This is a genomic window from Erythrobacter westpacificensis, from assembly GCF_039542285.1.
Lineage (GTDB): Bacteria > Pseudomonadota > Alphaproteobacteria > Sphingomonadales > Sphingomonadaceae > Alteraurantiacibacter > Alteraurantiacibacter westpacificensis.
This window is the reverse complement of sequence record NZ_BAABHV010000025.1, coordinates 1-42,356: the sequence shown is the minus strand read 5'-3', so window position 1 is coordinate 42,356 and position 42,356 is coordinate 1. Positions and strand designations below refer to the sequence as shown.

Below are 42,356 nucleotides of genomic sequence, written 5' to 3'. Positions count from 1 at the left end.
TGGAAAACCGACGCAATCCCGTGCCACCGGCTGCGACACTCGACATAAACTGCGACTGCAAAGAATACGTCATCGACTACCTTACGAAGAGCTTCCCGATACGATTGATGCAGGTCTTCGCCGACGAGGACGGCAATCTTCGCTCCGAGGCGATGAGCGACGAGGAGGGCAATCCCGTTTTCTGCTCGCGTGCCATCGCCGCGCGCGATGCACTGATCGAACAGCTCTGTGCGCTGCCGCCTATCGCCACAGCGCTCGATGCGATCATCGAGCACTTCGGGACCGAGGCGGTGGCCGAGGTCACGGGCCGGACCCGCAGGCTGGTCCTGGGCCGCGATGGTCAGCAGCGCCTCGAACGCCGGAGCCCCAGTGCGAATGTCGCCGAAGCGCAAAGCTTCATGGAAGGGACCAAGCGCATCCTGGTCTTCTCGGATGCCGGCGGTACTGGGCGTTCCTATCATGCCGACCTCGGCTGTCGGAATCAGCAACGCCGGGTCCATTTCCTGCTCGAGCCGGGCTGGCGCGCCGACAACGCCATCCAGGGTCTCGGCCGTACCAACCGCACCAACCAGGCCTCGGCCCCGCTGTTCTGCCCGGTAACCACCGACGTGAAGGGCGAACGCCGCTTCATCTCGACCATTGCGCGCAGGCTCGATGCATTAGGCGCACTGACGCGCGGCCAGCGCCAGACCGGCGGACAAAACCTGTTCGACCCGGCAGACAATCTCGAAAGCGACTATGCGCGCGATGCGCTTAGCCGCTGGTTTCAGCTGCTCTATGACGGCAAGCTCGAAGCCACGAGCTTCGGCCAATTCGTCGAGCGAACCGGCCTCCGTCTCGAAAACCCCGATGGCGGGCTGACCGACAATCTCCCCACCATCCAGCGCTGGCTGAACCGCATTCTTGCGCTGCCGATCGCGCTCCAGGACGCCATATTCGACGAATATCTTGGCCTCGTCGAAGCGCGGATCGAAGCCGCGCGCGAAGCCGGAACGCTCGACCAGGGTCTTGAGACCGTCAGCGTCGATCGTTTCACGGTCCTGGCAGATGAACTCCTGCGCACCGACCCCGTGACCGGAGCAGAAACACGTCTCATCTCGCTCGAAGTGACGAGGCACCTTCGGCCTTTGCAATTGCAGCGCCTCGTCCGGATGCACGAGATTGGCAACCTGCATGCGATCCCGATGCGCAATGCGCGCTCGGGCAAAGTCGCGCTCTCGGTTCCGGCCCGGCGTCTCATCGCTGACGATGGGGCCGTGATCGAGCGCCGGCGCCTGCTGCGACCGCTCAAGTCCGCCAACTGGACGCTTGAGGCGCTTGCTGAAAGCCACTGGGAGGAGGTGGGCGTCACTGCGTTCACGAGCGCCTGGCGGGACGAGGAAGAAGAGGCCGCTGCTTCACCGGTCACCGAGCGCGTCCATCTTGCTACCGGCCTGTTGCTACCGGTCTGGAAGCGCCTGCCCGGCGATCATGTGCGCGTCACTCGGCTCGTTGCCGAGGACGGCCAGTCGATCATTGGGCGTGAAGTGCTCGATATCGATCTCGCCGCAATCGCCGAGACCTTTGGTCTTTCCGGAGTTACCGGACCGGCGCCTGAGCAGATCGGCAACCTCGTCATCGCCAACGGCAAGCCGCTGGGCCTCGCAAGCCACGATGCCTTGACCGTCAAGCGATCGCTGGTCGGCGGCGAACAGCGGCTTGAACTGACCGGGTTCTCGCCCGATCGGCTCGACTGGTACAAGGGCAAAGGCTGCTTCACCGAGATCATCCGCTACCGCACGCGCCTGTTCGTCCCGGTGTCGAATGCCTCGTCGGTTCTCCCCGCGCTTGCCGCCTGATCCCTCGGGCAGACCCCAATCCCAAAATGAGAGTGGAGGGAGCCCTTTGGGCTTGTGGGCCTCGTGATCCTCACCTGCGCCTTCATTCCATCAGGAGAACACCCATGATCCATTCGATTCCCTTGAAGAAGCTCGTCCCGAGCCCGCGCAACGTTCGCAAGTCGAGCGACGTGCTGGCCGACCTCCAGCTGCGGGCAGACATTGCTGCGCGCGGCCTGCTGCAGAACCTCGTCGTGCGCAAAGGAAAGCGCGGCAAATTCGAAGTCGAGGCCGGCGGTCGCCGTCTCGCCGCGCTGCAGGCGCTGGCCGAAGAGGGCACCTTGCCTGACACGCACGAAGTCACCTGCCTCGTGATCGAAGGCGAGGAAAGCGAAGTGCGCGAAGCCAGCCTCGCCGAGAACTTCCAGCGACTCGCGATGAACCCGGCCGACGAGGCGCAGGCCTTCGCCTCCATCATCGAAGCAGGAGCTACGACGGAAGACGTAGCGCGACGCTTCGGCCTCACCGTCCGGTTCGTCGAAGGGCGCCTGCGTTTGGCAAGTCTGGCACCCTGCGTCTTCGAAGCGCTCGCCGAAGGCACGATCACGCTCGACATGGCCAAGGCCTACGGCGCGATCTCCGACGTCGAGCGCCAGGCGCATGTCTATGCCGAGCTGCAGGATGCCTGGTACCAGATCACGCCTGACACGATCCGCCGCATGGTGCTTGATGCCACGGTGCGTGGTTCCGATCCGCGGGCCGTGCTTGTCGGACGCGATGCCTATCTCGCCGCAGGCGGCCGGATTGAGCGCGAACTGTTCGACGATGACGCCAGCGAGAGCTGGATCGATGTCGCGCTGCTCGAAGACCTCGCGCACAAGGCCATGGACGAAGCCGCAGAAAAGACCGCGCTCGAATTTGGCCTTGCCTGGGTCCGGCCGACGCTTGGCAACTACGTCAGCCACGACCTTGTTGAAGGTCTCGGTCGCTTGCCCTGCGAGCCTGCGCCAATGACCGAGCAGGAAGCGCAGGAGCTCGGTGAGCTCGAGGCCGACTACGACCGCGTCGCCGCCGTGCTCGAAGACGAAGACAGCGACGAGGACGAGGTCGCCAAGGCCGAACAGGAACTCGTCGTCATCGACCGCGCCATGCGCGCGCTCAATGACCGGCCGCCGGTCCTCGCTGACGAACTGAAATCCGAGGCTGGTGCCTTCCTAGTCCTCTCGCGCAATGGCGAGCCGACCTTGGTCCCGCAGTTCTACACCGAGACCGAAGTCATCGCTGACGAAGGCGTGATCGAGGCCATTGAAGAGAGCGGTGCGGCGAAGCCCAAGGGCAGCTCGCTGTCCCAGCGCCTGCTCGACGAACTGGCCATGCAGCGCCGCGACATCCTTGCGATCCATCTCGCCAACGATCCGGCACTGGCGCTCGACTTCATGGTCTTCACGCTTGCCGATGTCGATGGACATGACTGGCGCGCCAAGAAAGCGTCGACGCTGGTCGGCTCTGTCGCTTCCGGCCCGGTCACCGGGTTTGAGGCCAAGGATGCGCCGGCGAGCGCTGCCCTGGCCGAGTTTGCCGGGTCGCTCGATGAAAGCTGGCGTGCTGGTGAATGCGACGTGAAGCGGTTTGCGAGGTTCCGGGCGCTTTCCGATGAGGCGCGTTCGGCCTGGCTCGGCCATGTCGTCTCGCGCACTCTAGTTGCAAGCCTTGCGTGCGAAGGCGAACGTTCGGTGCCGCTGCACGAGGCGCTTGGCTCGTTACTTGAAATCGAGACCGCGCATTGGTGGCGTCCCACGGCGGCCAACTACTTCGACCGCGTGGCCAAGGCTCGCACGCTCGAAGCGCTCGATGGCGCCGGCGGTCCCGAACTCGTCAGTCGCTATGCCGCATCGAAGAAGGCCGAACTGGCGAGCGCTGCCGAGCGCATCTTCTCCGGCAACTTCATTGGCGAGCCCGAGGTCAAGGAACGGGCGCACGCCTGGGTTCCACCTATAATGCGTTTCGCCGGTTCTGAAGAAGCCGAACTGGCGGACCACGGAGGCGACGAGGCGGCCAACGTGGAAGCAACTGACGAAATTGCCGAGCAGGCTGCCTGACCCCTCCTGACAGGTCCAGGTCACTCGGCGGGCGGTCCGTCCCAATCGGGACGGGCCGCCTTTTCCATGTCAAATTTTGGGCCGGTTGCTAACAGTCCGCTCCCAGGCGACTGCGCAGCAGAAGCAGACGGCAGTCTGCTTGATCGAGACCACCCGCTCGTGTTCGCTTTGAAAAGGTTCTTGGTGGAGAGGGTCTCGTTTCTATTTCGCTGTGAACAGAAACCTGAGCTTACGCCGGTCTTCGCCAATACTTCCCTGCTATCCGTTCGGCGATAAAGCTGCCAGCAACTACCCCAAACGTGACCCAGATGATGACGCTTGGACCGTGTTTCCCGAAATCAGCCAAGCCGAATGCCACCATGGCAAAAAGCGCAGCACCAATCAGAAATGCTGGCCCTGCGATCATGCAGTGAAGCCGACGGCAACGCAAAGCGTTTAACGAGCACGCCGCCCCCATCCATAGGAACAGCACCGCCGCGATTTCCACCCTCTCGTTCGGTTGCAGAAGTTCTGCGGTAAAGTTTAGGCCGATTAGCGCCGCAAACGGCACGCCCCAGATTAGGATACGGTGCAGACGGTTGGCGGCCAAGTCACGCTTGTTGGTGGCTTCCGCGTTGCTCATCCCAACATATACCCTGCATCGGAGGCCGCCGTCGGATAAGCGAACATGGTAGATTTGATGTCGTCCGCGTTTAGCCCATGGCGCATGGCCAAGCCGAAGATATTGACGAGCTCGTCGGCGTCAGGGCCGACCAAGTGGGCTCCAAGGATGCGTCCCGTTCCGTTCTCGACCAGCAGCTTGTGGCCGTAGATCTCTTCGTTCAGCCGCCTCGCCGAGAACCAACCAGGGTGCGAGCCAGCATGCACCGTGAAATCCAGCCCTGCCTCACGCGCCTCGCTTTCCAGCATTCCGACCCTGGCCGCCGGCGGCTCCGTGAAAAGTGCACTTGGCACCCCTCGATAGTTCGGAGTTCGACCGGTATCATCGAGTATGTTTTCTACCACGACCTTGGCATCGTTACTGGAGACTGGAGTCAGTGGCGGGCCATTTGCAGCAGCGTCACCTGCCGCGAAGACCTTGGGGTTACTTTGGCTCCGTAGCTGGGCGGTAAGTGCCAAGCGACCCGCGTCACAGGCGACGTCTCCCGCCTCCAGATCGAGCGAGCCGATCGCAGGGATTCTTCCGGCAGCGTGCACCACCAGGCTCCCTTCGATCCTGCGGTCGCCAGCATGGACGGTCAGCACGCTGCCTTTCTTCGTTACGCGGTCCACTTCAGCGTCCACAATTTCGATGCCGAGATCATCGAAACTTGGCATGAGCCAATCGACCGTGTCAGGGTCGAAGGCTTTCAGAATGCGGCCTCGTTGGAAGATTGTGACCTTTGCACCGGCGCGCGCGGCGAGGTGGGCAAATTCTGCGGCAATGTATCCGCCGCCGACGAATACGATCCGATCTGGAAGGGTTTTGAGTTCTAGGAATGCATCGCTGTGAATCAGCAATTCCTCACCTTCGATCCCAAGCGGTCGAGGCTCTGCTCCCGTTGCGATAAGAGCGTGCGAGAAACTCAGTTCCCGGTCGCCTATCACGATCCTGTCGGGGCCAGCAAAGCGTGCCGCGCCGTGAAAAGTCGCGACGCCCTTACGCTCGTAGCGAGCTTCCTGCTTTTCAGGGACGGGGTCGGTAAAGCTGCGCTTGAATGCCTGGAGGTCGGCCCAATCAATTGAAACCGAGCCCTTGATGCCCTTCCCCTTCATTCGCCTGTATGCCGCGAGCGCTTCCTCTCCGCTCACCATCATCTTTTTCGGGTCGCACCCTCGAAGCGCACATGTGCCACCGTAAGGCCGATAATCGATAACCGCGCAGCGCTTCCCGGCGTTGGCCATCTGGTGGACCGCGACCTGCGCAGCAGTTCCCGATCCGATGGCGACGAAATCGAAAGCCTCAGCCATGGCAGCAATCCCCTTCCTGTATTGGGGGGCAGGGAACGGTGCCGTACGAGCAAAACACGCAGCAATCGCCTTGGAGCGGCTGAAGGCGAACGCCGCAACCCGCGCAGTTATGGAAGAACAGGCAAGCGTTGGTCGGCATTTCCATGTCCTCCTCATGACCGCATTCGGGACAGCGCAAGCGCGAGATCAGGATCGGATCAGCCATAGAGGAAGGCACCTGTCAGCAGCGCCGCACCGATGGCAATTCCTATGGCGGTCAGCGCTCGATAAGTCGATGATCCGCATGCACTGTCCGCCGGGCATGTTCGTGCCTGCCGAAACTGCCAGAGCAAACGGAGGGTCGCAGCGAGAAGAAGAGCCGACGCCAGGGTCAGCAACGGGACGCGATAGGGGGCCAGGACCGGCGAGATGCTGCCAAGCCACGCCGAGCCCACACCCACCGACGCGAGCATCAAGGGCAGTGCACAGCATGCAGCTGCCCCGAAGGCTGCAAAGATACCTCCGCCCGTCGCCAATCCGTTCCACCATGTGCTGATGCCGCGCATCGATCGTCCTTTTGCAAACCTCGATTCGCACACCTATTTACAGTCTGTAGCAACTACAGACTCAAGAGGTTGGCTTTGAAAATTGGCGAAGTGGCGAAGCGGACCGGGTGTAACATCGAGACAATCCGGTATTACGAACGGATAGGCGTTATCGATGCTCCGCCGAGAAGGGGCGCCTACCGCGACTATGGTCCTCACGACACGGAGCGCCTCCGCTTCATTCGGCGCGCGCGCGAACTCGGATTTTCCCTCGAAGAGGTGCGGGCATTGCTTGACTTAACGCCAGGTCAGGAAGTGCGTTGCGATGAGGTGCAATCGATCGCCGAACAGCACCTCGCAAACATCCGTGCGAAGCGGGCCGACCTTGAGCGTATGGAGAACGCTCTCGCTAAACTGATCGAGCAATGTGGCACCACGAGCAATGATCGGTGCCCGGTATTGGAAAGCCTCGCGGGCGAAGGCTAGCCCAGCGAATTCAAGCTACAGACCAACGGGTTTCCACCCAGCACTCAAAATTGGCGCAGCCTGCCGGATCAGAAAAGCAAGCGGTCCGCTTTCGGGCACCTTGCAATGTGCGGCCTACGACCAGAATTGGGGCGCATAACGGTCATCATTGAAGGAGAGAGGAGGCAGCTTTGCTCATCCTGAGCCGGGATATGTCCGTCCCGGCCATCAGGAGAACTCCCATGACCAAGTATCGCCGCAGTGCTTCGACTTCGCCAGCCCAGCGCATTACCGCTGCCATCATCGAAAAGCTCGAGCAAGGCACAAAGCCCTGGGTCAAGCCGTGGCGTGGCGTACCGGTTTCGCGGCCCTTACGCTCCTGCGGGACCCCCTATCGCGGGATGAACACCTTCTGGTTGTGGACGGTGCCCGGTACTGGGAGGCGGATTTCTACATCCCAAGAACGGCAAGGGCACGGCACTGGCTCGCCCAGGTGTCAGGAAAGTTCATCGACCTGTTTGGTGAGCTGCGCCTGGTTGGGCGGTTCTCGAATGGTGAAGCGATCTTCGAGCGCTCCCGATCCACCTGCGACAGCGGGTCCTGATCCTGCCTCATCCCAGTCCGCCGGGAGAGGCCCTTGGGCCGGTCGTGGCGAGCCGCAACCTGCGGCCCGTCGGCCCGTGTTGCCCGCGCCAGCCTAGGGCCGCAGGTTTCCCGCTGCGCGGTGCGTCTCGCCCCTTCTCCCGGCTCTGATCGGGCTCCGGCGGACAGGGCCGAGGCAATGGTGCCTCCTCTCCTTGTCCCCGCGATCAGGAGACACCCCATGTACGACAGCTTCATCGACCAGTTGAGCGGCCTTGACCTTTCAAGCCTCAGCATCAGGCCCGCCCCATTCAATGCAACCGACTTTCCCTGCGAGGACGCGATCGACCAGACACTTGGCGCCGTATGGTCCGACCTTTTCGCGATGTTTTCCGACACTGCTTTGGAGGCTGATGCCGAGGATATTGCCTGGGGCATGGTCAATCTCTTTCACCGCGCAGCCAGCCGTAAGTCGGCTCAATTGGATCGGGCCAGCGACGAGATCCGGACTCTGCTGGCATCCGCTGATGGATCCGAAGTGCATTCGAGCAATCTGGAAGAGCAGGTCGAGCGCGCGCAGGCTGCCGAAGCCAGCATGCTGGCCTTCGAGCAAATGCGCGAGGCGACGGCAGCACTTTATCGCGACGAGACCGGTTCCTCGTGGAAGCCCGTTTCCGGCTCGCGCACGAACCATTCGCGAAATCTCACATCGGCCGTGATCGATGCCCGCGATTTCCTGCGCGCACGCGCGGAGAACCGGCGTCATGCCCTGATTCCGGAGGGCACTCCGGTAGTCTTTGCCGGTGGTCGCCAAAGCTTCGAGAGCGCCGAGGATGCGAAGCGTTATGCCGAAAATGTTTGGGCGACGCTGGACAAGGTTCGCGATGTGGTTCCTGATCTCTTCCTGGTTCATGGTGGCGACGGCAAGGGTGCCGATCGCCTGGCCGCGAGCTGGGCCGAGCGCCGCGAAGTACAGCAACTGACCTACTCACTTGATCGTCGGCTTGGTGCCCGCGCCGGATTCAAGCGCAACGAGCAGATGCTCTCGCTCAATCCGCGTTATGTCGTCGCCTTTCCCGGCAATGGCGTCACCGAACGACTGGTGATCGATGCTAAGACGCGCCGGATCACCGTGGTCGATCGTCGCGGCCTCTTGGGCACCTCGCCTGGGTCCTGAGGGGCCCTTCATCATCTGCATCTTCATGGCGCGATGTCCATTCGGCACAGACCCGGCTATAAACTGCTCATGCAACTTGACGATCTGCTGCAGCGCTACTTTGCCACCACCGACCTTTCCGGGGTTTCTCCCGATACCTTTGCAGCCGGCATTGAGCACTGCCGGGTCGATCTCGGCCTTGAGGAGGACCGGGGCAAGCGCTTTGCGCTGTGGTCATTCCTCCACATGTTCGGATCCGCCCCCGATCTTGATGTGGCGTTCGAAAACGAGGAAGACCGGCAAGCAGCTCGCAACTTCATGGATCTCCTGGCAGCATCGGAAGGCGATGGGTAAGCTGATTGCATTGGGAATACGCGAGCCTTCAGGCCCACACCCGATACCCATCCGGCTTTTGTCGCGAACAGTCCTGAACCAGGCCAGCTGAGGACAGCAACCCGTTCCTTTGACGGCCGTGTTGTCGCGCTTCGCGCGCCTGCCCGCACCACCCGTCATGAACAGGTTTCCCTTGGAGCTTCGCTCCTGCGGTGCAGTCCTCCCATGTCCTGCTTCTTCTGGATGTTCGCAAGCCGGAGATGGTCTCCGGTTTGAGGAACTGAAGGACTTACACCATGACCAATATCGCAATCCTCACCGGCCGCATCGCTCGCGATCCCGACACCCGCGAGACCAAAGGCGGCACCAACGTTGCCGGGATCACAGTCGTCACCGATCGTCCCGCACGCGACAAGGACGGCAAGACCTACAAGGACGAGAACGGCTACACCGCCAAGGAAAGCGAGTTCCACCGGGTGACCTGCTTCAACGGCCTCGCCAAGACCGTCGGCCAATACTGCTCCAAGGGCCAGCTCGTCAGCGTCCAGGGCCGCATCCACTACACACAGTGGGAGGACAAGGACGGGGTTACCCGTTACGGAACCGAGATCCTCGCCGACAAGGTCGACTTCCTCTCCCGCGGCAATGGGTCGGCCGACGAGAACGACAACACCGACGCTCCCGATATCGACTGAACTCTCCCGTCGATCTCCCTCCCGAAGGGGTCCTGTCCAACCGGACAGGGCCCCTTCTTGCTGTTCCTACTCTCCGGATGGCTGTTCGGTGCGAGGAGACGAGCGAGCCGGTGGAAGCAGCTTCTGCAGAGACGCCTCTTCACCGAGCTTTCCGAGCTCTCCGGCAACTCTTGCGAGCGCCTTCTTCGAGAAGGTCTCAAGCCCCGTTCCCAGGATGATGCGTCCCAGTTCTAGGGCGGCTTGAGCTTCAAGTAGCTTCTGGCGCTCGGCAAGTGCCAGCCGGTCGGCCTCGAGTTTCCGGAGTGCTGCGACAGCGCTTCGTTTGGTTGGCATCGGGGTTCCTTTCCTGCACCCCTCGGTGGTTCCTCCCTTCGATCAACATGCACCCGGGCACAGCCTGTAGGAAAGTCCAATCGCGCTGGTCGTCCCTTGCACTACGTAACGGAGCGGGGGAGGGGGCTGGCTCACCGAATTCCAAGGGTGATGGGCATGGGGCCGGCGCGTCAAGGACGGCGGGGCCCCACCATTTTGCCTCCCCTGCGCTTTGCTCCGGTCCGACAAAATCGTTGCCCCCACCGCCGCTTCGCGGTCGCCCTCGGGGCGATCCCTGACCCGCCGGCCCCATGCCCCTCCGCCTGTTTCCTGTCGTCTCAGCGACAGGTTTCAGGAGGATATCATGACTACACTCAGCACCTTGGACATGAACGCGCACAGCTATTTCGAAGCGCTTGCAGTTGCCGAAAGGCGCGCCCAGCACAGTTTCTTCGACCAGCACGTGGTGGAAGATGAAGACCTGGGCTACTTCGCCCTGGACGAGGGTGACTACAACGCACTGCCTGCGCATCTCGCCAGCCGCGTGGTGCACACGGTCCATGGAGCCATGCTGGACGAATACTGACGACCATACGAGGGCAGGAGCCGGTGACGGTTCCTGCCTTTTTTCGTGTTCGCTGGCACTGGAGCGGGACGAAAAGCGGAGCGGGGCTGGGGTCGCGCTCGGTCCCGCCCCGCCTTCGGCGGTGCTCCTGCGGGCGCGGCCTTCTTGTTCTGGGCCCCGCACGCACGCCCGAACGACAGCGGGTCGGACCGGCGCGGTGCCGCGGGAACCGACAGGCCCCGGTCCCGGGCACCGCACGCGCTCCTTTGCCGCCGCCTTTGCGGGGTGTGCGGTCCTTGTGCGTGGTATTCATTCAAACGCAGATCAGGCTCAATTACGGTCGCGAACTGGATGCTCGCGCCTCCGAGGGCTCAGTTGGAAAATGCCTTAGAGAAAGGAGCGACCATGATCACTGGATTTCGCCGCACAATGGGGAACAGAATTGGCACACCGTACGCAGCTTCGCCGCAGAAAGGTATTATTTACCAAACGGTTGCCTGAATTTGTTCCTCGAAATCGAGGAGCAGAACAATGGGTGCAAATGGCCATGTGCTACCTGAAAAATCAAGCCAGAATCACTTGATTTCCGGAGCGACCGATGGGCGCGAGGGAGAGGGTGAGACGAATGAGCGGAAGGTAAGGCTCAACGGCAATATTGCCCGGCGCAGGCCTGGCAAGGAGATGATTGAGTACTGGGATAAGGACCTGCCCGGCTTTGGCCTGCGAGTGCATCCCTCCGGGCGACGGACCTGGTTCGTGATGTTCCGTCAGCGCCGCAAGCAGCGGCGTGTTTCACTCGGCACATCGCGCCAGATCACAGCACGGGAAGCGCGCAGGCTGGCGCGCGACAAGCTGATCGAGGTGGCGCTCGATGGCCTGCCGACGCGAAAGACTGACAGGTCCGGATCAAAGCAGGCGCCATTGATGCGCGATTACGCCGAACGCTTCTGGGCAGATTATGCGCGGCATTGGAAACCAAGCACCCAGCGAGGCAATTGTGGCAGCATCAAGCGCCATATCCTTCCGGCTTTCGGCAACCGCCGCGTCAATGAGATCACCAAGGCTGATGTCTTGTTCTGGCGCGACGGATTTGCCGAGCGCACGGGTACGTTCAATCGAACCATTCCGATCCTGTCAGTGATGATGACCTATGCCGAGAAGCTTGGTCTTCGACCGCGTGGATCAAACCCATGCCGAGGCACACCCCGATACAAGCGCAAGCGAATGGAGCGCTTTTTGTCTGCGCGCGAATATGGGCAACTGGCGTCCGCACTGATTGATTTTGAGGTGGAGAACCCACTCGTCGTCGCGGCGATCCGTCTTCTGATCTACACCGGCGCGCGCTGCGGCGAGATCGAGAAGCTTCGCTGGGAATGGGTGCAGGAGCCCCGTCTGATGCTGCCGGACAGCAAGACGGGGGCGAAGATCATCTATCTCAATCGGCAGGCCGTGAGCGTCATTGCAATGATCCCGGATCGAACAGCAAGCGGACTGCTATTCCCCTCGACTCGTGATCCTGACAAGCCGACCAAGCTGAGCATGTACTGGCCGGACATCCGCAATCGCGCCGCATTGCCCGATGTGCGCTTGCATGACTTGCGTCATAGCTTCGCTTCGACCGCCATTCGCGACAACATCTCGCTGATGGTGATCGGCAAGCTGCTCGGCCACGCCCTGGCTGAAACGACATCGCGCTACGCGCATCTCTCGGATGAGGTAGTTGCCGATGCTGCCGAGCGTGTCTCGGGGTCGATTGCCCGCTTGGTGGGAGTGGGTCGATGAACGCGCGCACTCTCAAGTCCATCGTGGCCGAGGAAATCGGCTCGATGAAGATCGTTGCGATTGGCAGGACCGATGGCGACAGTCAGTTGCGGCAAACGAGCTGGTCGAAGCAATTGCCAGGCTTTGGCATCCGGCACTATGCCAGCGGACGGAAGATCTACATCGTTCAGGCCGCGATGCAGGGCCGCACACGCACCGTAACGATTGGCAATGCCAAGGTGCTGAGCAAGGCGAGGGCCATGGACGTCGCCCGCCGCGTTCTGCTCCGCGCGCAGGTGGGCAAGAACCCCGCGGAAAAGCGCAAGCAACGACGCAAGGTGCCGCTCTATTCCGACTTTCTCGAAACCTATTGGCACAAGGTCGCGCCGAGCTGGAAGCCTTCGACGCAAACGACACATGGACTTTATCGCCAGAACTACCTGCAATCGGCATTTGCAGGATTGTTCCTCGACCAGATCGATGAAGCGCAGGTGCAGGAGTGGTTCAATCGCGTAACCGACTTCGGAGGTCCGGGTGCGGCCAACCGCTCCTATGAAATCCTGCGCGCGCTGATGAACAAGGCGGAGGAGTGGGGTATCAAGGCAGAAGGTTCGAACCCCTGCACCGCAATCCGCGTGAACCGGCGGCGCAAATGCGAGCGTTTCCTGTCCGATCAGGAGTTCCAACGCCTGGGCGAAGCGATCAACAAGCACCGCAACTCACACCCGCTGCATTGCGCTGCTCTCTACCTGCTAATGCTAACCGGCTGCCGTAAGTCCGAGATCACCGGGCTTCTATGGAGCGAGGTGAAAGGACGGCGCTTGCGGCTGACTGACAGCAAGACTGGACCAAGAACGGTTTGGCTGGGCGAGGCTGCATGGACCATCCTGCAATGCCTGCCGCGCCACAAGAGCCATCCAGAGGTTTTCTGGAATCCGAGGACACGCCGACCTCTGGTAGTGGATGAATGTTGGAAGGATGTGCGCGCGGAAGCGCAGCTACCGGGTGTTCGTCTCCACGACCTGCGGCACAGCTTTGCCAGCCACGCGGCAGCCCGTTCCGAAACACTGCCGATGATCGGTAAATTGCTGGGCCACAGGCATGTGACGACCACCGCCCGCTACGCTCACTTAGACGATGGCCCGGTCATCGAAGCTGGGCAGCGCATTGGCGATCTGATCGAAGAAATGATGGGAGATAGTCTTTCATTGAACCATAACACTATGTGTGATAGTGAGGCGGTGCTGTGAAATTCAAGAACCCGCGCATCCGCATCTATGCCAACCGCTGGTTCGCCAAGTTCGCGGCAAAGGAAAAGATCGGCGATGCAACGCTTGCTGATGCCGTGCATCGGGCCGAATCCGGCCTGATCGATGCCGATCTCGGCAGCGGTCTCATCAAGCAACGCATCGCGCGCGAAGGCGGAGGAAAATCGGGTGGCTATCGCTCGATCCTGATCTTCCGTTCGGGCGAGCGGGCCATTTTCGTGTTTGCTTTTGCCAAGAGCGCCAAGGCGAACCTGAGTGCGGCAGAATTGAAGGTCTATCGCAAGGCCGCCAGAATCATGCTGGAGCTTGGTGATGACGAGATCGAAACGGAAGTTGAAGCAGGCCGATTGGTCGAGGTGAAAGACGATGAGAAAGACTAAGGCAAAGACCTACAAGAGCGAGGCGATGGCCGCCGTCCACGAAATGATGGAAGGCCTCCACGATGCGGGCAGCATCGACAAACGCACAATGCGCGAGTTCGATGAAGCGTGCCTTGCGCCTGCTCCGGTCCTTGCACCGGAAGAGATCAGAGCGATTCGCGAGGCAGAGCATGTCTCGCAGCCGGTGTTCGCGCGCTACCTCAATGTGTCAAAGAACCTTGTTTCGGACTGGGAGCGCGGCGCGAAGAAACCGGGAGGTCCAGCGCTGAGGCTGCTGTCGATCATTCAGCGCAACGGGTTGGATGCAGTGGCTTGAACTGGGTCGTTAGCGGAAAGTCGGCTTTGCGATATAGAATACTAGGATCAGATTTTCTTCTCAAGGCGTATCAACTGCCTTCCCGAGCGCACACATTGTTATAGGGTATGGCATCGTGGCCAGATTTCCCCGCTTCACGCAAACGCATTGTGCTGCGCTACAATCTTCAGCTCTGATCCGCCGATAGCTTGATCCTGTCCCTCAACCATGTGAGCCCGGCATCGTGAGCTCGGGTGCTATGGTGCTGCATCATTTCGCGCATCACCGGCAGCTTGAATGGTGCCTCAATGATCGTCAGGTCCAGTTCGACCGCAGTGGCCTTTGCCAGCCGCTCGTGCATGACAGAAAGCCTTTGCGTACCGCGCAAGAGCCATGGCACCTGGATGAAGGACTGGGCAGAAACTTCGATGTGTCGATTGGGCACGCTCTTGCGCAGGAATGCCTCGATGAAGGTGTGCTGGCCAGAGATGCGCACTGCGACGTGACCGCAGCTGAGGAACCGTTCCAGCGTCATTCCTTGCTCGAAGACCGGATTCTCGCGCCAACCCGCAACCACGTGTCGTTCTTCGAAAAGCAGTTCTCGCGGATGGTCGCCCTGCATGAATTCGTCAGGAGTGAGGATAAGGTCGATTTCGCCGGCTTCGAGGCGGCCCAGACTGTTCTCGTCGGGTAGCGTCAAATCGAGCCTGATGCCCGGCGCCTCTTCCTGAAGATCCCCGATCAAAGGAACCAGCAAAACGGTGGTGATGTAATCCGATGCGCTGATGCGGAAACGCCGCTTCGAGGTCCTGGGATCGAACTTTGTACTGGTAGCTATCAGGCTCTTCAGGCGAACGAGTTCCGCGCTAACCTCGGGTGCCAGTGCCAGAGCATGCTGGGTCGGGATCATTTTCTTGCCGTGTTGGACGAGCAACTCATCCTGAAAGCTCTCACGCAGGCGCTTGAGTGCAGCGCTGATCGCAGGTTGCGTGACATTGAGCCTCTTGGCGGCGCGCGTCACGCTGCGTTCCTCGAGTAGAATATCGAATACAACCAGCAAGTTGAGATCGAAGTTGTCCAAGCGCATAAACCATAAGTAGCAGTTATCTAAATTGATAAAAACATAAAATTGGACTGATAAAGATGTTGGGCGCATTTTCGCTGTCATTGATAAGAATCAAATTGGGAGTTGGGTGAATGCGGAGGTTCTATCTGGTTGGCAGCGCCATTGGCGCGATTGCCGCCGCTATGTCTGGCGGCTCCGCCATGGCGCAGGAGGCCGATGCTCAGACAGAGGCTGAAGACACGAGCGAGAGCTCTTCGCAGGGACTCGGCACGATTGTCGTGACCGCGCAACGGCGCGAAGAATCGCTGCAGGACGCGGCTATTGCGATCGACGCATTTGCGCCAGACGATCTGGTGCGACAGGGCGTAGAATCGGCAAAAGACCTTGGACGCATCTCGCCATCGCTCGGTGCGAATCCTGGTGGCGGCCCACTGACCAGCCTGTTCGTTCGCGGTGTCGGTGCCTTGACCGTTAATCCGTTGCAGGATTCTGGCGTGGCCCAAAACTATGATGGTGTCTATCTTGGGCGCTCCAGCACGGCAGCTGGCTTAAGCTTCTATGACATGGAGCGTGTGGAACTGCTCAAGGGCCCGCAGGGCACTCTTTATGGCCGTAACGCAACCGGCGGCGTACTCAACTATATCCCCAACAGGCCCGAACTTGGTGACACAAGTGGCTACATCCAGGCCTCCTATGGCAATTTCGATGCCTTTGGCATTCAAGGTGCCGTCAACGTACCTTTGGGCGACACGGTAGCCTTCCGCGTCGCGGGTAGTCACCAGCAGCGCGACGGCTATAACGAGGATGGGACTTCTGATCTGGATGCCCAATCAGTCCGTGCTCAATTGCTGTTCGAGCCAACGGACCGCCTCAGTTTCCGAATTGCAGCTGACCATACAGAGGTTGGTGGCTTAGGGACATCCGGCTCGCTCCTCGGCTTTTTTGGCAATGCGCCGGGAACACAAAGGGACTTCACGCCCACTGGTGTTGATATCGATTGCGGCGCGACTTGCGCAGCCTCCAATGCATTTCGTGTGCAGACTTTTCAGGGTCCGTCCTTCGCATTGCTCCCAGCCATCAACACCAGCGATTTGTTTCAGGACCTGTCCTACACGGGCGTCAATGCCGAGCTGAACTATGAACTCGATGCGGGCACGATTACCGTGATCCCGGCGTATCGCGAATATAATCTGGACTACACCTTTGTCGGACCGGGGTTTGCGCCCGCGCCGAACCAGGAGCAAGGCGAGCAATTCTCAATCGAAGCACGATTTACATCGGACTTCGATGGTCCATTGAACGGCGTGTTTGGCTTCTACTATTTCGATGAAGAAATCGATTTCGCGGCCAATTTCTATCAGGTTGCAGTCGCGCCAATCCAGAACTGGACAAACGGCGGTGACTCTTGGGCGGCGTTCGCTCAGCTGACTTTCGATGTGACGGAGGAGTTCAGGATTAGCGTCGGCGGCCGCTACACCGAGGATTCCAAATTCGTTACCGGTGACGACTTCACCTTCTTGACGATTTGTCCGCTTGAAACACCGCCGTTCCCGGGCGCACCTTTCCTGATCCCGGATTTTGCGGGCTGTCAGGCGCAGAACTATCCTGCATTGCCGCCGACCACCGATCCCCAGGTCTATATTGACGGCTTGATCGCCGGCGGCTTTATTCCGCCCAACTCCACGATCAACGATGGGTTTTATCCGCTTATCAATGGGTCCGCTGGTTTCATTGTCGATGCAGGTGCCGGTCAGGGTCTGACGAACAGCAATAGCTGGAATGAACCTACTTACCGCGTAGGCCTTGAGTACGATGTGACACCCGAAAACCTGCTCTATGCCACCTATGAACGTGGTTACCGGGCTGGCGGTGTCGAGCTGGACGATCCGACTGCTGGCGGAGGCCTTAGTTTTGATCCCGAATTTATCGACGCTTTCACGATCGGTTCCAAGAACCGCTTCTTGAACGATCGCCTGCAACTCAATTTCGAAGCATTCTATTGGGAGTATAAGGGTCAGCAGATTACCTACTTCTCGACCATTGGCGGCGCTCCGAATTTTGGAACGGCGAATGGTAACTCCACAATTCAGGGCTTCGATATCGATTTCCTGTGGGCCGTGGCGCCTACCACAACGTTTGGTGTCAAATTCCAATACCTGGACGCTACGCTGGACAATCTCACGCTTGTTTCGGATCCGGCGACCGGACGCTTTGGATGCGACGATATCGGCGTTGTCGGTGGTCTGCAGACATTCGAGTGTGCTGGCACCGACCTCCTTTATTCACCCGAAGTAGCCGTAGACGTCGCTCTACAGCACGTCTTCGAACTGGGTGATTACGACCTGACGTTCTTTGCCGATGCATCCTATCGCAGCGAACAGCAGACCGACTTGTCCTTCACACCTGAAACGGTTTCGGATGAGTATATAACGGCGAATTTCCAACTAACGTTCGGGCCCGCTGATCAGGGATGGTCGATCTCTGCGTTCATCAACAATGCCTTCAACGAGCGCTATCTCGTCAACACGAACGTCGGCAGCTCCGGGGCATTCTATGGTGAACACAATCCACGGCGCACTTACGGCCTGCGGGCACGAGCCGAATTCTAGGACTACGGATTATGCGGAAAGTTTGCTTCACACTGGTCAGCGCCTTCGCGCTGGCCAGCACCCCTCTCCTTGCCGAGCACCATGAGGGCGAGCAAGGGGAGGTAACCGAGACTGTCGATGCCGGTCGCTGGATCACTTTGGGCACAAGGGCAGGGCCCGTTCCAAGTCCGACCCGTTCCCAGCCTGCAAATCTGCTGGTAGCCGGTGGTAAGAACATCCTCGTCGATGTGGGGGATGGCACGGCCGGGCGGCTAATTCAGGTCGGCGTCCCCACCAACCAGATCGATGCCTTGTTTATCAGCCACTTGCACTGGGATCACACGGGTGGCCTTGCGGCAATTCTGGGTCTGCGGGTTCAGACCAATGCCGAAAATCCGCTAGTCATCTACGGCCCGCCGGGCACGGAAGAAATGGTCGCGGGACTGCTGGCCTCTATGGTTCCGGGCAACACCGCAGGCTACGGAGTACCCGGAGCGCCGCGCCCTTCGCTATCGGACATCACCGAAGTCATCGAACTGCGCGATCGCGATGTGATCGAGTATGCAGGGATGTCGGTAAGCGTGCGCAACAACACGCACTACTCATTTGCCCCGGACAGCGGTCTGGCTGATCGCTTTGAATCGCTTTCATTCCGCTTTGACCTGCCAGGCCGCTCGATCGTTTACACCGGCGACACCGGGCCGAGTGCGGCGGTCGAAGAACTGGCGCGGGGCGCAGATCTTCTCGTAGCCGAAATGATGGATGTCGATGATACCATCGCAATGGTGCGGCGTAATTCTCCCAATGCTCCGGAACAGGTCCTCGCAGGGATTTCTCGCCATTTGCGCGATCACCACCTGCTGCCACCCGATGTCGGGCAAATGGCCAGCAATGCCGGAGTGGGGGCCGTTGTCGTCACGCATTTCGCCGGGCGCGAACGCGGAGATCCGCAGCATCTCGAATATCTGCGCCAGATTGCCGAGCACTATGATGGGCCAGTTGTCATCGCCAACGACCTCGACGAGTACTGAGCCATGAAAGACCTCAAAATCCTCATCATCGGCGGTGGCATCGGGGGGCTGACATCGGCCATCGCACTACGCCGCGACGGACACAAGGTTATTGTGATCGAGAAGGACCCCGACTGGTCGGTCTATGGTGTCGGAATCATCCAGCAAGCCAATGTGATTCGCGCCATGGCCGAGCTTGATCTGGTCGACGACTACATGGCTGCCGGGGTCCCGTTCAACAAAGTCGCAATCCACGCGCCCGACGGCACGCTAGTGGCCGAGGTTCCCATGCCGCAACTTGTCGAAGGCTACCCTGCCAGCATGGGCATAGGTCGGCCCTCGCTGCACAAGATTCTGGGTGACCGGACTATCTCCAGTGGTGCCGATGTGCGTCTGGGTGTGACTGCCGAGAGCATCGACGACCGCGGCGATGATGTCCAAGTCACGTTCTCGGATGGCAGCGAAGGCGTGTTCGACATCGTAATCGGTGCGGACGGCGTCTATTCCGACACGCGCAAGGCGATCATGCCGGATGAGGCCGGACCCGAATTTACCGGGCAGGCCGTATGGCGATACAACTTCCCGCGCCCGGCCGACCTCGATGCGTTACACGCCTATAACGGCCCCATCGGTGCCGGGCTGGTGCCGATCAACGAAGAGCTGATGTATCTCTACCTGACGACGCCGGAGCCAGAGAATCCCTGGTATCCAAAGGAAGAACTGGCGGAAGCTATGCGCGGCAAGATGCGCGGCCATTCGGCACAGGACATCCGCGACATGGCGGATGCGGTGACCGATAATGACGGCGTGGTTTATCGCCCGCTCGAAGGCATGATGCTGCGGCAGGACTGGCATGTCGGACGCGTCGTCCTGCTTGGCGACGCGGTGCATGCGACCACCCCGCATCTTGGCCAGGGCGCGGGGCTGGCGGTGGAGGACAGCATCGTCCTGGCCGAAGAGATTGCCCGCCACGACACTCCCGAAGAGGCCTTCACCGCCTTTCGCAACCGTCGCTTCGAGCGCTGCCGCTATATCGTCGACAAGTCGCTCGAGATTTGCCGCGGCCAGCTGGGCCAAGGGCCGCTGGTGGACAATGCCAAAGCGAGTGCGGAATCGCTCGCATTGATGGCGCAACCGATTTGAAGTGACCCCAATGGAGCAACCTTTCCTCGAAAACATCTGGTACATGGCAGCGTGGAGCCATGAAGTCGGCGAGACGATGTTGCACCGTCGATTGCTTGGCGAACCTGTCCTGCTGATGCGCAAGACCGACGGAGCAGCCATCGCCATGATCGATCGCTGCCCGCACCGGTTTGCACCGCTTTCGCAAGGTGAACGCGATGGGGATTGCGTCACTTGCCCTTACCACGGGCTGACCTTCGACAGCTCGGGCCAATGCGTTCGAAACCCGTTTTCGGAAACCATCCCGACAGGCGCGGGGGTGAAAACCTTTCCCGTCGCGGAACGTAACAGGATCGTGTGGTTCTGGCCTGGCGATCCGGAATTGGCGGATGAAAGTGCGGTTCCCGATTTCTCGGCCATCGTGGTCGATGGCCATGCACCGATAACCGGTGTCATGCCGATGGACGCCAATTACGAATACGGCACCGACAATCTGATGGATCTCAGCCATATCGAATTCGTGCACAAGGGCACCTTTGCTGGTCGTGGGGTGATTTTTGCGGGCGAGCACGAGCTGAAGGTCGAAGGTGAGCAGCTGCATTCCAACTGGTGGATGCCCGACATTCCTGCTCCGGCGCATACCTTCGGCATTTACGCTCCAGACATGATCACCGATCACTGGCTGGACATGCGCTGGAACGCGCCTGCCAGCATGTACCTACAGGTGGGCGCATGCCCCGCAGGGGGCGAGCGCGACGACGGCGTTATTGCTCACCAGGCGCATATCCTGACGCCCGAAACCGAGCACTCAACGCACTACTTCTGGGCAACCACCCGGCAAGGGCCGCCTTCTGAGGAGGGCGATGCGATGATCGCCGGGCTAATGGGCCAGGCTTTCGGCGATGAAGACAAGCCGATCATCGAAGCTGCCTTCGCCAACACCGAAGGCGCAGATTTCTGGGATCGCAAGCCGGTCTCATTGGGCATAGACCAAGGCGGCACCCGTGCCCGCCGCATCATAGAAAAACTGAAGAAAGACGAGGCAGCACAATGAGCCGTGTGACCGAAATCCGCTATGTCGGTTATGGCGTCGAGGACTTCGACGCCGAGCGCAAGTTCTACGCCGATGACTGGGGTCTGGTGGAAGTTGCCGCCAATGACGACACCGCATGGTTCAAGACCCATGGCCACGACGAGCACCATGTCGTGCGCCTCCACCAGCGCGACAGCAATTGCGTCGAGGTGATGGCGCTCGCGGCAGAATCCCGAGCAGATGTCGATGACCTGCACAGCAAGGTCGCAGATGCCGGGTGCAAGATCATCCACGAACCGCGCGAGCTGGACGCGCCTGGCGGCGGCTACGGCTTCCGCTTCTTCACGCCCGACGGCCTCCCGTTCGAGATTTCAGCCGATGTAGAGGAGCTCGACAAGCGCGCCATGGAACGCTGGGAAGGTATACCGGTGAAGATCAGCCACATCGTGCTGCACTCGCCTGACCATCAGGCGGCAGTGAAATTTTTCTGTGATGTGCTGGGCTTCAAGGTAAGCGACTGGCTGGGCGATTTCATGTGCTTCCTGCGCTGCAACGAAGCGCATCACCGCCTTGCCTTCTTGCCCGGGCCGCCCTGCCTCAACCATGTTGCGTACGACATGCTTGGAGTCGATGACATGATGCGCGGGGCAAGCCGCTTGCGAAAGCGCGGCACGGATATTGTCTGGGGCCCAGGCCGCCATACGGCGGGTAACAACACTTTCAGCTATTTCACCACCCCGGCAGGCTTCGCGGTGGAATATACCTCCGAACTGGAAGACGTGGATTTCGAGAACCACGAGGCGAAGGTTCACGAACCTGGGCCGCAAGTGATGGACCAATGGGGTGTCGGTGTGGGAGGCCCGCAGACCATGCCCAAGCCCGCGCCCGACCCCTGCCTGTTCCAGCCTGCCGAGGTCTGAACGCATGGCGCTGTTCGAGTACTTCCCGAATTACATCTGGAACCTCTCCGTCGCCATAGCGATGGAGAGCGGCGGCCAGATCGGCGAAATCGTCGATATGTGCCAGCCGATAAAGGACGCGGCGGACAGCGGCGCTGATGCCGGTACGCCCGCTTTCATGAAGCAATGGGCGGCAATGGGCGAAAAGCTGCTCGAGCTGGCCGGTGAGGACGAGACTAAGGGCCGCAGTTTTTCAGCGTCCAACAAGATGGAACGCGCTTCGCTCTACCTGTTTACGGCGGAGCGGATGCAGGGGCATGGCCATCCGGGGCGGATGGAAACCTACGCTAAAGCACGCGATGCCTTTGATCGCTCGACCCGGCTCGGCAATATCAATCGCGTACGGGTCGAAGTTCCGCTGCAAAACGGCACAATGCCCGCTTTGTGGACCCGCGCTCCGGGCGATGGACCCAAGCCTGCTGTCGTATTCTGCAACGGCCTCGATAGCTGCAAGGAGCTACTCTACTGGACACGACTTCCGGAAGAACTGGCGCGGCGCGGTATTTCAACCCTTTGCGTTGACCAGCCGGGCTCAGGCGAGGCGCTTCGCCTGCAAGGTCTGCCCGTCGATCCGCACAGCGAAAGCTGGGCCAGCAAGGCGGTCGACTGGCTAGAGCAGCAGGACGAGGTCGATCCGGCGCGCATCGGCATGACCGGCATTTCGCTTGGCGGTCACTTCGCTCCGCGCGCGGTCGCTTATGAGCCGCGCTTCGCCAGCGGCGCCGTCTGGGGTGCCAACCACAACTGGCGTGAAGTGCAGGACAAGCGCATGCAGCGCGAGGGTGAAAATCCCGTGCCCCACTATTGGGCGCATGTGCACTGGGCCTTCGGTGCGGACAGCCAGGAGGATTTTCTCGCCAAGTCCGAGGCCATGAACCTCAACGGCCACATGGACCAGATCACGGTGCCCTTCCTGGTGACGCATGGCGCGAATGACCGCCAGATCAGCCCGTCCTATGCTGACGATCTCTATGACCAGCTGGTCAATTCGCCGCACCGCGAGAAGGTCATCTTCACCCCGCGCGAAGGCGGCGTGGAGCATGTCGGCGCGGACAATTTGTCCTATGGACGCGATCTCCTGTCAGACTGGTTTGCAGAAACGCTGGGCGGGAAGACTGCATAGCACACGCTTTACCCTGCCGCGCTCTCATTGACGCAGGCAAGTGGTCGGAGCGCCGATTGAGCCTGGGAGGGCGGAGGCGATGGAAAATGATGAAACGATCGAGGGGCTAGGCGGCCCGCGCCAAGGCATCATCCTGCTGCTTGCTTCGGTCATGCCAATCATGGCGGTAATTTCGCTCGTACCGGTCCTGCCCATGCTGCTGGAGGAATTCAGCGCCACACCGGGAAGTGCGTTCCTCGTGCCGATTGCCATGACCGTCCCGGCATTGTGCGTAGCTCTGTTTTCTCCGCTCGCTGGCTGGATCGCCGATCGGGTCGGGAGGAAAAGACTGCTCGTCGGTACCCTTGCCATTTATGGGCTTGCGGGGGTTCTTCCCTGGTTTCTGACCGATCTTTTCCTGATCATTGCCGCGCGGGTCGTGTTGGGAATCATGGAAGCGGCCATCATGACGGTCGCGACGGTCCTCATCGGCGACTATTTTTCGGGTGAGCGGCGGGAGAGCTGGCTTTCCATGCAGGTGGCGGCAGGAAGCGTTGCTGCCATCATCCTGATCGCTGTCAGTGGGTTTCTTGGTGAAGCGTTCGGTTCGCGTGGGCCGTTTCTGCTTTATCTTCTGGCTCTGCCCATCGCAGCCATTGCGGCGGTCTTGCTTTTCGAACCAGCAGCGAAGTCTGCAGAGGCCACCTCGACTGATAGTGACTTTCCGTTCGGCACTGTCCTGCCTGTAGTTGCAATCACCGTTCTGGTCGGTGTGTTGTTCTACACACTCATCGTCCAGTTGGGACCAATCCTGCAACTTTCAGGTGACGTTTCTCCGGCCATGATCGGCATTGTAGGCGCCGCGGCCAATCTAGCCGTAGCGGGAGGAAGCCTGATCTTTCGCAAAATGGGCAAGCCACCTGGGATGGCAGTGCTGTCATTGGGTTTGACTGTTTCCGGCGCAGGCTATCTTGGAGCCAGCCTTAGCGGCTACCTTTGGGCTATCGCTGCATTTGCGGTCATCATCTGTATCGGCAGCGGTATCCTTCTGCCGAACTTGATCACCTGGGTGATGAGCTTGCTGCCGCTCCGCTTTCGGGGTCGGGGAACGGGCGCGTGGACAGGAGCGTTTTTCCTTGGACAATTCCTGGCCCCTATAATTGCCACAGCACTTTCCTTGCCACTCGCCGGGCTTGGCGGCGTGCTGCAATTGTACGGCGTTCTCGCGCTCGGTAGCGCTGTCGTTGTCCTCATGATTTCGAAGCTCATGGCGGCAGGCCCGAAAGACATGGAGATCAGTCATGACTGATAATTCATCTGCTCAAAGCACTCCCGCAGTTGCGCTTGATATCGATCCTTTCGAAGAGGCTTTTCTGGCTGATCCTTTCGCGCATCATGAAGGCATTCGTGACGCGGGGGCGGTGGTATGGCTGGACAAATACCAGGTGTACGCCATGGCGCGTTTTGACGAAGTTCAGTCTGCTCTTCGCGATCATGAGACATTCTGTTCTGGGCGCGGCGTGGGCCTTGCCGATTTCTCCAAGGAAGAACCGTTCAGGCAGCCCTCTCTTCTGCTGGAAACAGATCCGCCGTTGCACAGTCAGACGCGCAAGCTCATGAGCAAAGTCGTATCGCTCAAGGCGCTGAAAGAGCTGCGGCCGGTCTGGCAGGAAGAGGCAAAGCTGCTGGTGGCTAGCCTGGTCGAGCGGGGTAGCTTCGATGCTGCTACGGACCTTGCCGAAGTCTTCCCAATGCAGGTGTTCCCAGACACGATCGGATTGATGGACGAAGGCCGCGAGAATCTCATCGATTATGCGACAATGGTCTTCAACGCTTTTGGCCCGAGAAACGAAATTCTCGCCAGAAGTATGGAAGGCAAGCAAGCTGCAATCGATTGGGTGGAGAAGGCCTGCAAGCGCGAAAACCTAAAGCCGGGAGGATGGGGCCTCGCCGTATACGAGGCGGTGGAGGAGGCCGGCTTGCCGCTCGACTACGCCCCTCGGCTGGTCCGCTCCTTCCTTACCGCCGGCGTTGATACGACGGTGAACGGCATCGGGCATCTCATGCTGGCGCTCGGCAAGTATCCCAAGGAATTTACCAAGTTACGCGCAGATCCGAAACTGGCACCGCGTGCTTTCGAGGAAAGCTTGCGCTGGGATTCGACCGTACAAACCTTTTTCCGCACGACGACGCGTGAAGTGGAAGTGTCCGGAACGACAATTCCCGAAGGCGCAAAAGTGCTCCTCTTCCTGGCTGCCGCCAACCGCGATCCGCGCAAGTGGAATGACGCAGAGAACTTCCGGATCGAGCGGCCTGCGGGAGGACACGTTGGCTTCGGCTTCGGTATTCATCAGTGCCTCGGTCAGATGGTCGCCCGGCTAGAGGGAGAGCTGATCGCTGCAGAATTTGCGCAGCAGGCCAAGTCTATCCGATTGGCAGGAGAGCCAGTGAGGCGGATCAACAATACCCTGTGGGCGATTGCCAGCCTGCCTGTCGAAATCGAGGCAGCGTAACCATGTCGCCAACCCTCCATTTTGCCCCGCACACTTGCGCCAGGGTTACACTGACGGCGCTGGAAGAAATTGGCCTGCCGTTTGGGACGCATCTGATTGCCTTCATGGGGGGCGAGCACCGCAAGCCGGAGTTCCTTGCGATAAATCCCGCAGGCAAGGTTCCTGCACTAGAAACAGAAGACGGCGTGATCGTGCAGAATGGAGCGATCCTGAGCTATCTTGCCGAGACTCATCCCGATGCGGGCCTGTTGCCCAGGCCTCAGGATGCAGTCGGCAAAGCCGCTGTCCTCGCCGAGCTCTTTCGCATTTCCAGCGACCTACATCCGCTCGTTACACGCTTTGTCATGGCAGTAATGATCTCCACCGATGCATCCGATGCGCCGCGCATCCGGACAAAGGCTGCCGAAGGCCTAGCGATGCAACTGGCCCCGCTGGAAAGGCTGCTCTCGCAACAGCCATGGATCCTGGGTGGAAAGTGGTCGATCCTCGATGCTTACCTTGCATGGGTCTGGTTTCGGATCGAGGGCGCGGGCCTCGGTGCCGACGACTACCCTGCTCTGGCAAACCACTATGCGACCGCTTCGGAGCGACCCAGTGCCAAAGCCGCGTTGCTTCATGAGGAGCGGGCACAGGAAGAACTGAAGGCGCGCGGTCTGTTTTTCGCGCCGCCAAGATAGATTGGATTGGAAGGGATACAGAATGGCTCTTGGACCCACACGGCGGATCGTTACCGGTCACAACACCGATGGAAAGGCGATAATTCAGGAAGATGGCCCTGTGCCGCGTTATCAGCGCATCGGGGGTGATATCGGTCCTATGTTTCACGAAGTCTGGAATACACGCGCCACACCTGCACCGATCGACGCAGATTCGGGCGAGCCGCACGAAGAAGGCATCCAGCTCGCTCCGCCCAGGAACGGGACGCGCATCCGAGTCCTCGATATTCCACCCGATGGCGATAAACTCAAAGACCTGACCCCTGAACAGGCACGCGCTCACTTCGCCGAAATTGGTGCCGCCGATGCTTCTTCGCACAGCGGTTCGGAAACGAAACATGCACATATGCACAGGACCGAAACCATCGACTACGGCATCGTACTCGAAGGTGAGGTCGTTCTGATCATGGATGAAGGCGAAACCACAGTGCGTGCCGGCGACATCGTCATTCAGCGCGGCACCAATCACGGATGGGCCAATCGCACTAACGAAAATTGCCGGATTGCGTTCATCCTGATCGATGGGCAATTCGCGGATGGCCTGGCATGAGACTGGCGACCCGGCATGATGGCAGCCCAGACGGCGAACTTGTTATTGTTTCGGCGGATGGCAAGCGATGCATGCCTGCCGGACCGAAGTGGCCCTGTTTACGGGTGGCCATGGAGAATTGGGCCGAGGCATCGAGTGATCTTCAGGCGTTCGACCCCGAAAATGGAGAACCCATCGTTCCTGCCGCGCTGCGCGCACCCCTTCCTCGCGCATGGCAATGGCTGGACGGCTCGGCCTTCCGGACGCACGCCGACCTAATGCAGATTGCCCTGGGTCATGATCCCATCGAGGCTGAAAAGCCGCTCATGTACCAGGGGATGTCGCACCAATTCCTCGGTCCGACCGAAGACGTTGCCTTGCCCAGCGTGCAGGACGGGATAGATTTTGAAGGTGAGTTTGGAGTGATTGTGGACCATGTGCCAATGGGCACGTCGCCTGCCAAAGCGATGGATCACATCAAGCTTATCGTCCAGATCAACGACTGGTCGCTACGTGCCATCGCTCCTGTCGAAATGAAGACGGGCTTTGGCTGGATCCAGGCCAAACCTGCCTGCTCCATGGCTCCCTTCGCTGTAACGCCCGACGAACTGGGCGACGGATGGCAGGATGGCCGAGTGTGCCTCGATCTCGAGGTCGACTGGAATGGCAAGCGGTTTGGTGCCGCCAATGGTTGCGAGATGGCCTTCGGTTTCCACGAGCTCGTTGCTCACGCGGCCCATACGCGCGAACTGGCCGCCGGGACTATCATCGGGTCGGGCACGGTATCCAATGCAAACTACCCCGAGGTAGGCTCCAGCTGCATCTCCGAAGTGCGAGCAATCGAGATGATCCGCGATAAGGGGCCTGCAAGCACGGCCTTCATGGCCTTTGGGGATATGATAAGAATGGAGGGGCGTGGCGTGGACGGAAGCTCGCCATTCGGCGCCATCGAACAGCAAGTAGTAGACGGATCATCACGTTGACCGCAATCTACGCAAAGATGCCTTGCTGATGACAACTTCGGACGATGACCTCGAACCGAAGTACCGGATGCCGATTTCGTTCGGCCGTGCTCCAGGCCCGCGCAACCTGCCAGCGGGGCAGCGTCACCGCCGCTACGAGAAAGAGCTTGTTTCGTACACCGTATCTGCGCGCACAGATGCGGCTGCACTGGCCCAATTCCTGCCTGATGGCCTGACGCTGACTGGTGAACCGCGTCTCGAGATTTCTATCTTGAGCTTTCGCAAGATCGGCTGGCTGGCGGGTCGTGGCTATGACATCCTCATGGTTCGTATTCCCGCTCAGTGGACGGAGAACCATGAAGACTCTTATGGCCACTTTGTACCGATTGTTTGGGAGAATATGGCCGATCCCATTATCACGGGACGCGAAGAGCTAGGCTGGCCCAAGATATTTGCCGAAATATCAGTTTCGGAGCCAGCGTCGGAGCCAGCTCGATGCTCAGCATCTTGGGACGGTCACACCTTTTTCGAATTCCAGGCGTCCGACTTTTCGGACTTTGGGCCTCCACCCAAACAGTTGCCGATGGTGTTCGAGAAATACGTCCCGTCCACGAGTGATCAAGTGGGCCCGGACGCGCATTACCTAACCGTGACCGCACCCGATGGCCCAGAACCAGTAGTTCGCACCGTGCAGATTGGCGAGGGGATATTCCGCTTTTATGGCGCACATTGGGAGCAGATGCCGACACAATATCCGATTGTGAATGCGCTCGCAGCCCTGCCGTTGGTCGACTTCAGCCCGGTGGTGAAACTGGCGGCAACCTTGGGCGGTGACGGAAGCGCGCAAAGACGATTGGTAGTCTGTGACTGAAGTAATCGGCTCAGCAAAATTGCGCCAACTCGAATTGCAAATTCGGGGGCGATTCCCGCCCAATTGCAGACGTTGAGCCCTACTGACGCGAATGACCAATTTTGGTGCGCTTTGCTGACCCAACCTGATCCGCCCCGAAATGTCCGCTAACCCCGATTCTATTTCCGAAAGCTGCCTGACCGGAATGTCCCCCAAAGCGGTCATTCTCATCCTCACTCACTTGGTCTGCAGGGTAGACCTGTCCTGTACATGTTCGGTTCTGCTCCTGCCCTCGCTACGGCGGTCGAAACAAATGTAGATCGGGAAGCAGCTCGCAACTTCATGGATCTCCTGGCAGCATCGGAATGCGACGGCGAAAGCTAATTGCAGCGGGATGATCTGAGCCTTCAGACCCGCACCCGATACCCATCCGGCTTTTGTCGCGAACAGTCCTGAACCAGGTCAGCTGAGGACAGCAACCCGTTCCTTTGCCGGCCGTGTTGGCAGCTGCGCTGCCTGCCCGCACCACCCGTCATGAACAGGTTTCCCTTGGAGCTTCGCTCCTGCGGTGCAGTCCTCCCATGCCCTGCTTCTTAGGCAAGTTCGCAAGCCGGAGATGGTCTCCGGTTTGAGGAACTGAAGGACTACTATCATGACCAATATCGCAATTCTCACTGGCCGCATCGCCCGCGATCCGGACAGCCGTGAGACCAAGGGCGGCACCAATGTCACGGGGATCACCGTCGTCACCGATCGCCCCGCGCGCGACAAGGACGGCAAGACCTACAAGGACGAGAACGGCTACACCGCCAAGGAAAGCGAGTTCCACCGGGTGACCTGCTTCAACGGCCTCGCCAAGACCGTCGGCCAGTACTGCTCCAAGGGCCAGCTGGTCAGTGTCCAGGGCCGCATCCACTACACCCAGTGGGAGGACAAGGACGGGGTCACGCGCTACGGCACCGAGATCCTCGCCGACAAGGTCGACTTCCTCTCCCGCGGCAACGGCCAAGGTGAGGACACTGGTGACGACAACAACAACACTGATGCTCCCGAGATCGATTGATATCCATCATCATCGATCCCGCTCGAAAGGGGTGCTGTCCAGACCGGACGGCGCCCCTTCTTGCATTGTTCAAACTCTCTGGCGGAGGAGGGGCCTGGCTCACGGTTGTCCCATTCTGATGGGCGCGCAACCGGCGCGTCAAGGACGGCAGGGTCCCACCATTTTGCCTCCCCTTCGCTGCGCTGCGGTCCAACAAAATCGTTACCCCTACCGCCGCTCCGCGGTCGCCCTTCAGGGCGATCCCTGACCCGCCGGCCGCACGCCCATCCGTCCTGCTCCAGCCGTCAACGGCAGACATCAGGAGGATATCATGGCTACGCAATTTCAACACACCTCGACTTCGGATCGCTACTTTGCCGCGCTGGCTGTGGCAGAGCGTCGGGCGCTGCACAGCTTCTTCGATCAGCACATCGTCGAGGACCGGAAACTTGGATACGTCGCTCTGGACGAGGGCGACTACAACGCACTTCCGGCGCACTTGGTTGCGCGCGTAGTGCATACGATCCACGGAGCGATGTCAGACGAGTTCTGACTGTACCAACGGGGCAGGGACCGGCAACGGTTTCTGCCCCTTTTTCTTGTTCGCAGGATTGGAAGTGGTGGTCAGTCTGGTGGCTAGTGCAGGCACATTCTGCTCGTTAGCAAATTCACATGAGGCAGCCGCAGTTTGAATTAACAAGGTGGCTATTTGTTACCAAACTGGTTCCCGTTGAGGACAAACTTGCATTATCGTCTCTTCCCCTCAAGCCCGGTTTGGGCTAGGAAATCCGTCTGAAACCAGTGCCTTTGTCGTCATTGAACGGTCGAGGTAGTGGTGGATCAGACCATGTACAATTGGGGAACAACTTCGTGCACACCGTACGCAGCGGGTGCTGCAATGGAAGGCGCGGAATTGCTTCACGAATTCACGAAAATGCGCTGATACCATCTTCTGTGCCGGATGCGGTCCACTTGCTTTCTCGTCCGTGCCGAGTCGGCACAGATCCGTTTAATCTGCTGAAAAGCGATGTGAATTTTCCGTTTTCCTACACCCCATGCTGCGGCCTAGAGTGGCACTTGCCTTTCGAAGGGTGAGCCAGGTTCTTTGAACACAAGGAACTTGGAAAAATGCAAAGACACCACCGGTTCGTGACCTATGTCACGCCCCTGATCGCCGAATGGATCAGGAAACAAGCAGAAGAGCGCAGGGTCAGCGCGAGTATCGTTGTTTGCGATTGCATCTTCGATGCCTGGCAGCGCGCAACCGAAGCTGATCTGAGGACCCCGGCGACCGATCCAGTGCGCCAGAACATCTTCATCACGGTCGCATTGGATGCGCTGCTTACGCATCATCCCGACAGCACACTGCGCGACAGAACGGTCGCAGCCTACAAGCGCCGGCTGGAGCGCCTCGGTATCGTTGCACCCCGACCCATGGGAGGCGATGATGAAGCATAATCTCGTCAACTTCACCCGTGGCAGCCAGCTCCTCGGGCATTTCGGCTTCATGTTTGCCGCAGGCCTCAAGGGGCCCCTGATCGTGACCCTCCTGGTCGTTCTCGGCCTCGTCTATTGGGACGTAAGCGGGGCGCTAGACGAGTACCATGTCTACCTCCTGTGGATGCATGCCTATGCCTCTGGCTATGCCTTCATGGAGTTCGATCCAGACAAGCTTGTGAACCTCAAGCTGGCCGATGGGAGCCTCGTCGCATTTCCCATTTCCGTGGTGACCGATTACCCGCCGATGCGCGAAGCGGTCGCGCTTTTCCAGAGCGCGGTCATCAGCGCCTTGTGGCTTGCAGGGTTCATTCTTGCGCCGCTCTTCGCGCTCTTCTGGTGGGTTGCCGAACGCTTCGGCGAGAAGTCCAAACAAAAGAAGCATGTACGCGGGGCGGAGCTTGCTACCTTGCGCGACCTTAGCCGCGAGATCGCTGCACACAACCGCGATGCCCGTGCCCGCGAGTATGGCGATGCGTTGGGCTGGCGCTGGCGTCTGGCCGGGTCGGCTTCGCTGCGGGATGCGGGCTTCTATTCTCCCGCGCATCTGGCCGGGGTCAGCTGGCCCTGGCGGCTTGAGCAGAGTCACGCGATGCTTGTTGGCACAACCGGGACAGGCAAGACCGTCGTCCTAACCGAGCTTACCAGGGAGATCCGTGAACGGGGCGAACGTGCGGTCATTTTCGATCTTACTGGGGCCTTTGTCGAAACCTTCTACGATCCCAAACGCGACATCATTCTCAACCCGCTCGACGCGCGTTGCCCCGCCTGGAGCGTGTTCAACGATTGCTCCACGCGTGCCGAATTCCATGCCGCAGCGGAGTCCCTCGTCCCGCACGATGGGGGCGGCGCCGAACAGTTCTGGGTGCTCGCCGCGCGCACGCTGTTCGTCGAGACCTGTCTCAAGCTCGCCGAAGCAGGGCGGGGCACCAACGCCGCGCTCGCCCACGAACTCATGAACGCCGATCTCTCCGATCTGCACCGTCTCGTCGAAGATACCATGGCCGGTCCCATCAGCACGCCGAGCGCGGCGCGCATGGCGGAATCGGTGCGTGCAGTGTTCAATGTCAACGCCAAGGCGCTCCAGATGCTGCCCGAAGACGGGACGCCCTTTTCGGTCCGCGAGTGGGTCAACGGGGCAGGTGAACCGCGCTCTATCCTGTTTCTGTCCGCGCGCTACATCGACATGAGCGTGCTCTCGCAGCTGCTCACCCTGTGGCTCGACACCGCGATCATTACGCTGATGGCGGGCCAGCGCTCGCGGGACATCAGGCTCTGGTTCCTGATCGACGAACTTGGCGCGCTGCATCGCCTGCCTTCGCTCGAGAAGGGCCTCCAGACCGCGCGCAATTTCGGGGGCGCGATCGTCACCGGGATCCATGCCTTTGCCAAGCTCAAGGATGTCTACGGCGAGAACATGGCCATGACCCTGGCTGGGACGCTTCGTCGCGCATGTCAGGGGCGATCCGGCTGATCCGCTTGTGCCCAAGTCGGTCCTCAGACAGGACCGTGAAACGATCGCAGCGGCACAGGCCGTCGCTTCGGCGGTGCGTCACCAGCCTGGTCGGGTGCTCGAGGTCTCGAGAAAGCAACAGGCCCTGGGACTGTCAGCGGGCGAGTATCGTGTCCTGGGACAGGACCGGAAGGGCAGGCAGGTCGAAGTCGCGGACAAGCGCGGCAAGCGGTTCCGGTTCGATCCCGCGCGGATCAGGGCAGGGAAGGGCGACCAGAATCTGACCTTGCATGAGCCGAGGAAGCTAGAAATCCATGAAGGCGACCGGATCCGATGGACCCGCAACGATCATCGCCGCGGCCTGTTCAATGCCGACCAGGCCAGGGTGGTTGCCATTGCCGGTGGGAAGATCACATTCGAAGCTTCCAAGGGAGACCAGGTCGAGCTCAAAAAGGACGATCCGATGCTGAAGCGGATCGATCTTGCCTATGCGCTCAACGCCCACATGGCGCAGGGTCTGACATCCGATCGCGGCATAGCCGTCATGGACAGCCGCGAGCGCAACCTGTCGAACCAGAAGACCTTCCTGGTGACGATCACGAGGCTTCGCGATCACCTGACGCTGGTTGTCGACAGTTCGGACAAGCTCGGAGCGGCCGTCGCACGCAACAAAGGCGAGAAGGCATCGGCCCTCGAGGTCACCGCACAGTTGACCCCGACAGAAAAGAAAATCGGCGAACTTGATCAGCTGAAACCGGAAGAGGCCAACAAGGCCGAAAAGGAACTCGCTCGAAGCAAGAGCAAGACACTGGATTTCGGGATTTGAAGGGCCGCTTTGCGACCCAATCTTCAGACGTGTTGGTCCGGCAGTTGGTCCAGGTGGTGCTTACGCGCGAACGATCGGATTTCGGAACCGCTCTCAGATCGCAAGAGTCTTGCGATGCCTCTCAATCGCGCTTCGCACGTCATCGGGGAAGGGCAGGTGTCCGCTTTCGTTGCTCCAGGCGTCGTCGAACTGTGCAACGACATCCTTCGCTGTCGCGGTGATCAATTTGGCAGGCAGCCTTGCCTTGTCGGCGATCGTCTCGAGTTCGTCATAGGTGTAGGATGCCCACTCGCGCGAGCTATGAAATTTGAGTGCAGCATCGTCGCCTGGGATATAGGCGAGCGTCGAAAGCAGGTCATAGGCAGGTGCCAGCAGCGCGTTGCGCCGGTCCGGATAAATCAACGACCAGTTCTTGAGATGCATGTCGCCATTGCCGATCAGCACCGAGTAGGTGAGCCGGCGGACGAATTCGATCACGCTTTGCTCGTCGGTCTCGATCGCCAGCACGCTGAGGATCTGGCGGTAGCTCGCATTCTCGTATTTATCGTCTGCAAAGACACCGAACACCTGGGCGAAGTCTTCGGTGTGTACGGGTCCCTCTTCCCCCCGGTCGAAGCGCCGGATGGCAAAAGCGGATTTTCCGTAGCGGGTGATACCTTCGGGTATGCCATCGATCTGATCGAGAGGCACAAGGTCGATGTCCGGTACGTCAATCCCGATCTTTGCCGCCAGTTTCATCGCCGCGAATTCTGCCTCGGGCACCTCCGGATGTCTCGCAGAGGGCAGCTTGACGATCCAGTTGCCGCCGCTGCCTGTGACCGGGATCGTCAGTCCGCCATTCTTGCCTTGGGCCTTGATCGCCGAGAATTTGAGTTGCACGCCGGCAAGCGAGAAGCGCAGCGCGCGCTCTGCCTGCTTCCCCGCCGCTTCTTCATCTAGCTCGTCGACCTCCGTTTCCTCGGCATCGACGGCGACGGCGCGCACTGCGCCGGGAAGATCGTGCCCTAGCTGTGCGAGAAGGTGGTACTCGCGCACGGCTTTCACGCCCGCGCGGCGAGCCAGGTAGTCGCGAAGCGTTCCTTCGGGAAGGAGGTTGGAGAAGAACGGCTCGATCTTCGTTCGATAGCTGCGTGGCTCTGCGATGATGTCCCCATTCACGTCCTTGTAGGCGAGCGACAGCGTCGGCCGATCCTGGTCGGCAAGGTAGACTTCGTCGAATGTGAAGATGCTCGCATCTCCATCGAGGCGTGCGATGGTTCCAACGCGCGTCTCACCCAGAAAGATATCGAGAGCCGCTGCGTTGATCATGTGGCGTCGTCCTCAAGCCGGTAAGCAGGCAGTCTGTGGGCACTATCTCGATCGATTGAGTGAACCTGCAGGTTTCTGACGTGCCGTAGGGCACGTGTGGATGCCGCGATCTGTTGGGCGAGTTTCTTCCTTCCCTCTTGCTGCTCGAGCGCCCAGCCGAGATCCTGGAGATGCTTTTTCAGATGAGCGACGGGCTGCAAAGCCTGCTCGATGGCTTTGAGCGTTTCGGGGGTGAAATTAACGGCCTGGATATCTTTAAGTGCGCTTTGAAGCTCATTCACCTCGGTGACGCTCGGATAGCTCTCCCGTACTCGCTCGGCGAAACGGTTGGTTTCGGCAATCGTTGCGAGCGTTCGACTGGCCTCGCTTCTTTCGCGCTGTGAGCGAACAACGCCTTCGATCGCCGGTACGGTCCTTCGAGGCACTAGCTTCAGTTCGAGGTCAAGCGCGCGCGCTATTTCGACAAGGCTGGAAATCTGTAGGTCTACATTCCCGCCTTCGATTTTGGAGATGTGGCTTTGGGGCAAACCTACCCGTTCACCCAGCTGCTTCTGGGTAAAGCTCTTTGCTGTCCGAGCCGCTTTGATGCTTGCGGCGATGTCTTCGATTGCCGTGGTCATAAATATGTTTCTGCATATGTTGATCGACGTTTATATTTTTTAGCATATACAAAGGTTTCTCAGAAAGCGACAAAAATCTGTAGCGACATATATGGCTGACTAATCATATGTCATTGCATATCATGGACGGAGATTGACGGGCATAAAGCGCGAGCAGTCGTCACTTCGCAGAACCATTTTCGGATTTTTTCTCCCGATCCTTCGATGACAGAGCTTTCGCCCAGAAATATGTCGATCAGTCAGGCAAGCCAACGGCGGCAATGCGCCCCAAACTCGGACATCCAGTCCGCATTCTTAACTGACCAAAAGCGGACGTTGGAGGCCATGGTTTGGCTAAACACTCCCCAAGCGTTGCGCAAAAAGCTCTGTTTCGGCAGTGGACTTAACTGGAAACATTGTGGCAAGCGGAATGACATTCGATTTCAGAAACCGAGCCAGAGCAAGCTTGAATAAAGCAAAGGAGCTGCTGGCATCGGGCGATACCGAGGATTTGGAGTTCGCCGCGCTCAAGCTGCGCAAGGCAATGGAAGCTTTGACCTACGAGCGGTCCAAGATCTATGCCGATGATCTTGGGCCCAAATCGATGATGACCTGGCAACCCAAGAAGCTCATGGATCGGATGCTGGAGGTCGATCCTTATGCTGACAAAGCCGCTCGGATATCCATAGGCCGCGAACCGACTCCGGGAGAAACACCAGAATTCATGAGACTGCTGGGAACGGACAACGTTCTCGACATGCAAACGCTCAAAAAGCACTACGATGCGCTCGGCGCATATCTACATACCGAAACCCTCGACCAGATCCATAACGGAAAAGCTCACGACCTTACAAAACTGCGAAAACGATGCGATGCCATCGTTGAAGCAGTCGAGGTCGTTCTCAGCTCGCGAATTTGGAATTCCTCGATGGCAAATCGCGGGCAAATCGAATGCCATGAATGCGGCTCCATCATTCGCCGACGATTGGGCCGGGATGGTGAGCCTCGCGTGGTGCAATGCTGGGAATGCGATGCCAGCTACACGCTGACCGACATTGGCAATCGCAAAGTGCATTTCGAGCCCCGAATGCAAGACGTGCTCTGTCCGGTTGAGGGTTGCGCCGGAAGCTTTCCGCTTTGGGAACGGGAGTTCATCGTTGGCACACGGTGGAAATGCCGCGATTGCGGCCACATGCTTCATTTGGCACCGGGAGTCGCTATAGATGAAAATATATATGATGAATAAATATTAGTATAATCACGTGTTAGATTGTGGGGCCGCATTAATGGAGCAGGGAAAGCCAGATAAATTATTGCGAGTACTGTGTCTCGATGGTGGAGGTGCGAAGGGCTTTTACACCCTCGGCGTTCTCCGGGAAATCGAAGCCATGGTCGGCTGCCGCCTGCATGAGCAGTTCGATCTTGTTTTTGGAACCAGTACAGGAGCAATCATCTCGGCTCTGATAGCGCTGGGCAAAGACGTCGACGAGATCCACAGACTCTACAAGAGCAACGTTCCCGAAATCATGAAGCACAAGGGCAGGGCTAAGAAATCGGCCGCCCTTAAGAATCTAGCCGACCAGGTGTTCGGCGATCTGGAGTTTGATAGTCTGAAAACCGGTCTCGGCATCGTCTCGGCTAAGTGGCAATCGGAACGTCCGATGATTTTCAAAGGCGATCCGGCACAGGCGCATGGACGTGCGGCGACGTTTGTTCCTGGGTTCGGCGTCAGCATAAGCGATGCCGTGCAGGCGTCGTGTTCAGCCTATCCGTTTTTCGAACGCAAGATCGTCACAACCGCTGCGGGTGACAAAATCGAATTGCTGGATGGCGGATATTGCGCCAATAATCCAACGCTCTATGCCATAGCCGATGCAACTTCGGCGCTTGATACCCCGATAGAAAACATCAGAGTCGTGAGCATCGGCGTCGGTGTATATCCGGAACCGAAACGATCTCTCTTCAGTGCCGCACGATGGGCAAAGCACCTGCTGAGTGTGCAATTGCTGCAAAAGACACTGGAGATAAACACCCAGTCGATGGACCAACTCCGCGAGATTCTGTTCAAGGATGTCCCGACCATCCGGATCAGCGATACGTTCGAGCGTCCGGAATTGGCGACGGATTTGTTCGAACACGATCTCGATAAGCTCAATACGCTTCGCCAATTGGGGGCAGAGTCCTTCGCGCAACGTGAAGCCGCGCTCTCCGAATTCTTATCGGTTGAAGGTCCCTAAATGGCCATTCCAGAAAATCAGCTCGAGACATGGTCGCATCAGGGCTCGGTCACCCAATCGAGCAGCACCTATCAGACCATCAAAGGCGTGTTGGAGGCGTCGACCGCGCCCTATTCAAGCCATCTGCACCGGAGTTTCCTGCAAGGATCCTATGGAAACAGCACGAACATCTGGGCCGATAGCGATGTCGATATCGTCATGCAGATTGATTCCGTTTTCTATCAGGATGTCGGCGAGCTGCCGCCCAGCGAACTTGAATTATACAACGCATCATTCTCTTCGGCCGATTACAACTACGCCGATTTCAAGCGGGACGTGATCGCGGTCCTTCAGGCCAAGTATGGCAATCTGGTTGTACCTGGAAAGAAGGCCGTCTTTGTCGGCGGGAATGGCAATCGACGAGACGCCGACGTCCTAATTGCTGCGCAATTCCGCAAGTACTGGCGCTTTCAGGGAATGGACGAGCAGTCTTACGCGGAGGGCCTTTGCTTCTGGGATTCTGCCGGCAACCGGATCATCAATTATCCGAAAATGCATTCTGCCAATTGCGTGGCCAAACACGGCGCTACGAACCAGCGCTTCAAGCCAACCGTACGGATTTTCAAGAATATGCGCAACCGGATGATCCAGGATGGCTACATAACCGCCGGGCTGGCTCCATCCTACTTTATCGAAGGGATGCTCTACAACGTTCCGGCCGATTGCTTCGGTTCGAACTGCGAGGACTCCGTGGTCGGCTGTATCAATTGGCTATTGGAAGCGGATAGAAGCAAGCTGGTCTGCGCAAACGAACAGTATGTCCTGCTCCATCCAACCTCGGCGGTTACGTGGCGATCGGAAGAATTTGATGCCTTCTTGAGCGCCGCCGTGCGATTCTGGAAGGAGTGGTAAGAAGCTTGAAAACGATCGATCAGTTTATGTGGGGTTATCAGGAACACTTCCGAATCCACTATGAGATTCTCACGCAAAACGTGTTCGAGGCGATCGGATTCGAAGGAAAGCCGAAGGTCTTTCTGGTCGGGCTGGCGATGTCCGATCGGGAGGTTCGGCATGAAGCGTGTGTCGAGCCCGAAACCGGTTTTCCGGATCAGGACTTCTTTTCTTCGCTTCCTAAGCGCGTCACTGAAGGCGTACCCAAGCACCCCAGTCAGCAGATGTTCTACGGCGACGAGGTAACCAACAGAGAAAAGCCTGAAAACATTCGCCGCCAAGTGATTACAGAGGAAGTTTTGAACCTTCTCGCCTCGGAGGACGAGCGTAGCGGACTGCGCAGTTTCGCATCCTTGGCCGCTCCCGTCGACAACCACTATGTCGTAACAGTTATACAAGTTCCGAAGGGCAATTTAGACGTACATCCGTTGATACCTTTTCGCTGGATGCAGGAAAACGCCGAGACGAATCTGCTTATGGAATGCGTCCGGAAAATACTTGGCCAGGCGCAGTATGAGACGTACCGGTCATGGCCGGAACCCGGACGTACTCTGGGAAGCGAGATGCAACTCGAAACCCATGAAATTGCTGTCCGTGCAGCCAAGAGTTTGATGCGCGTGCCGTTCATTGCCGGCGACATGATGAATTCCGGGCTTTTCGAGCCGCTCGAACAGGTCACCCAGCTCATGTACGAGGGGCAGGTATCAAAGGGCCGAATTGTACTGGCGGCGGCGGACGATCCCAACGTCGATTATGTTCTACGCTTTTCCAACCCCGTGTCGTTACAGCAAACGCGATGGCTGCGAAAACTGTTGCAAATGGCGACGCGTGAGACGGCCCTCATCAGCGGCTACGGAAAAGTTTACGGTCTCGGCTCCACTTCCGACATCAGCACAGAACCTTACGCCATTGATGTTGTCGATCGGCACCAGTGGGATTTTCGTCGCGGCAGCACGATCTACATGAATATGCGTGCTGGCCGCCCGACCTTGCCTAAAGAGCCCATTTCAAGCGAGCGCCTGAAAGAAAACATGACGCGCATTTTCGAGAACATCTCGGATGCCTCGGTCGCCAGAGCAAAAAACGTGATGGACATTCTTTTTCAGTTGGGCCGCGGCAGCATGATCGTCTTTGCCGATGATGCGGCGAAAGAGGCGGGGCGGTTGCAATCGCAGGGGACGAAGATCGAACCAACAGCGCTCAACAAGGAATTGCTGGAAAGAGCTACGAGCATAGATGGCACGATCATCGCCGATCCGGACGGCGTCTGCCACGCGGTCGGCATCATTCTCGATGGTAGTGCCAACGCCGAGTGTACTCCCGAACGCGGATCACGCTACAATTCTGCCGTGAGATATGTCGGCGATGGATCGCAGGGCAGAATGGCAATGGTTTTATCCGAAGATGGCACGCTCGACATAGTTCCACTGCTGCGAAAGCAAATCTACCGCGAGGAAATCGAGCGGGCGGTCATCGAGCTCGAAGTCGCCGATCTCGACACTTATCACAAGGCGAGGAACTATCTCGAAAAGCACCGCTTTTATGTGCTCGAAGATCAATGCGAACGGATCAACAAAGCTCTCGATCGCATTGAAAACGAACGGACCGAAGTCGGCAGAATAGTCTGGCACACTAAGAGATTTACCCCAAATCCGAACATGAGCGAAGACTACTTCAAGCAGTCCAAGAAAGGGAGGGAGTAGGCCAAGCTTGCCCTGCCTGGCGGGCGGAATGTAAATGATAGATGAGGATTTGAAAAGCCGCGCCCGGAACATCTTGAGAGGCCACTACAGAACGATCGATTTTGATCGACTGTTTTTGGGTCTGCGGTCGCGCGCGGCAAGCAAGCCGTGTTTCAGGGAATTGGGCGACTTCGTCGCCCATCGCGACACCCGGGAAAAAGGCTTTCTCACGCAAGTTGGCCGTGATGTCTTCATTAGTCTCGATGTCTGGAGCATGAAAATGCGGGGCATCGAACCGACCTTGTCGGACCTGTGCCGGGCTGCTGACGCCAATCTACGCCTCGCCAACGATCTGCAAATGTCTGAAGGGTGCGGGTGCAGCAAGGCCACCGCGAAACAACGACTGAAGCGCGGATTCGAAAAGTTGGAGAAGAATCGCAAACCGACCGACAAGGAACTCCGCGTCCTGGGGTATCTGGCAAATCGGTTCATCTGGCGCCCTGCATTTACCGCAGATCAGCTATTCGATGAGTTCGGCCAACTGCTCGTACAATGCGGAATAATAGATCGAGCCGAAATGGCACCGCTAGAGAACAGCAAAGTGCCGCTCACACTATATGCGTTAACGGTGATGCATGGATCAGCGATCATCCTGGAAAACGGTCAGCGATCCAATCTCTATGCCGGCTACGCTAACCGCGAAGGCAAGCTGGAAGTGAAAATGGAAATCGTCTTTACCGAACAATCCAAGCCTATCCTCTCGCCGATCTGTCTGTTCCAGACTGATTTGAAACCGGAAGATCACTGCGAAGCTGATATGTTGGATGCCGAAGCTCCCGTTCTAATAGATCACTGGAAGCGTCCCATTGAATTGAACTCCGCGAACAAGCTGGCTTGCGTCTAGAAAAAGTCAGCCGCTCAAGCATCCGTGTCCTTTGATTACCGTATTCCCCTACATTCACGATGTAGTCGACATGGCAGGTTTTTGGGCTCGGTGCCGAAAAGCAGACTGTCCGGAATCGGCCCCACAATCTGACACTGAGGCGGAACATCAAAACCATGAGGCCAGCGGCTCTAAGGCTTATTCAGTCTAGCGCCTCTCTCGCTTCAGCCAAATCGATCCGCGCGTCATATGAATGCTTGCGTAGTAGGTGCAGCAGGTTCGCTCCGTTCAGAAGAGATAGCGGTTTCGCAGTCGCGAATTTATGTGCCTCTGGACCGAAATCCGAGGTCGTCACCAGAATACCTTTGGTGGCTCCTTCATTCATGACGGTGCCATATAAGTCGCGAACCGCCGCGACACCAACGGTCCGGGTGTAACGTTTGGCCTGGATCACAATCTTGCCGCCACTAATGGGGTCGGGATCGAATGCTATCGCATCGACGCCCTCATCCCGGCTCGATTGCGTGACCTTGACTTCCCCGCCGCGCGAATTGAATTCCTTCTCGAACAACTCGCGGATCAGGTGTTCGAAGTCTTCCCAGTCCATCGCTGCCAAGTTGACCGAAGCATCGAGCGTATCGGCAATCTCGCGGCCATCGACGAAGCGGCGGTCGCATTTGTCGATCGTGATAATTGGTGGGATAGGTGCCAGCGCCGCCAAGGAAGCAGCGGAAACGCCGCTCAGCGCCTTGAAGCAGGCCTTGGGCTCGACACGGGCAAGATCAATCTTTTCGAACTCCGCTCGCGAGCACAAAACGGAGAGGATGCAGTTGCGGTTCGAGAGTCCGTTGGCGGGGTTAATGGCGGTGACGAAGCCATTGAACGCGACGTTCTCGATGTTTTGGAAATCATCTGCTTCGAGAACCTCGTGAATGCTCCGCAAGGCAATCTGGTAGATCGTGCCTTCGAAAAGATCCTTCTTAGCTCTGGCGGCCAGCGGGGTTTCTTTTAGCTCGCCGGTTGCTCGTACGAACCGGACGGACTTCACGGTCGGGAGATCGTCGGGGTTCGGCATTTCGTACTCGACCAGCAAAGTCTTGTCTTGGGATCGATAATCGAGGACGAATTCCTTCTCGATGAGGCCGTGATAGTTCGAGGCCTCCAGAACGAGAGAAGTGAATAGCCCCTAGATTTGTGGACGCTTTCTTTCCTAATTTTGAGGACAGGAGGCGACGATGGGCAAGGCT

General features: G+C 58.9%; 41 protein-coding genes and 3 pseudogenes. 35 read left to right on the top strand and 9 right to left on the bottom strand.

Going from position 1 to position 42,356, the window contains the following annotated elements:
- Together ABFX23_RS16645 and ABFX23_RS16640 are read left to right on the top strand one after the other, a co-directional pair.
- Window positions 1–1,838, top strand: a 1,838-nt coding sequence (locus tag ABFX23_RS16645; RefSeq protein WP_346034081.1) for a strawberry notch C-terminal domain-containing protein, incomplete at its 5' end; no start/stop codon positions are given.
- Between the two features lie 104 nt (window positions 1,839–1,942).
- Window positions 1,943–3,916: a ParB/RepB/Spo0J family partition protein gene (locus tag ABFX23_RS16640; protein ID WP_346034080.1), complete on the top strand. Its 1,974-nt coding sequence runs from the start codon at window positions 1,943–1,945 to the stop codon at window positions 3,914–3,916.
- 229 nt (window positions 3,917–4,145) lie between these two features.
- Here ABFX23_RS16640 and ABFX23_RS16635 read toward each other — a convergent pair whose 3' ends face one another.
- Genes ABFX23_RS16635 through ABFX23_RS16620 form a run of 4 tightly spaced genes read right to left on the bottom strand, consistent with a single transcriptional unit; the run spans window position 4,146 to window position 6,411 of the window.
- Window positions 4,146–4,538 (bottom strand): hypothetical protein, encoded by a 393-nt coding sequence (locus ABFX23_RS16635; protein WP_011414916.1) that lies wholly within the window; start codon window positions 4,536–4,538, stop codon window positions 4,146–4,148.
- Complete coding sequence (locus ABFX23_RS16630; RefSeq protein WP_011414915.1) at window positions 4,535–5,866, bottom strand: dihydrolipoyl dehydrogenase family protein; 1,332 nt, start codon at window positions 5,864–5,866, stop codon at window positions 4,535–4,537. The genes ABFX23_RS16635 and ABFX23_RS16630 overlap by 4 nt, the downstream gene beginning before the upstream one ends.
- Complete coding sequence (locus ABFX23_RS16625; protein ID WP_081432306.1) at window positions 5,859–6,071, bottom strand: GDCCVxC domain-containing (seleno)protein; 213 nt, start codon at window positions 6,069–6,071, stop codon at window positions 5,859–5,861. The genes ABFX23_RS16630 and ABFX23_RS16625 overlap by 8 nt, the downstream gene beginning before the upstream one ends.
- Window positions 6,064–6,411, bottom strand: a complete 348-nt coding sequence (locus tag ABFX23_RS16620) for a mercuric transporter MerT family protein (protein ID WP_007163747.1) — start codon at window positions 6,409–6,411, stop codon at window positions 6,064–6,066. Before ABFX23_RS16620 ends, ABFX23_RS16625 begins: the two co-directional genes overlap by 8 nt.
- A gap of 75 nt (window positions 6,412–6,486) precedes the next feature.
- On the opposite strand from ABFX23_RS16620, the gene ABFX23_RS16615 reads away from it, so the two are divergent.
- From ABFX23_RS16615 to ABFX23_RS16595, 6 genes and pseudogenes are all read left to right on the top strand, one after another.
- Window positions 6,487–6,876, top strand: a complete 390-nt coding sequence (locus tag ABFX23_RS16615) for a MerR family transcriptional regulator (RefSeq protein ID WP_007163748.1) — start codon at window positions 6,487–6,489, stop codon at window positions 6,874–6,876.
- A 221-nt stretch (window positions 6,877–7,097) separates the two neighbouring features.
- Window positions 7,098–7,283 (top strand): annotated as a pseudogene (locus ABFX23_RS16610) (ArdC-like ssDNA-binding domain-containing protein); the annotation flags it as partial.
- Window positions 7,277–7,459, top strand: a pseudogene (locus ABFX23_RS17820) (hypothetical protein); the annotation flags it as partial. The pseudogenes ABFX23_RS16610 and ABFX23_RS17820, both read left to right, overlap by 7 nt.
- 219 nt (window positions 7,460–7,678) lie before the next feature.
- Window positions 7,679–8,614 (top strand): DUF2493 domain-containing protein, encoded by a 936-nt coding sequence (locus ABFX23_RS16605; protein ID WP_170002880.1) that lies wholly within the window; start codon window positions 7,679–7,681, stop codon window positions 8,612–8,614.
- A gap of 69 nt (window positions 8,615–8,683) precedes the next feature.
- Window positions 8,684–8,947, top strand: coding sequence for a hypothetical protein (locus ABFX23_RS16600; RefSeq protein ID WP_011413782.1), 264 nt, complete (start codon window positions 8,684–8,686; stop codon window positions 8,945–8,947).
- A gap of 275 nt (window positions 8,948–9,222) precedes the next feature.
- The gene (locus ABFX23_RS16595; RefSeq protein WP_010412500.1) at window positions 9,223–9,621 is read left to right on the top strand and encodes a single-stranded DNA-binding protein; all 399 of its coding nucleotides are present in this window, start codon (window positions 9,223–9,225) and stop codon (window positions 9,619–9,621) included.
- A 66-nt stretch (window positions 9,622–9,687) separates the two neighbouring features.
- On the opposite strand, the gene ABFX23_RS16590 is transcribed toward ABFX23_RS16595, so the two are convergent.
- Complete coding sequence (locus ABFX23_RS16590; protein WP_083825588.1) at window positions 9,688–9,954, bottom strand: DUF6437 family protein; 267 nt, start codon at window positions 9,952–9,954, stop codon at window positions 9,688–9,690.
- Between the two features lie 343 nt (window positions 9,955–10,297).
- Here ABFX23_RS16590 and ABFX23_RS16585 point away from each other — a divergent pair, with 343 nt between their 5' ends.
- The 5 genes from ABFX23_RS16585 (at window position 10,298) to ABFX23_RS16565 (ending at window position 14,223) form a co-directional block, all read left to right on the top strand.
- Window positions 10,298–10,519: a hypothetical protein gene (locus ABFX23_RS16585; RefSeq protein ID WP_029140018.1), complete on the top strand. Its 222-nt coding sequence runs from the start codon at window positions 10,298–10,300 to the stop codon at window positions 10,517–10,519.
- Between the two features lie 510 nt (window positions 10,520–11,029).
- Window positions 11,030–12,280 (top strand): tyrosine-type recombinase/integrase, encoded by a 1,251-nt coding sequence (locus ABFX23_RS16580; protein ID WP_346034079.1) that lies wholly within the window; start codon window positions 11,030–11,032, stop codon window positions 12,278–12,280.
- Window positions 12,281–12,303: 23 nt separating this feature from the next.
- Complete coding sequence (locus tag ABFX23_RS16575; RefSeq protein ID WP_346034078.1) at window positions 12,304–13,509, top strand: tyrosine-type recombinase/integrase; 1,206 nt, start codon at window positions 12,304–12,306, stop codon at window positions 13,507–13,509.
- The gene (locus tag ABFX23_RS16570) at window positions 13,506–13,907 is read left to right on the top strand and encodes a type II toxin-antitoxin system RelE/ParE family toxin (protein WP_346034077.1); all 402 of its coding nucleotides are present in this window, start codon (window positions 13,506–13,508) and stop codon (window positions 13,905–13,907) included. The genes ABFX23_RS16575 and ABFX23_RS16570 overlap by 4 nt, the downstream gene beginning before the upstream one ends.
- Entirely contained in the window at window positions 13,894–14,223 is a 330-nt protein-coding gene (locus ABFX23_RS16565) for a helix-turn-helix domain-containing protein (protein ID WP_346034076.1), read from the top strand. Before ABFX23_RS16570 ends, ABFX23_RS16565 begins: the two co-directional genes overlap by 14 nt.
- 166 nt (window positions 14,224–14,389) lie before the next feature.
- Here ABFX23_RS16565 and ABFX23_RS16560 read toward each other — a convergent pair whose 3' ends face one another.
- Entirely contained in the window at window positions 14,390–15,289 is a 900-nt protein-coding gene (locus tag ABFX23_RS16560; RefSeq protein ID WP_346034075.1) for a LysR family transcriptional regulator, read from the bottom strand.
- Window positions 15,290–15,399: 110 nt separating this feature from the next.
- On the opposite strand from ABFX23_RS16560, the gene ABFX23_RS16555 reads away from it, so the two are divergent.
- From ABFX23_RS16555 to ABFX23_RS16475, 17 genes and pseudogenes are all read left to right on the top strand, one after another.
- Window positions 15,400–17,877: a TonB-dependent receptor gene (locus tag ABFX23_RS16555; RefSeq protein ID WP_346034074.1), complete on the top strand. Its 2,478-nt coding sequence runs from the start codon at window positions 15,400–15,402 to the stop codon at window positions 17,875–17,877.
- 11 nt (window positions 17,878–17,888) lie between these two features.
- On the top strand, window positions 17,889–18,887 hold the full coding sequence (locus ABFX23_RS16550; RefSeq protein WP_346034073.1) for an MBL fold metallo-hydrolase: 999 nt from the start codon (window positions 17,889–17,891) through the stop codon (window positions 18,885–18,887).
- A gap of 3 nt (window positions 18,888–18,890) precedes the next feature.
- Entirely contained in the window at window positions 18,891–20,009 is a 1,119-nt protein-coding gene (locus ABFX23_RS16545) for an FAD-dependent oxidoreductase (protein ID WP_346034072.1), read from the top strand.
- A 10-nt stretch (window positions 20,010–20,019) separates the two neighbouring features.
- Window positions 20,020–21,042, top strand: coding sequence for a Rieske 2Fe-2S domain-containing protein (locus ABFX23_RS16540; RefSeq protein WP_346034071.1), 1,023 nt, complete (start codon window positions 20,020–20,022; stop codon window positions 21,040–21,042).
- Window positions 21,039–21,941 (top strand): VOC family protein, encoded by a 903-nt coding sequence (locus ABFX23_RS16535; RefSeq protein WP_346034070.1) that lies wholly within the window; start codon window positions 21,039–21,041, stop codon window positions 21,939–21,941. The genes ABFX23_RS16540 and ABFX23_RS16535 overlap by 4 nt, the downstream gene beginning before the upstream one ends.
- Window positions 21,942–21,945: 4 nt before the next feature.
- Complete coding sequence (locus ABFX23_RS16530; protein WP_346034069.1) at window positions 21,946–23,103, top strand: alpha/beta hydrolase family protein; 1,158 nt, start codon at window positions 21,946–21,948, stop codon at window positions 23,101–23,103.
- 79 nt (window positions 23,104–23,182) lie between these two features.
- The gene (locus ABFX23_RS16525) at window positions 23,183–24,391 is read left to right on the top strand and encodes an MFS transporter (protein ID WP_346034068.1); all 1,209 of its coding nucleotides are present in this window, start codon (window positions 23,183–23,185) and stop codon (window positions 24,389–24,391) included.
- Window positions 24,384–25,595: a cytochrome P450 gene (locus ABFX23_RS16520; protein WP_346034067.1), complete on the top strand. Its 1,212-nt coding sequence runs from the start codon at window positions 24,384–24,386 to the stop codon at window positions 25,593–25,595. Before ABFX23_RS16525 ends, ABFX23_RS16520 begins: the two co-directional genes overlap by 8 nt.
- 2 nt (window positions 25,596–25,597) lie before the next feature.
- A complete protein-coding gene (locus ABFX23_RS16515) occupies window positions 25,598–26,272 on the top strand; it encodes a glutathione S-transferase family protein (protein ID WP_346034066.1) in 675 nt (224 codons plus the stop codon).
- Between the two features lie 22 nt (window positions 26,273–26,294).
- Window positions 26,295–26,861, top strand: coding sequence for a cupin domain-containing protein (locus ABFX23_RS16510; protein WP_346034065.1), 567 nt, complete (start codon window positions 26,295–26,297; stop codon window positions 26,859–26,861).
- The gene (locus ABFX23_RS16505) at window positions 26,858–27,823 is read left to right on the top strand and encodes a fumarylacetoacetate hydrolase family protein (RefSeq protein ID WP_346034064.1); all 966 of its coding nucleotides are present in this window, start codon (window positions 26,858–26,860) and stop codon (window positions 27,821–27,823) included. Before ABFX23_RS16510 ends, ABFX23_RS16505 begins: the two co-directional genes overlap by 4 nt.
- Before the next feature lie 28 nt (window positions 27,824–27,851).
- Window positions 27,852–28,673, top strand: a complete 822-nt coding sequence (locus tag ABFX23_RS16500) for an acetoacetate decarboxylase family protein (protein ID WP_346034063.1) — start codon at window positions 27,852–27,854, stop codon at window positions 28,671–28,673.
- A gap of 631 nt (window positions 28,674–29,304) precedes the next feature.
- On the top strand, window positions 29,305–29,715 hold the full coding sequence (locus ABFX23_RS16495; protein ID WP_346034062.1) for a single-stranded DNA-binding protein: 411 nt from the start codon (window positions 29,305–29,307) through the stop codon (window positions 29,713–29,715).
- Window positions 29,716–30,025: 310 nt separating this feature from the next.
- On the top strand, window positions 30,026–30,247 hold the full coding sequence (locus ABFX23_RS16490; protein WP_346034061.1) for a hypothetical protein: 222 nt from the start codon (window positions 30,026–30,028) through the stop codon (window positions 30,245–30,247).
- Between the two features lie 575 nt (window positions 30,248–30,822).
- Window positions 30,823–31,152, top strand: a complete 330-nt coding sequence (locus tag ABFX23_RS16485; RefSeq protein ID WP_346034060.1) for a hypothetical protein — start codon at window positions 30,823–30,825, stop codon at window positions 31,150–31,152.
- Window positions 31,142–32,638: pseudogene (locus ABFX23_RS16480) on the top strand (type IV secretion system DNA-binding domain-containing protein); the annotation flags it as partial. The gene ABFX23_RS16485 and the pseudogene ABFX23_RS16480, both read left to right, overlap by 11 nt.
- A gap of 34 nt (window positions 32,639–32,672) precedes the next feature.
- Entirely contained in the window at window positions 32,673–33,470 is a 798-nt protein-coding gene (locus tag ABFX23_RS16475) for a hypothetical protein (RefSeq protein ID WP_346034059.1), read from the top strand.
- Between the two features lie 93 nt (window positions 33,471–33,563).
- Here the strand turns inward: ABFX23_RS16475 and ABFX23_RS16470 are convergent, their stop codons facing one another.
- Together ABFX23_RS16470 and ABFX23_RS16465 are read right to left on the bottom strand one after the other, a co-directional pair.
- Window positions 33,564–34,778: a type II toxin-antitoxin system HipA family toxin gene (locus ABFX23_RS16470; RefSeq protein WP_224800992.1), complete on the bottom strand. Its 1,215-nt coding sequence runs from the start codon at window positions 34,776–34,778 to the stop codon at window positions 33,564–33,566.
- Complete coding sequence (locus ABFX23_RS16465; RefSeq protein ID WP_224800993.1) at window positions 34,775–35,398, bottom strand: helix-turn-helix domain-containing protein; 624 nt, start codon at window positions 35,396–35,398, stop codon at window positions 34,775–34,777. Before ABFX23_RS16465 ends, ABFX23_RS16470 begins: the two co-directional genes overlap by 4 nt.
- Window positions 35,399–35,807: 409 nt before the next feature.
- Between ABFX23_RS16465 and ABFX23_RS16460 the strand changes: the two genes are divergently transcribed.
- Genes ABFX23_RS16460 through ABFX23_RS16440 form a run of 5 tightly spaced genes read left to right on the top strand, consistent with a single transcriptional unit; the run spans window position 35,808 to window position 41,130 of the window.
- Window positions 35,808–36,623, top strand: a complete 816-nt coding sequence (locus ABFX23_RS16460; protein ID WP_346034058.1) for a hypothetical protein — start codon at window positions 35,808–35,810, stop codon at window positions 36,621–36,623.
- A 40-nt stretch (window positions 36,624–36,663) separates the two neighbouring features.
- Window positions 36,664–37,614, top strand: a complete 951-nt coding sequence (locus ABFX23_RS16455; protein ID WP_346034057.1) for an anti-phage phospholipase — start codon at window positions 36,664–36,666, stop codon at window positions 37,612–37,614.
- Complete coding sequence (locus tag ABFX23_RS16450; protein WP_224800996.1) at window positions 37,615–38,505, top strand: anti-phage nucleotidyltransferase; 891 nt, start codon at window positions 37,615–37,617, stop codon at window positions 38,503–38,505.
- Window positions 38,506–38,510: 5 nt separating this feature from the next.
- Window positions 38,511–40,247: an anti-phage protein gene (locus ABFX23_RS16445; RefSeq protein WP_346034056.1), complete on the top strand. Its 1,737-nt coding sequence runs from the start codon at window positions 38,511–38,513 to the stop codon at window positions 40,245–40,247.
- A 34-nt stretch (window positions 40,248–40,281) separates the two neighbouring features.
- Complete coding sequence (locus ABFX23_RS16440; RefSeq protein WP_322295514.1) at window positions 40,282–41,130, top strand: hypothetical protein; 849 nt, start codon at window positions 40,282–40,284, stop codon at window positions 41,128–41,130.
- Between the two features lie 181 nt (window positions 41,131–41,311).
- On the opposite strand, the gene ABFX23_RS16435 is transcribed toward ABFX23_RS16440, so the two are convergent.
- A complete protein-coding gene (locus ABFX23_RS16435) occupies window positions 41,312–42,184 on the bottom strand; it encodes a restriction endonuclease (protein ID WP_346034055.1) in 873 nt (290 codons plus the stop codon).
- Between the last annotated feature and the right edge of the window lie 172 nt (window positions 42,185–42,356).

Excerpts from the sequence above, each read along its gene's own strand:
- ABFX23_RS16455 (WP_346034057.1), top strand. The coding sequence starts at position 36,664 with ATGGAGCAGGGAAAGCCAGATAAATTATTGCGAGTACTGTGTCTCGAT.
- ABFX23_RS16450 (WP_224800996.1), top strand. The coding sequence starts at position 37,615 with ATGGCCATTCCAGAAAATCAGCTCGAGACATGGTCGCATCAGGGCTCG.
- ABFX23_RS16505 (WP_346034064.1), top strand. The coding sequence starts at position 26,858 with ATGAGACTGGCGACCCGGCATGATGGCAGCCCAGACGGCGAACTTGTT.
- ABFX23_RS16530 (WP_346034069.1), top strand. The coding sequence starts at position 21,946 with ATGGCGCTGTTCGAGTACTTCCCGAATTACATCTGGAACCTCTCCGTC.
- ABFX23_RS16495 (WP_346034062.1), top strand. The coding sequence starts at position 29,305 with ATGACCAATATCGCAATTCTCACTGGCCGCATCGCCCGCGATCCGGAC.
- ABFX23_RS16560 (WP_346034075.1), bottom strand. The coding sequence starts at position 15,289 with ATGCGCTTGGACAACTTCGATCTCAACTTGCTGGTTGTATTCGATATT.
- ABFX23_RS16485 (WP_346034060.1), top strand. The coding sequence starts at position 30,823 with ATGCAAAGACACCACCGGTTCGTGACCTATGTCACGCCCCTGATCGCC.
- ABFX23_RS16635 (WP_011414916.1), bottom strand. The coding sequence starts at position 4,538 with ATGAGCAACGCGGAAGCCACCAACAAGCGTGACTTGGCCGCCAACCGT.
- ABFX23_RS16545 (WP_346034072.1), top strand. The coding sequence starts at position 18,891 with ATGAAAGACCTCAAAATCCTCATCATCGGCGGTGGCATCGGGGGGCTG.
- ABFX23_RS16605 (WP_170002880.1), top strand. The coding sequence starts at position 7,679 with ATGTACGACAGCTTCATCGACCAGTTGAGCGGCCTTGACCTTTCAAGC.
- ABFX23_RS16520 (WP_346034067.1), top strand. The coding sequence starts at position 24,384 with ATGACTGATAATTCATCTGCTCAAAGCACTCCCGCAGTTGCGCTTGAT.
- ABFX23_RS16500 (WP_346034063.1), top strand. The coding sequence starts at position 27,852 with ATGACAACTTCGGACGATGACCTCGAACCGAAGTACCGGATGCCGATT.
- ABFX23_RS16470 (WP_224800992.1), bottom strand. The coding sequence starts at position 34,778 with ATGATCAACGCAGCGGCTCTCGATATCTTTCTGGGTGAGACGCGCGTT.
- ABFX23_RS16640 (WP_346034080.1), top strand. The coding sequence starts at position 1,943 with ATGATCCATTCGATTCCCTTGAAGAAGCTCGTCCCGAGCCCGCGCAAC.
- ABFX23_RS16465 (WP_224800993.1), bottom strand. The coding sequence starts at position 35,398 with ATGACCACGGCAATCGAAGACATCGCCGCAAGCATCAAAGCGGCTCGG.
- ABFX23_RS16580 (WP_346034079.1), top strand. The coding sequence starts at position 11,030 with ATGGGTGCAAATGGCCATGTGCTACCTGAAAAATCAAGCCAGAATCAC.
- ABFX23_RS16435 (WP_346034055.1), bottom strand. The coding sequence starts at position 42,184 with ATGCCGAACCCCGACGATCTCCCGACCGTGAAGTCCGTCCGGTTCGTA.
- ABFX23_RS16550 (WP_346034073.1), top strand. The coding sequence starts at position 17,889 with ATGCGGAAAGTTTGCTTCACACTGGTCAGCGCCTTCGCGCTGGCCAGC.
- ABFX23_RS16490 (WP_346034061.1), top strand. The coding sequence starts at position 30,026 with ATGGCTACGCAATTTCAACACACCTCGACTTCGGATCGCTACTTTGCC.
- ABFX23_RS16555 (WP_346034074.1), top strand. The coding sequence starts at position 15,400 with ATGCGGAGGTTCTATCTGGTTGGCAGCGCCATTGGCGCGATTGCCGCC.
- ABFX23_RS16540 (WP_346034071.1), top strand. The coding sequence starts at position 20,020 with ATGGAGCAACCTTTCCTCGAAAACATCTGGTACATGGCAGCGTGGAGC.
- ABFX23_RS16595 (WP_010412500.1), top strand. The coding sequence starts at position 9,223 with ATGACCAATATCGCAATCCTCACCGGCCGCATCGCTCGCGATCCCGAC.
- ABFX23_RS16460 (WP_346034058.1), top strand. The coding sequence starts at position 35,808 with ATGACATTCGATTTCAGAAACCGAGCCAGAGCAAGCTTGAATAAAGCA.
- ABFX23_RS16440 (WP_322295514.1), top strand. The coding sequence starts at position 40,282 with ATGATAGATGAGGATTTGAAAAGCCGCGCCCGGAACATCTTGAGAGGC.
- ABFX23_RS16630 (WP_011414915.1), bottom strand. The coding sequence starts at position 5,866 with ATGGCTGAGGCTTTCGATTTCGTCGCCATCGGATCGGGAACTGCTGCG.
- ABFX23_RS16535 (WP_346034070.1), top strand. The coding sequence starts at position 21,039 with ATGAGCCGTGTGACCGAAATCCGCTATGTCGGTTATGGCGTCGAGGAC.
- ABFX23_RS16585 (WP_029140018.1), top strand. The coding sequence starts at position 10,298 with ATGACTACACTCAGCACCTTGGACATGAACGCGCACAGCTATTTCGAA.
- ABFX23_RS16515 (WP_346034066.1), top strand. The coding sequence starts at position 25,598 with ATGTCGCCAACCCTCCATTTTGCCCCGCACACTTGCGCCAGGGTTACA.
- ABFX23_RS16625 (WP_081432306.1), bottom strand. The coding sequence starts at position 6,071 with ATGGCTGATCCGATCCTGATCTCGCGCTTGCGCTGTCCCGAATGCGGT.
- ABFX23_RS16600 (WP_011413782.1), top strand. The coding sequence starts at position 8,684 with ATGCAACTTGACGATCTGCTGCAGCGCTACTTTGCCACCACCGACCTT.
- ABFX23_RS16525 (WP_346034068.1), top strand. The coding sequence starts at position 23,183 with ATGGAAAATGATGAAACGATCGAGGGGCTAGGCGGCCCGCGCCAAGGC.
- ABFX23_RS16620 (WP_007163747.1), bottom strand. The coding sequence starts at position 6,411 with ATGCGCGGCATCAGCACATGGTGGAACGGATTGGCGACGGGCGGAGGT.
- ABFX23_RS16565 (WP_346034076.1), top strand. The coding sequence starts at position 13,894 with ATGAGAAAGACTAAGGCAAAGACCTACAAGAGCGAGGCGATGGCCGCC.
- ABFX23_RS16510 (WP_346034065.1), top strand. The coding sequence starts at position 26,295 with ATGGCTCTTGGACCCACACGGCGGATCGTTACCGGTCACAACACCGAT.
- ABFX23_RS16590 (WP_083825588.1), bottom strand. The coding sequence starts at position 9,954 with ATGCCAACCAAACGAAGCGCTGTCGCAGCACTCCGGAAACTCGAGGCC.